The organism is Paenibacillus sp. RC334 (genome assembly GCF_030034735.1).
Classification (GTDB): Bacteria; Bacillota; Bacilli; order Paenibacillales; family Paenibacillaceae; genus Paenibacillus; species Paenibacillus terrae_A.
On the sequence record NZ_CP125370.1, the window covers coordinates 346,027 to 403,697 of the forward strand.

The 57,671-nt window shown below is 46.8% G+C and carries 50 protein-coding genes, 1 pseudogene and 3 riboswitches (2 of these 54 only partly in view); of the genes and pseudogenes, 26 read left to right on the plus strand and 25 right to left on the minus strand.

Features of this window, described 5'->3' with window-relative positions; all coding sequences use genetic code 11:
• The 5 genes from QMK20_RS01645 to QMK20_RS01665 all read right to left on the minus strand — a co-directional run.
• Nucleotides 1-2,992, minus strand: partial view of a collagen binding domain-containing protein gene (locus tag QMK20_RS01645; RefSeq protein WP_283654296.1) — the 5' portion only. Its footprint begins 599 nt before the window's first position; only the first 2,992 of its 3,591 coding nucleotides appear in the window; its start codon is at nt 2,990-2,992; its stop codon lies off the left edge, out of view.
• 214 nt (nt 2,993-3,206) lie between these two features.
• Nucleotides 3,207-3,833: a class D sortase gene (locus QMK20_RS01650; RefSeq protein WP_283654297.1), complete on the minus strand. Its 627-nt coding sequence runs from the start codon at nt 3,831-3,833 to the stop codon at nt 3,207-3,209.
• Between the two features lie 104 nt (nt 3,834-3,937).
• Nucleotides 3,938-7,624, minus strand: coding sequence for a collagen binding domain-containing protein (locus tag QMK20_RS01655; protein WP_283654298.1), 3,687 nt, complete (start codon nt 7,622-7,624; stop codon nt 3,938-3,940).
• A 213-nt stretch (nt 7,625-7,837) separates the two neighbouring features.
• Complete coding sequence (locus tag QMK20_RS01660; protein ID WP_283654299.1) at nt 7,838-8,644, minus strand: transglutaminase family protein; 807 nt, start codon at nt 8,642-8,644, stop codon at nt 7,838-7,840.
• Between the two features lie 13 nt (nt 8,645-8,657).
• A riboswitch (cyclic di-GMP riboswitch) is annotated at nt 8,658-8,739 on the minus strand.
• Between the two features lie 42 nt (nt 8,740-8,781).
• Nucleotides 8,782-8,862: riboswitch (cyclic di-GMP riboswitch) on the minus strand.
• A 99-nt stretch (nt 8,863-8,961) separates the two neighbouring features.
• The gene (locus QMK20_RS01665; RefSeq protein ID WP_283654300.1) at nt 8,962-9,849 is read right to left on the minus strand and encodes an AraC family transcriptional regulator; all 888 of its coding nucleotides are present in this window, start codon (nt 9,847-9,849) and stop codon (nt 8,962-8,964) included.
• A gap of 722 nt (nt 9,850-10,571) precedes the next feature.
• Here QMK20_RS01665 and QMK20_RS01670 point away from each other — a divergent pair.
• From QMK20_RS01670 to QMK20_RS01700, 7 genes are all read left to right on the plus strand, one after another.
• Complete coding sequence (locus QMK20_RS01670; protein WP_283654301.1) at nt 10,572-11,828, plus strand: DUF445 domain-containing protein; 1,257 nt, start codon at nt 10,572-10,574, stop codon at nt 11,826-11,828.
• 41 nt (nt 11,829-11,869) lie between these two features.
• Nucleotides 11,870-12,277, plus strand: a complete 408-nt coding sequence (locus tag QMK20_RS01675; protein ID WP_283654302.1) for a TIGR02328 family protein — start codon at nt 11,870-11,872, stop codon at nt 12,275-12,277.
• Complete coding sequence (locus QMK20_RS01680; RefSeq protein WP_283654303.1) at nt 12,261-12,440, plus strand: hypothetical protein; 180 nt, start codon at nt 12,261-12,263, stop codon at nt 12,438-12,440. Before QMK20_RS01675 ends, QMK20_RS01680 begins: the two co-directional genes overlap by 17 nt.
• Nucleotides 12,412-12,822 carry a hypothetical protein gene (locus QMK20_RS01685; protein ID WP_283654304.1) on the plus strand — a complete coding sequence of 137 codons (411 nt, stop codon included), beginning with the start codon at nt 12,412-12,414 and terminating at the stop codon, nt 12,820-12,822. The genes QMK20_RS01680 and QMK20_RS01685 overlap by 29 nt, the downstream gene beginning before the upstream one ends.
• Before the next feature lie 418 nt (nt 12,823-13,240).
• Nucleotides 13,241-14,044 carry a sensor histidine kinase gene (locus tag QMK20_RS01690; RefSeq protein ID WP_283654305.1) on the plus strand — a complete coding sequence of 268 codons (804 nt, stop codon included), beginning with the start codon at nt 13,241-13,243 and terminating at the stop codon, nt 14,042-14,044.
• A gap of 32 nt (nt 14,045-14,076) precedes the next feature.
• Nucleotides 14,077-14,577 carry a sensor histidine kinase gene (locus tag QMK20_RS01695; RefSeq protein WP_283654306.1) on the plus strand — a complete coding sequence of 167 codons (501 nt, stop codon included), beginning with the start codon at nt 14,077-14,079 and terminating at the stop codon, nt 14,575-14,577.
• On the plus strand, nt 14,547-14,732 hold the full coding sequence (locus QMK20_RS01700; RefSeq protein WP_283654307.1) for a sensor histidine kinase: 186 nt from the start codon (nt 14,547-14,549) through the stop codon (nt 14,730-14,732). The genes QMK20_RS01695 and QMK20_RS01700 overlap by 31 nt, the downstream gene beginning before the upstream one ends.
• A gap of 107 nt (nt 14,733-14,839) precedes the next feature.
• Here the strand turns inward: QMK20_RS01700 and QMK20_RS01705 are convergent, their stop codons facing one another.
• Together QMK20_RS01705 and QMK20_RS01710 are read right to left on the minus strand one after the other, a co-directional pair.
• Complete coding sequence (locus QMK20_RS01705) at nt 14,840-15,988, minus strand: response regulator (protein WP_283654308.1); 1,149 nt, start codon at nt 15,986-15,988, stop codon at nt 14,840-14,842.
• A 221-nt stretch (nt 15,989-16,209) separates the two neighbouring features.
• Nucleotides 16,210-16,884 carry an NAD(P)H-dependent oxidoreductase gene (locus tag QMK20_RS01710; RefSeq protein ID WP_283654309.1) on the minus strand — a complete coding sequence of 225 codons (675 nt, stop codon included), beginning with the start codon at nt 16,882-16,884 and terminating at the stop codon, nt 16,210-16,212.
• 187 nt (nt 16,885-17,071) lie between these two features.
• Here QMK20_RS01710 and QMK20_RS01715 point away from each other — a divergent pair, with 187 nt between their 5' ends.
• Complete coding sequence (locus QMK20_RS01715) at nt 17,072-17,455, plus strand: winged helix-turn-helix transcriptional regulator (protein WP_283654310.1); 384 nt, start codon at nt 17,072-17,074, stop codon at nt 17,453-17,455.
• Between the two features lie 107 nt (nt 17,456-17,562).
• On the opposite strand, the gene QMK20_RS01720 is transcribed toward QMK20_RS01715, so the two are convergent.
• The 5 genes from QMK20_RS01720 to QMK20_RS01740 form a co-directional block, all read right to left on the minus strand.
• Nucleotides 17,563-18,810: a stalk domain-containing protein gene (locus QMK20_RS01720; protein WP_283654311.1), complete on the minus strand. Its 1,248-nt coding sequence runs from the start codon at nt 18,808-18,810 to the stop codon at nt 17,563-17,565.
• Between the two features lie 371 nt (nt 18,811-19,181).
• Entirely contained in the window at nt 19,182-19,931 is a 750-nt protein-coding gene (locus tag QMK20_RS01725; RefSeq protein WP_283654312.1) for a YcnI family copper-binding membrane protein, read from the minus strand.
• A 47-nt stretch (nt 19,932-19,978) separates the two neighbouring features.
• Nucleotides 19,979-21,700 carry a copper resistance CopC/CopD family protein gene (locus tag QMK20_RS01730; protein ID WP_283654313.1) on the minus strand — a complete coding sequence of 574 codons (1,722 nt, stop codon included), beginning with the start codon at nt 21,698-21,700 and terminating at the stop codon, nt 19,979-19,981.
• Between the two features lie 229 nt (nt 21,701-21,929).
• Nucleotides 21,930-23,780, minus strand: a complete 1,851-nt coding sequence (locus QMK20_RS01735; protein ID WP_283654314.1) for a bifunctional diguanylate cyclase/phosphohydrolase — start codon at nt 23,778-23,780, stop codon at nt 21,930-21,932.
• A 283-nt stretch (nt 23,781-24,063) separates the two neighbouring features.
• On the minus strand, nt 24,064-24,657 hold the full coding sequence (locus QMK20_RS01740) for a DUF5317 domain-containing protein (RefSeq protein WP_283654315.1): 594 nt from the start codon (nt 24,655-24,657) through the stop codon (nt 24,064-24,066).
• A gap of 202 nt (nt 24,658-24,859) precedes the next feature.
• Between QMK20_RS01740 and QMK20_RS01745 the strand changes: the two genes are divergently transcribed.
• The 7 genes from QMK20_RS01745 (at nt 24,860) to nfsA (ending at nt 32,501) form a co-directional block, all read left to right on the plus strand.
• The gene (locus QMK20_RS01745; protein ID WP_283654316.1) at nt 24,860-26,095 is read left to right on the plus strand and encodes a multidrug effflux MFS transporter; all 1,236 of its coding nucleotides are present in this window, start codon (nt 24,860-24,862) and stop codon (nt 26,093-26,095) included.
• A 112-nt stretch (nt 26,096-26,207) separates the two neighbouring features.
• A complete protein-coding gene (locus QMK20_RS01750) occupies nt 26,208-26,558 on the plus strand; it encodes a metal-sensitive transcriptional regulator (RefSeq protein ID WP_283654317.1) in 351 nt (116 codons plus the stop codon).
• Nucleotides 26,559-26,616: 58 nt separating this feature from the next.
• Entirely contained in the window at nt 26,617-26,817 is a 201-nt protein-coding gene (locus QMK20_RS01755) for a copper ion binding protein (RefSeq protein WP_283654318.1), read from the plus strand.
• A gap of 112 nt (nt 26,818-26,929) precedes the next feature.
• On the plus strand, nt 26,930-29,395 hold the full coding sequence (locus QMK20_RS01760; protein WP_283654319.1) for a heavy metal translocating P-type ATPase: 2,466 nt from the start codon (nt 26,930-26,932) through the stop codon (nt 29,393-29,395).
• Between the two features lie 193 nt (nt 29,396-29,588).
• Nucleotides 29,589-30,689 (plus strand): AAA family ATPase, encoded by a 1,101-nt coding sequence (locus QMK20_RS01765; RefSeq protein ID WP_283654320.1) that lies wholly within the window; start codon nt 29,589-29,591, stop codon nt 30,687-30,689.
• A gap of 5 nt (nt 30,690-30,694) precedes the next feature.
• On the plus strand, nt 30,695-31,453 hold the full coding sequence (locus QMK20_RS01770; RefSeq protein ID WP_283654321.1) for a DUF3226 domain-containing protein: 759 nt from the start codon (nt 30,695-30,697) through the stop codon (nt 31,451-31,453).
• A gap of 304 nt (nt 31,454-31,757) precedes the next feature.
• Nucleotides 31,758-32,501, plus strand: coding sequence for an oxygen-insensitive NADPH nitroreductase (nfsA, locus tag QMK20_RS01775; protein ID WP_283654322.1), 744 nt, complete (start codon nt 31,758-31,760; stop codon nt 32,499-32,501).
• 142 nt (nt 32,502-32,643) lie between these two features.
• On the opposite strand, the gene QMK20_RS01780 is transcribed toward nfsA, so the two are convergent.
• The 5 genes from QMK20_RS01780 to QMK20_RS01800 all read right to left on the minus strand — a co-directional run bounded on the left by QMK20_RS01780 (nt 32,644) and on the right by QMK20_RS01800 (nt 37,000).
• Complete coding sequence (locus tag QMK20_RS01780; protein ID WP_283654323.1) at nt 32,644-33,498, minus strand: TatD family hydrolase; 855 nt, start codon at nt 33,496-33,498, stop codon at nt 32,644-32,646.
• Nucleotides 33,495-34,442: an ABC transporter ATP-binding protein gene (locus QMK20_RS01785; RefSeq protein ID WP_283654324.1), complete on the minus strand. Its 948-nt coding sequence runs from the start codon at nt 34,440-34,442 to the stop codon at nt 33,495-33,497. The genes QMK20_RS01780 and QMK20_RS01785 overlap by 4 nt, the downstream gene beginning before the upstream one ends.
• A 45-nt stretch (nt 34,443-34,487) precedes the next feature.
• Nucleotides 34,488-35,264 carry an ABC transporter permease gene (locus tag QMK20_RS01790; protein ID WP_283654325.1) on the minus strand — a complete coding sequence of 259 codons (777 nt, stop codon included), beginning with the start codon at nt 35,262-35,264 and terminating at the stop codon, nt 34,488-34,490.
• Entirely contained in the window at nt 35,261-35,554 is a 294-nt protein-coding gene (locus QMK20_RS01795; protein ID WP_283654326.1) for an MTH1187 family thiamine-binding protein, read from the minus strand. The genes QMK20_RS01790 and QMK20_RS01795 overlap by 4 nt, the downstream gene beginning before the upstream one ends.
• Before the next feature lie 399 nt (nt 35,555-35,953).
• Nucleotides 35,954-37,000: an ABC transporter substrate-binding protein gene (locus tag QMK20_RS01800; RefSeq protein ID WP_283654327.1), complete on the minus strand. Its 1,047-nt coding sequence runs from the start codon at nt 36,998-37,000 to the stop codon at nt 35,954-35,956.
• 200 nt (nt 37,001-37,200) lie between these two features.
• Nucleotides 37,201-37,310: riboswitch (TPP riboswitch) on the minus strand.
• Between the two features lie 265 nt (nt 37,311-37,575).
• Here QMK20_RS01800 and QMK20_RS01805 point away from each other — a divergent pair.
• The 6 genes from QMK20_RS01805 to QMK20_RS01830 all read left to right on the plus strand — a co-directional run bounded on the left by QMK20_RS01805 (nt 37,576) and on the right by QMK20_RS01830 (nt 45,080).
• Nucleotides 37,576-38,010 carry a pyridoxamine 5'-phosphate oxidase family protein gene (locus QMK20_RS01805; protein ID WP_134911456.1) on the plus strand — a complete coding sequence of 145 codons (435 nt, stop codon included), beginning with the start codon at nt 37,576-37,578 and terminating at the stop codon, nt 38,008-38,010.
• A gap of 222 nt (nt 38,011-38,232) precedes the next feature.
• Nucleotides 38,233-40,335 carry a bifunctional 2',3'-cyclic-nucleotide 2'-phosphodiesterase/3'-nucleotidase gene (locus QMK20_RS01810; protein WP_283654328.1) on the plus strand — a complete coding sequence of 701 codons (2,103 nt, stop codon included), beginning with the start codon at nt 38,233-38,235 and terminating at the stop codon, nt 40,333-40,335.
• Nucleotides 40,336-40,608: 273 nt separating this feature from the next.
• Nucleotides 40,609-41,670 (plus strand): EAL domain-containing protein, encoded by a 1,062-nt coding sequence (locus QMK20_RS01815; protein ID WP_283654329.1) that lies wholly within the window; start codon nt 40,609-40,611, stop codon nt 41,668-41,670.
• Between the two features lie 401 nt (nt 41,671-42,071).
• Nucleotides 42,072-43,085, plus strand: a complete 1,014-nt coding sequence (locus QMK20_RS01820) for a zinc-dependent alcohol dehydrogenase family protein (protein ID WP_283654330.1) — start codon at nt 42,072-42,074, stop codon at nt 43,083-43,085.
• A gap of 31 nt (nt 43,086-43,116) precedes the next feature.
• Complete coding sequence (locus QMK20_RS01825; RefSeq protein ID WP_283654331.1) at nt 43,117-44,274, plus strand: SMP-30/gluconolactonase/LRE family protein; 1,158 nt, start codon at nt 43,117-43,119, stop codon at nt 44,272-44,274.
• Between the two features lie 17 nt (nt 44,275-44,291).
• A complete protein-coding gene (locus QMK20_RS01830; protein WP_283654332.1) occupies nt 44,292-45,080 on the plus strand; it encodes an SDR family oxidoreductase in 789 nt (262 codons plus the stop codon).
• Between the two features lie 208 nt (nt 45,081-45,288).
• Here the strand turns inward: QMK20_RS01830 and QMK20_RS01835 are convergent, their stop codons facing one another.
• Nucleotides 45,289-46,380, minus strand: coding sequence for a hypothetical protein (locus QMK20_RS01835; protein ID WP_283654333.1), 1,092 nt, complete (start codon nt 46,378-46,380; stop codon nt 45,289-45,291).
• Nucleotides 46,381-46,653: 273 nt separating this feature from the next.
• Here QMK20_RS01835 and QMK20_RS01840 point away from each other — a divergent pair, with 273 nt between their 5' ends.
• Nucleotides 46,654-48,354 (plus strand): glycoside hydrolase family 13 protein, encoded by a 1,701-nt coding sequence (locus QMK20_RS01840; RefSeq protein WP_283654334.1) that lies wholly within the window; start codon nt 46,654-46,656, stop codon nt 48,352-48,354.
• Nucleotides 48,355-48,470: 116 nt separating this feature from the next.
• On the opposite strand, the gene pdaA is transcribed toward QMK20_RS01840, so the two are convergent.
• Nucleotides 48,471-49,268: a delta-lactam-biosynthetic de-N-acetylase gene (gene pdaA, locus QMK20_RS01845; protein ID WP_283654335.1), complete on the minus strand. Its 798-nt coding sequence runs from the start codon at nt 49,266-49,268 to the stop codon at nt 48,471-48,473.
• A 335-nt stretch (nt 49,269-49,603) separates the two neighbouring features.
• Here pdaA and QMK20_RS01850 point away from each other — a divergent pair, with 335 nt between their 5' ends.
• The gene (locus QMK20_RS01850) at nt 49,604-50,626 is read left to right on the plus strand and encodes a methionine ABC transporter ATP-binding protein (RefSeq protein ID WP_283654336.1); all 1,023 of its coding nucleotides are present in this window, start codon (nt 49,604-49,606) and stop codon (nt 50,624-50,626) included.
• A complete protein-coding gene (locus tag QMK20_RS01855; protein WP_283654337.1) occupies nt 50,623-51,288 on the plus strand; it encodes a methionine ABC transporter permease in 666 nt (221 codons plus the stop codon). Before QMK20_RS01850 ends, QMK20_RS01855 begins: the two co-directional genes overlap by 4 nt.
• 24 nt (nt 51,289-51,312) lie before the next feature.
• Here the strand turns inward: QMK20_RS01855 and QMK20_RS27500 are convergent.
• Nucleotides 51,313-51,390 (minus strand): annotated as a pseudogene (locus QMK20_RS27500) (CysS/YqeB C-terminal domain-containing protein); the annotation flags it as partial.
• Between the two features lie 237 nt (nt 51,391-51,627).
• On the opposite strand from QMK20_RS27500, the gene QMK20_RS01860 reads away from it, so the two are divergent.
• A complete protein-coding gene (locus QMK20_RS01860; RefSeq protein ID WP_283654338.1) occupies nt 51,628-52,062 on the plus strand; it encodes a hypothetical protein in 435 nt (144 codons plus the stop codon).
• Nucleotides 52,063-52,133: 71 nt separating this feature from the next.
• On the opposite strand, the gene QMK20_RS01865 is transcribed toward QMK20_RS01860, so the two are convergent.
• The 3 genes from QMK20_RS01865 to QMK20_RS01875 all read right to left on the minus strand — a co-directional run bounded on the left by QMK20_RS01865 (nt 52,134) and on the right by QMK20_RS01875 (nt 55,231).
• On the minus strand, nt 52,134-53,237 hold the full coding sequence (locus QMK20_RS01865) for a WG repeat-containing protein (RefSeq protein ID WP_283654339.1): 1,104 nt from the start codon (nt 53,235-53,237) through the stop codon (nt 52,134-52,136).
• 92 nt (nt 53,238-53,329) lie between these two features.
• The gene (locus QMK20_RS01870) at nt 53,330-53,719 is read right to left on the minus strand and encodes a MerR family transcriptional regulator (protein WP_283654340.1); all 390 of its coding nucleotides are present in this window, start codon (nt 53,717-53,719) and stop codon (nt 53,330-53,332) included.
• Nucleotides 53,720-53,770: 51 nt separating this feature from the next.
• Nucleotides 53,771-55,231 carry an alpha/beta hydrolase family protein gene (locus QMK20_RS01875; protein ID WP_283654341.1) on the minus strand — a complete coding sequence of 487 codons (1,461 nt, stop codon included), beginning with the start codon at nt 55,229-55,231 and terminating at the stop codon, nt 53,771-53,773.
• A 261-nt stretch (nt 55,232-55,492) separates the two neighbouring features.
• Here QMK20_RS01875 and QMK20_RS01880 point away from each other — a divergent pair, with 261 nt between their 5' ends.
• Nucleotides 55,493-55,645: a hypothetical protein gene (locus QMK20_RS01880; RefSeq protein WP_014279467.1), complete on the plus strand. Its 153-nt coding sequence runs from the start codon at nt 55,493-55,495 to the stop codon at nt 55,643-55,645.
• Between the two features lie 72 nt (nt 55,646-55,717).
• Here QMK20_RS01880 and QMK20_RS01885 read toward each other — a convergent pair whose 3' ends face one another.
• Both QMK20_RS01885 and QMK20_RS01890 read right to left on the minus strand, forming a co-directional pair.
• Entirely contained in the window at nt 55,718-57,094 is a 1,377-nt protein-coding gene (locus QMK20_RS01885; protein ID WP_283654342.1) for a transcriptional regulator, read from the minus strand.
• Between the two features lie 138 nt (nt 57,095-57,232).
• Nucleotides 57,233-57,671, minus strand: the 3' end of a protein-coding gene (locus tag QMK20_RS01890) for an alpha-glycosidase (RefSeq protein ID WP_283654343.1). Its footprint extends 1,325 nt past the window's final position; 439 of the gene's 1,764 nt are visible here — the last part of the coding sequence; its start codon lies off the right edge, out of view; it ends in the stop codon at nt 57,233-57,235.

A 57,671-nucleotide genomic window follows, 5' to 3' on the forward strand; every position in this document is an offset into this window, starting at 1 on the left:
CAAGTTCCTCCAGAATATATTCATCATACAGCAATGAATTGAACAAAATTTTCCCGTCTGCATTGGTAGTTTGAATGAGCGGGGCTCTTTTTTGGTTCTTATCATAGAGTGCAAAGCGTGCTCCAGGCAACACCTTGTCAGGATGATCCTGGTCAACCTTGGTCACTTCCAGGCTTCCTGTTATGCCTCCCCCTGAACCTGAACCGGAGGATGTCCGCACGATGATTTCTTTACTGGTTTCTCTCAGCTCCGTAGTTAAGCGGTCGCCTTCAAAATAGACGTTGTTACTCACTTTCGCTTTATCATCCGCTTGAATAAAAGATTGATATTCCAAAATATAGCCGGATGAAATGGCCTGTGTGAAGCCAAGCTCAAAGGATTGCTGACCTTGATCGTTTGTCGTAATTTTCAGCTTATAATCCTGATCTTTGACTAATTCAGTGTCTTTGGCAGCTTCTCCGTTGGCTGATACTTTGGTGGAATACAAATGAAAGGAATCTTCAATCAGGATTTGATTGCTGCTGGGTGTATCCACGATTTTGGCGTTGGAGACATAAGATTGCCCTTCATTGATCCGGATCTGCCAGTCAATCTTATTACCATTCTGGCTACCGGCTTTTGTAACGTATTCTCCCCCATGAGGCACAGTTACTTTGGCTGCCCACTCAGAGATCATGTTTTTTCCATCCATCAGCAGAGCCTTATTGTTGATTTCTTTATCAATAAGCTCTCCCTCTAATGTGGTCTGGAAAGTGATCCAGTAGGGAGTGTTGATCTGTTCATTAAAACGGATACGCAGCTCATTGCCGTTATCAGCGGTGGGAAGAACAAGGGTGTATTGGTCTGCCGACAGTTCAGCTCCCTTTTCCACACCATTCCACCATCCAAGCAGTGTCATGTCATACACTTTGGCAGAGCCGGGAACCAGCTTCTGACCTTGCTGTAGCGTATCCTTTATTTCAGCCTGATTCAGGGTTTTACGGTTATAGTTCGTCAAGATGTCCCATGTGATGTGCTTGGAGGTAGCGTTATAGCTTCCTTGCTTGGCACCGTTCTGCTGTGTCAGATTGTCAGGCCATAGCCGGGCTTCGGCTTCAGCAGAGTAGGGCGTTCCATTTTGCACCCATGAGATGGAAGCTTTATTCCAGAACTCCGGCTTGCTCGTATCCTTTTTCCATTCATTGTTAAATGTTGTTGAATAGCTGATGGTATACGCGTCCTGGATCGTTTTATGGAAACGTATCGTGAATCCTTGCTTATAGTCTTGCGATAAAGGAATCAGTTCATAATCTGCTGGTGATGTTAGCGTTGATTTTCCGTCCGCGCTTTGGATCTTTAATGTATCTGGTAAGAGAGCCAGACCGCCATTCGGAAACGTATCGTTGATCACAACCTGATTCATCGTGTATTTATCCGTATTGATGGCAATAACCCAGGGAATCGTTTTTGTGTTGTAGTTCGGTTCCTTGAAGCCTTTGACAATGACCCCGCTTTTTAGCTCAGTGGTGGTATCTTTGGTTACTCCATCAGACGTTACGGTATTCGTTATCCGTTCATTTTTAAGTACACGATCTACCGCCTTGGTTTGATAACGGATCGTGTATGCTTCCTCCACATCGGAGTTGAAGCGTAAATCGAAGCCGTTGGCCGTTTCATTGCTAACCAGTGAGACGGTATATTCGGAGGAAGAAAGTTCCTCAGAAGTAGCTCCTTTGTACACTTTAAGTGAACCGGCCACGAGCTGCTGGCTTTTGTTGAAACGGTCAGCTAACACAGCTTTCCCGGCGGGAATTTTCTTTTCGCCAAAATTATACTTGATCGCCCAGGATACCGTTTGAGTAACCGGGTCGTATTGCTCCATTTTTTTGGACAAAAATTCGCCGCGTTGAACGGTTACTGTAGCTGTTGCAGAAGCGTCTTTCGTATTGCTGCCTGAAAAAGTGGCTGTGTTGGAAAAACGGGATTCTTCGCTGGTGATGTTAGTGGAGTATTGGATTCGGTATGCGCTGCGGATGTTTTCATCTTTAAAACGGATGATGAAGCCGGTACCAGCCGAATCGGCTTCCAGCGTATACTTATCCTTATCCACCGGATCACGCAGCAAGGTTGAACCATCCACGTTGATTTGTAAATGGTATAACCGGATAGAATCCCTCACCAGCTCCAATCCTTGGGGAGTCGGGTCGGTGACTACAGCATGTTGAACCGTATCCAATTGTTTATTTACGTCAATCGTCCAATCAATCTGATGGGTTCCATTGGCTTTCCCTTGCTTATCCAGGGAAGAGCCTGCCGCAGGCTTGATATTTACGACTGCTGTTTGTACGCCACCCTTGATCGGGATGGCGATAATGACCTCTGTACTGCCTTTTTCTATTTGCTTGCTGAACTCGGTCTTAACCTCCAGTTTTCCGCTGACATTGGAATGGCTCTCCACGTAATCGTTAAAAGTCATGACCACTTTGCCTTGGCGGTCTACCGTGAAATGGCCAACATTTCCATCTGTCGTAACCAAAGGAGAGGAGATATCTGTGTAGATTTCAAATTGCTCGGGCAATTGAAAAGTAAAAGTGTCTCCGGCTTTGTACGTATTGTTGGGAAGCTCCCAGTCATAAATGAGATGGACTGCATCGTCAATGTCCAAGCGGCTATCGGGATTGTATACCGCATCAATCACTTGACCAGTCGCATCGGTCAGGGTAAGTTTCGTTAAAATACTTGCTTGAGCAGCTTCTTCAGAATTCGTGGTGGCCGCTGCCTGAACAACAGGAGCTGGTAGGGAAGGAGGCTTCTGCTGTTCTGGTTCTATGACTGGTTCTGTTTCGGGTACTACGATATCATATACATCATTTGTAACGGTTTGCCCTGCCTCGGTTCCGGCAATCTCCGGCTGATCCGGGGCAGGGATTTGAGCATAAGCTTGGGTGATACCAAAAAAGCTTTGTAAAATGAGTAATAATGCAATAATCATTACATTCCATTTTTTTCTCATACTCTATTTAAGTCTCCTTTCTAAAGATTACTGTATAAAGATTACTGTATATTGTATTCATGTCCGGGCGTTTATAGCATCCCTCCTTCTTTCCCGGAAGTAATATATTCAACGGACTAAGAGTCTGTCCAATGAAATAGAGATACCCCCTACGCTGCAAATTAAGTAAATCTGAGTAGCAAAGGGTGTTCGGATATGGCGAACAGATCCAGCTTTAGGTGCTTTGTCGGGCCTGAACAATGAGGCGATGTGTCGGATTTACAAGAGGGTCACATGTAATTAATGTGAGCAGCTTTTGATTTTCAAAGCTTTTCAGAACGGAGACGTCTGTAGGAGCGACAATCGAAATTTTATAGACTGTATAACTATATTGTTCACCCTTGGTATTAATCATGATTTTATCTCCAATCTTTACCTCGTTCAGCCGATTAAATAAACGTCCTGCTGTACGCGCACGGTGGGCTGCTATGGCGGCGTTTCCTGTCTGACCCAGAGCTGCCGTTTCCGACATATGTACAGATGCGTGCTTCATATTATCCCGAGTTGCACCCTCCAGCACAGGAAGCTTCAAATCAATGCGATTAATGCTAATGGTGGCAATGGGGAGTTGCTTAGGACCTGTTTCATTTGCGGGTACCGAAGGACCTCGTGTGGTTTCGATGCTCGTGTTTTCTGCAAGCTTGCTGGACAAGCGCTTATAGCCGTCGATAATGCTAGGGTTCAGTACTTCTGCCTCTTTCAAAAGCTCGCTCTGCTTCCGATCTTCGTTCCATTCATTGGCTTTAGGAAACAAAATAATGAGTATTCCCAAGGCGATGAACAAGTATGATAGCTTACGCAATCTAAAAAACCTCCCTAACTTATGTAAGGTGTATCACATACTGATTTTAAAAATCCTCCCTTTCCCATATAGTGTAGTCTGAGAAAGGGAGGGTATGATTATTTTTATTTTTTGCCCATCCGTCTATATTTCAGATACGCGCCACAAATGATCATAGCTAGACCTGTTAAATAGAAGGGAGCAGGGCTGTTTTCTCCTGTTTGTGGCAATTTATTTGCCAATGGTGAAACATTCGGATCTTTCGGTACATCAGCAGGAACTTTGATTCCACCACGAGGCAGAGAGTCGTCATCACTTTCCACGGGAGGATTAGGTTCCTTATTAGGTTTAATGATTGGTAATTTCGGTTTTGCTTTCGGTGCAGGTGTAGATTCAGGCACAATGCCACCCGTTGGCAGGCCCCCATCATCATCCGTCTGTTTTTTGTCAGGTGTAGATTCAGGCACGATGCTATCTAATACCGGGTTCACATCATCCACAGTTACTGGGCTCTCACCATCCACAGTCTGTTCTTTATTGTCCACTAAAGGAACGGATATAGACGGCGTAGTTGTTGTTTCAGGCTCCTTGTCGCGTTTTTTGCCTGATCCTGAGCCGGTAGACGTACCTGGATTAGTAGGCGTACCAGGCGTACCTGGATTGGTAGGTGTACCAGGCGTGCCCGGATTAGTAGGTGTACCAGGTGTACCCGGATTGGTAGGTGTACCTGGATCTGTGTTGTTTTCTTTTTGGTTGGTTACCACAACCTTCTTTATGCCCGCGCTTTGTTTGATCGTATCGTCTATTTTGATTTCAAGCTTACTATCCATTATTTTATAGCCTTGGGGAGCTACAAGCTCTTCCAAGATGTAATCATCATGGAGCAATGCAGAAAACACAATTTTCCCTTCCGCATTGGTAGTTTGAATGATTGGGGCTCTTTTCTCCGCTTTATCATAGAGCGCGAATTTTGCTCCGGGCAGTACCTTATCAGGCTCATCTTGATCAACCTTTGTAATTTCGAGGCTTTCTTTAATACCGCTGCCTGAACTGGAGCCGGAAGAAGTCCGCACAATAATTTCTTGATTCGTCTCCTTCTGTTCTGTCGTTAAGCGATCCCCTTCAAAGGTTACTTTGTTGCTCACCTTTTCTTTGTCAGCTGCATCAATGAACGCTTGATATTCCAGGATAAAGGCGGAGGAGATCTCCTTCGTGAAAGCAAGCTCAAAAGTTTCCTGACCTTGAGCATCTGGCTTGAAAATGAGCTTGTAATCACGATCCCTGGTTAGTTCTGTACTCTTGGTAACCTTCCCGTTTTCAGACACCACAGTTGAATACAGATGAAAGGAATTCTCGATCAGAATCTGATTGCTGCTGGGATGATCCACAATTTTGGCATTTGTTACTTGAGACTGTCCTTCGTTTATACGGATTTGCCAGTTAATTTTATTCCCGTTCTGGCTGCCGCTTTTAGAAACATATTCTCCACCGTGAGGTAAGGTTACTTGGGCTGACCATTCTGAGATTATATTTTCTCCATCCAGAAAAAGGGCCTTATTGCGGATTTCTTTTTCAATAAGTTCTCCTTCCAGCGTGGTTTGGAACGTAATCCAATATGGGGTTTGAATCTGATTTTTAAATTGGATACGCAACGTGTTGCCATTTTGTTCGGATGGAAGAATAAGTGTGTACTGGTCTGCTGGTAATTCGGAGCCCTTTTCCACGCCGTTCCTCGATCCATTCAGTGTCATGTCGTACACTTTAACGGAGTTTGGCAGTAGCTTCTGACCTTGCAGCAATGGATCTTTTATTTCCGGTTGTTTCAGGGTCTTACGGTTATAGTTGGCCTTAATGTCCCATGTGATGTGCTTGGAGCTGGCATTGTAGCTTCCTTGCTTGGCTCCATTTTGTTGTGTCATGATATCCGGAAAGAGCCGCGCATCTGCTTCTGCAGATTTTGAATCTCCGTCCTGCTGCCATTCAATGACGGATTTATTCCAGAACTCTGGCTTCGTCGTATCTTTCTTCCAGTCATTATTGAATGTGGTTGAATATTTGATCGTATAAGTATCTTGAATTGGTGCATGGAAAATGATATTAAACCCTTGTTTATAATCCTGTGATAACGGAATAAGCTCATAATCTGCAGGGGCTTGAAGTTCCGTTTTTCCGTCAGCGGATTGGATTTTCAAAGTGTTCGGCAACAAGGCCAGGCCATCGTTGGGAAATACATCCTTGATGACGATATCGTTCATAGTATATTGATCTTCATTGATGGTAATAACCCAAGGTATGAATTTTGCGTTGTAGTTTGGCTCCTTGGATTCTTTAATAATAATTCCACTTTTAAGTTGTGCGGTGGCATCCTTAGAGACTCCACCTGAAGTCACACGGTTCGTTACCTTATCATCTTGATATACACGTTCTTTGGCTTTCGTTTGATAACGAATGGTATAGGCAGTATCCACATCGGAGTTGAATTGGAGATCAAAGCCGTTGCTGTCCAAATCATTCGTAACCGGGGAGACGGTATATTCTGAGGATGGAAGCACCTCTTGAGTATCGTCTTTGTATATTTCAAGTGAATCGGGAAGCCATACCTGACTGTTGTTGAACCGATCACTTAACAAGGCTTTGTCGGCAGGTATTTTCTTTTCGCTGAAGTTGTACTTGATCACCCAAGATACCGTTTGTGTAACAGGGTCGTAACTTTCCACCTTCTTGGACAAAAATTCTCCGCGATCAACCTGCACGGTAGCGTTAGCAGAGACACCATTCATAGAGTCTCCCGAAAAAGTAGCTGTGTTGGAGAAACGGGTTTCGTCACTTGTAATATCTGTGGAATACTGAATCTGATAGGCTTGGCTAATGCTCTCGTCTTTAAAACGAATAACAAAGCCCGTACCGGCTTGATCTGGTTCGAGCGTATACTTGTCCCCACTGATTGGGTCCTTAACTACCGTCGAGCCGTCAATATTGACTTGCAGATTATACAGTTGGAAGGAGTCTCGCAACAGCTCCAGCCCTTGAGGAGTCGGGTCTGTTACGATCGCATTCTTTACGGTGTCCAATTGTGTATTCACATTAATGGTCCAGTCAATCTTGTTTTTGCCGTTAGCTTTTCCTTGTTTACTTATTGGGGGACCGGACACGGGTTTGATGTTGACGATGGATGTTTGAACCCCGATCTTAATTGGAGTCGCAATAATGACTTCTGTGCTGCCTTTTGCAACTTCCTTACTGAACTCGGTTTTTACTTGCAGTTTTCCGCTTACGTTGGAATGATTCTCTACGTAATCGTTAAAGGTCATAATGACTTTCCCTTGGCGATCTACCGTAAAAGTACCAACCTCTCCATCTGTTGAAATCAACGGAGACGAGATATCTGTGTAAATTTCAAATTGTTCCGGTAAGTTAAAGGTGAAGGTATCGCCTTCTTTATACTGATTGTCCGGAATCTCCCATTCATAGCTCAGCTGGACTGCTGCGCCAATGTCCACACGTACGCCAGGATTATCCACAGCATCAATGATACGGCCGGTTTCATCCGTCAAGATCAGCTTGGTTAAAATATTGTCTGCTTGAACTGAGCTGGCTGCTGCCTGAATCATGGGAGCTATGCTGGGAGGTGCCTCTAATGGTTCAGGGTTCGGAATACCGTATACATCTTCCATAACTGTATTCGCAGGATCGCTTACAGCGCTTTCTGGTACAGCCGCGGTCGAAGTGTCTGCGTAAGCCAGCGCTGCACTAAAAAAGCTTTGGAAAATAAGCAATAGCACAATGATCGTTACATTTATTTTTGTTCTCATACTCTTAAGTAAGTCTCCTATTCATCATAATATTATGGAAAGTACCCGGGCGGATTTGGTTCCCCCCTCTTTCTTGTCCCGGAAATAGTATATTCAACATCTTAGTTTTTAAATGACTGACTAGATATACAATACCTTCCTTATCTCAACAATTTCTCAACAAGAATAGAAAAAAGCCCTGATCGCAGTGATCAGGGCTTTCTACAAAAAAAATTAATATTGTTTTGTTTTTGTATATTTGGAGGGTTCTTTGGCCATTGCAAACTTCTGTTTTCCGCTTTTTAGAGCGGCATCTACTGTAGTGTCAATGATAACCCATTGATTGTTGATATTGACTTCATTCCAGGCGTGGTAAGTTTTCACATAGGAGGATTCACCCATAACCAGCTTCGTTGGAACATCCACACTTCGAAGCATGGCGGCGAACAGTGAAGCGTATCCATAGCAAATGTCTTTTTGCGAAACTATTGTACGATCAATTTGTGGAAGGTAGTCTGTTGATAGGTTGAAAGGCTGGTTGGAATCGTATTTAATATGACTAATGACATACTCGTAAATACGTTTCACCTTTTCATCATCTGTCGTTGCACCCTTGGTTAATTCCTTGGCTTTCCGAATCGCCTGATTCGTATCGCTCCAGTCAATATTTTGAATAGAATTGAGGTATATGGTTTTACTGTCATTCAAATTTAACTGGACCGTTTCTTCACCTATCACTTTATACTGATTGCCAGTTAGCTGTTCCAATAAACGAATGTTATAATTGCCATTGCCCATTTGAAGAGCGAATGCTTCCTCAGATTTGCTCGAATTCAGATAATAAGAGTATTTCTCCGCATCCTTGGTAATTACGATCTTGGTTTTGACATTGGACTTGACAGGATAACGTATACTAACAATACCGTGGTTTACGTTGTTTTGATTCAGCCATGCCTGACTTTCGGCAGCAAACGCTGTCGTATGTAGGGGGATGGATAACAAAAAAACTAAAATTATTAAAAAAAATGACATTTTCCTCATAGAAAAACTTCCTTTCGGCGGCCAGGCTACCATCTTAAAAAGAAGGCCCTATAGCTTTGCGTCCCTGCCTTTCGACAGGTTTGCTATTATCGTATAAAGTTTTTCAGGAAAAAAAGACACGACAAAAAGCCTCTCCAACCGGTAGCTGGCTGCCATCTTAAAAAGAAGGCCCTGTAGCTTTGCGTCCCTGCCTTTCGACAGGTTTGCCATTTATCCTGAACAGTCTATATCTATCATTCTATCAGTTGGGCTTCTGATTAGGCAAGCACAATCTTAGATTTTCTCTGTTTTTCGACAAAGTCATCTGATAGATGAGTTTATAGTTTGGTTCGATTCCCCCATTTTTTGCGGAAGGAATGTGGGGTTTCTCCGACATGTTCCTTGAACAGGTTGATAAAATGGCTGGTGTTGGGAATACCTACAAACCGTGCGATATCCACAATGGATTCGTCACTGGTTTTAAGCCAGCCTTGAGCCGCTGTGATGCGGACATTAATGAGATAATCGATAGGAGAAAATCCGATCTGTTTCTTGAAGTTTTTAGCGAGATTGAATTTGTTTAACTCAAACATGTCTGCCAGCGAATCCAGCGTAATTCGTTCACTGTAGGATCGATCCAAATATTGCTGAACCTTGCGTATCTCGGTGATCGTATCCTGGTTTACATACGGATGATCATAGGGGTGCTGCAAAATATACGTCAGCAACTCACCAATGAGTCTGGATGTAAGCAGCTCAGCAGAAAGAGTTCTGTCAGATTGTACGCATAACAGGGAATGCAGCTTGTCCAATATGGTGCATGGATCGTTGAGTGATATTACAGGCTTGTTGTGCTTGGCAAATTGTTCGTAGAAATTGTCGATCAGATTGCCGTACACATTTACACTGATAAACTCCCATGCTTCATGACCAGCGGTGCTGTACTGTACGAATTCCTCACAATTAACGAAAAACATATCATGAGGCTTCAATATGTATTTTTTCTCCCGGTACAGTAATTCCCCTTGTCCTGATAACGTAAAAACGAGCAGAAACGAGGTGAGTTCCTTCCGTTCCATGGCATAAACAGATGTTTTTTTGAAATAGCCTATTTCCTGTATATAAAAAAGGGATCGCTTGGCAAAAGCGGAGGGAGTACATGCAATGACGACTGGATCGCTGCTCCAAGGGGTCCCGTTTCCGTTGTTTTTTTGGTCTGTTGTCATGTCCAATTCCTTTACAAAAGAGCAAATTTATCAAGCTAATCACTGTTTGTTTAACAAATAAAATGGTGGTTTACACATGATTTCCTATTAATACGATTTATTTTATCACATCACATAAATGCATGTAGCGAATAATATTTTGAATTATTTTCCATTCGAATTCAGGTGTACTAATATGGTGAAAACAGCCTCGTTTCCTCCATATTTTTAACTCATTCATCCATATGAAAAAGTTAAATCATGTTGAAAAAATTCGGAGATGCCATGGGTTCAATTCAATTCTGGAATAAAATCCAGGACAGGATGCTAAAGGTATTCTATGCCCATTCCACCTTCCAACGCACATATCCTTTCGTTTTGAAAAAAATGGGTCTTTGTTCTATCGAAATAGTTCATTAGGCTTATCGTGAAGAAAATTAGATTGGGTCCAATGTTGTGATTTTGTTCACAAATATGTAGGTGCACGAGGGAGATATATGAACTCTTTTTATGCTGATTAGTGTACTGTAAATATATGCAAATCATATGATAAATAACAGCATAAAAGTACAAAATTACACAAAGAGTGTATTCACTTATTTGCGTGATTTTCTGCTCCGGTGTGTTCTAATATAATAGGAAATAGAGTGCCGTTAGCTTTGGAATTCATACAGGCAATGATATGATGGGTAATACAGATATAGGGCTTCACTTACTCGACAGTCAGTTTGGAGGATTATAGGATGGGAAAACCAAAAAATACGAAAACAGCAGCGGCTTGGTCGCTCGTTATTCTGGGAGCGGGCTTTGCAGCTATGTTGCCTTTTCAGCAATATGGCTGGGCTCGGTTGTTAGCAGGTGCTTTCGAGGCAGGACTTGTCGGAGGACTGGCAGACTGGTTCGCCGTCACCGCATTGTTCCGTCACCCGCTGGGCATTCCGATTCCACACACGGCGCTTCTTCCCAAGAACAGGGACAAGCTAACGAGTACCTTGGTGAGTACGGTGGAAAATAACTTGCTTAACAAAGACAGTATCGCATCTAAAATTGCCGATATCCGGCTGGCCGATTTGATGCTGGATGGTGTGGAAAAGGGCTTGCGCACGCCGGAAGCGGCCGCATCCATAGATGTTCTCGCCAAACGACTGGTCCGGTCGCTTCCGCTTGCGGAGCTGGCCCCGGTAATTGCGGCCGAGATCAAGCGGCAGGTGACAGACTTCGACGCTGGACCGCTGCTGGAGGCGTTTGCCCGTCAAACCAGTGAGAAGGGCTATGACCGCCGCGCGCTGGATTACTCGCTGGAGCAGGCTGAATCCTGGCTTTTGAAGCCGGAAACGGGCTACACGCTGGGTACCTTGGGAATGCAGGCTATTAGCGGTTTGCAAGTGAGCGGGCTGATGCAATTCGCCCTGAATGCGTTCCTTGGCTATCTGAACGAAGAGCGCATGGGTGAAATGATTCGCCATTTCCTGCTGGATCAGGTTGCGGAGCTGCAAAGGGAAGAACATCCACGCCGTCAGGCCGTGCTGGATGGTCTGAAAACACAGCTGACCCGTCTGGCGACGAAAGATACGGTTCAGGAAGGATTGAACAGCTGGAAAAACAACCTCGTGGGTACCTGGGAAGGCGATGCGTCGGTGCTTCATAAGATGGAAGAGCTACGCGTACGTTTATTGGGCTATATGGAAGATAGCAGCTATGTGCCGACCTATATTTTGCCGCTACTGGATCGGATGCTGGCTGATTTGAGAGGGAATACCGAGCTGCTGGACAAGATCAATTCTAGAATTGTGGCAGGCATTACCGGGCTGGTGGAAGCCAACCACAGTCGGATTGGTAATCTGGTACGCGAAAATGTAGATAAAATGGATAACGATTCCCTGATTGCTCTGATGGAGGACAAGCTGGGGCAGGACTTGCAGTGGATACGTATTAACGGCGCGGTTACGGGCTTCCTGATCGGTATTGTCCTGACAGGTGCCCGTATGCTGATCGGTTGATTCATTAGAGAAGAAAATGCTACAGATAAGGTTGTGGAAGCATGAGACTTTGGCACGAAGAGTTGATCGACAAGCTGCCGCGGCCGCAACTGCTGGGGCAACACCGCGAGTGCTGTGCACTGCGTGGGAACGGGTGGGAAAAGCGACATGCTACGGTTAATTATGTGTTCGACTATCACCCGATGCTGCTCGTCCGCTACCATAAGCTCATCATGGACGAAATGAAAAGTCGCGGTTACAACGTTGATCCGCTATGGGAGCAGCCGTTGTATCGCGGCAAGCAGTGCGAACCGTGGGCGACAGGGCTTGGCGAGGAACTGGAAGCTGTCGGCGCGTATGCGGAGCATGACGATGCTTATATGCAGGAATGCCTGGATAATCTGGCCTCCAAGGGTATTCTGATCGTGGAGCACGGTACAGGAAATTTAAGAAATGGATCGAATGTATAAAAACATGATGACTAAACGAAAAATATTCCTGATTACGTTGTTATTTGTGCTTGTGATCACTGGTTTCCGTATGCTGTGGTTTCATTATTATCAAGGACAGGAGTATCCTGAGGCCAAAAAAAGGAGTATTGGACTTGCGGGGCTGGGATTTGCAGGGCCGTGAGACTATTCCGTTAAAGGGAGAATGGGGATTTTATGCAGGAAATCTATCAAAACCGGATCTTTTAAAATCCTTACCAGCGAAGGAGCAGCAGTGGATTCGTGTTCCAGGAAAATGGAATGCTGCTTTGCATTCACCTGATTCTACTGCATATGGCTTCGGGAGCTATCGTCTGTTAATCCTGGTTGATCCCCAAAAAGCACCACTGTACGGGCTTCGAATTCCGTCGATTTACACCGCATCCAACCTGTTTGTAAACGGGCGGTTAATAAATAGCGAGGGCCAGGTGGCTGATCATCCTGAACAGCATACAGGAAGTTTTTCTCCGTATTCTGCTGCTCCATGGAATGTATGCGGGTGCCATCTTTTTTATGGCGTCTCGTAAAAAGCTGCTATTCTATTTTTTATTTTTCAGGTATCGTGGTGTGTACCGTTTTAACCATCATGATGAACGATGACAAGCTGTTACTGAGCGTGTTTCGCTTTCACTTAAAATACATTTGCTTTCCTATATGGGCAGCCATATATGCATACTCAGGGTTGTGCAGTTACTATTGGGCAGGTCCAGAATTGTTCAGACTGTTTTCGTGGGACAGTGTCTTTTTGCCATCCTGATTTTATTTATACCTTCACAGGAAATCCGTTCTTATCTAATGTTGATAATGGTGTTTCAGGGAAGTACGTTTGGTGTCATCATTCCCTTGTTTGCCTTTCTTAAGATATTCAGAGGTCAAAAAGACGCCATATTTCTATTGCTAGCTACCATAAGCGCCGGGTCCAGCATATTGTGGGGCGTTTTCAAAATGATATGGTGGAATTATCTTCCATACTACCCTTGGGATGTCGTGCTGTCCTTCCTGGGCTTCGCCTCATACTGGTTCAAGCACTTCTTCCAAACGAACACCGAACTGAGAAGTTTGTCGGACAGATTGCAGCGAGCTGATCAGGTTAAGAATGATTTTCTGGCGAATACCTCACATGAATTGCGAAATCCTCTGCACGGAATGATCAATATAGTGCAGTCTGTGCTGGATAATCAGACCCATACCCTGGATGAACGGAACAGGAGCAACATGCAGCTGCTCATCACCGTGGGTCGGCGGATGTCTCTGCTGCTTAATGATTTGCTTGACGTAACGCGCCTGCGAGAACGGGATATTCGCCTGGAAAAACGAAGTTTGAAGCCCCAAGGGGTAGCTTCCGGTGTACTGGACATGCTCCGGTTCATGACAGATGGTAAATCGTTGGAAATGGTTATCTCGATTCCAGATCATTTCCCCAATGTGCTGGCGGATGAGAATCGGCTGGTGCAAATCTTCTTCAACCTTCTCCATAATGCGGTCAAGTATACGAATGCAGGAACGATCTCGATTCAAGCAGATATTCGGGACGGGATGGCCCATATCCACGTTCGGGACACGGGAGTTGGCATGGATGAGGAGACGCAGCAGAGAATATTCCAGCCCTATGAACAGGGAACAGCACACTTGACGGTGATTGGAGACGGGCTGGGACTGGGGCTAAGCATCAGCAAGCAGCTCATTGAGCTGCACGGGGGAACCTTGAGGGTTCACTCTTCCTCTGGATCATTCCCCTGTATTCGGTGAGATACCGGGGGATGAGGGGGCTTATATGGAGTATGCAGCGAGCGCAAGTGAAGAGATCCGCAAGTGAACGACTTCGTATGGAGGCCGCATGGCTACAGGCACAAATCAGGCCGCACTTTTTGTTTAATACCTTGAATACGATCGTTTCGTTGAGTGAGACGGATGGAGCAAGAATGATCGTTCTGATCGAGGAATTTGGAAAATACCTAAGAGGAAGCTTCAATTCCCGAAACCTGGATCGTGTCGTTTCACTGGAATATGAGCTGGCACTCCTTCGATCCTATCTGTATATCGAGAAGGAGCGCTTTGGAAACCGATTGAATATCGTCTGGGAAGTGGATGAAGAGTTGAGCCTGCATCTCCCGCCCCTTTCGATCCAGCCACTTGCGGAAAATGCCGTTAGACACGGCATTCTGAAGCGTATCCGTGGAGGGACATTGCGTATTCGTATCACGGATCATGCGAAGGGTACAGAAATAGCAATCTCAGATGATGGAGTGGCATGGATCAGGAGAAGCTGGACAATATACTGACCTATCAGAATAAAGAAGAAGGAGGAGTCGGTTTGCTAAATACAGATCGGCGCCTAAAGCAAATGTACGGTGACGGACTGCATATCAGCAGCCATCCCGATCAAGGAACAACCGTCAGCTTTCATATTCCCCGCGAGAAGAAAAAAGAAGACTGACGGCTTTTGTCAAGTACGGATATCATGCAGGATCGGCTGGAAAAAGCACGCTTCTGCATGATATCCGTATCATATATAGGTTGCAGCTTGTTAGTTGACGCACGCAACTAGACATGCGCCATTTTCCATCGATTATACCAATCGGTGATCTGTTCATTTGGCTTCACATGTAGTTCTTCCCATAGAACGGATAATAATAAATCATACCACTGGCTAACCAAGGTATCCTTTTTCATATCCGCATATATTTTCATCAAACCCCAATACGCATCCTCTGCTTGAGGGTGTCGGTTACAGATATCCTCATAAAGAGAGATAGCCTTGTCAGGCTGAGCGTTTTTGTTATACCATTCTCCCATTTTTAATGAGGTGGCTATCCACATTTTTTGAAGTCTTTGACGTTCGCTTTCAGCCCACCAATAATCGTATTCTTGTAAATAATCGCCTCTGTATAGCTTCATTATTTTGGTATAGTCATCAATCGTTTCCTGGCTAATCGGCGGAGCAGACGTCAGGCTGTCCTCCCATTCCTCTTTATCCAGTAGTATGTTTGTCGTATTCAGAATATATCCGCCGCTGGTATTATCAATTTTTAAATAGTCCTTATATGGGCCCATAGCTTTTCTGAGGTAATAAGCAGCAGTATATAAAAGAGAGTAAGCCTTCTCCTCATCATGCTCCGACCAGAGCAATTCAATCAGTGCTGATTTTCGAACCAACTGGTCATGGTGCAGAAGCAGGTATAGAAACAACTCCTGTGATTTTTTTGTTCGCCACTGTATAGCCGTTAACTGCTGATCTGTTAATTCAACCGCGACTTCCCTGAAGACTTGTAACCGGAGAGGAGGACCAATGGAAGGCTGGAACGCAGGGTGACCATCACGTTCCAGAATACGGTTTAGGGTCTTAATGAGGCGATCTGTGGTGACTGGTTTGATCAAATAATCCAGTGCATTAATTTCGAAGGCCTGAATGGCATATTCATTGTAGGCCGTTACGAATACAATATGGAGACGAGGTTTTTCAACCTGAATTTGCTTTGCTAGCTCAATGCCGTTCATTTCAGGCAGGCTTACATCGAGAAAAGCTACATCTATATTTTCGAGAAGAATTTGCTCTTTTGCTGCCAGTGGATTCATAAATGAACCTACTATATGTATGTTTTCAATTTTACTAAATAGACGCTTCATATAATCTAAAGCCAGCTCTTCATCATCTAGAAGAATAATTCTTGTGAATTTATCTGATCTTCCCACAAATAGTCTACTCCTTTTTAATCGGATACATACCATTATATATGATAACTTAGCTCCAGATATAAACAAAAGTATCGAAATAGAAAAAATTTTAACGAATCATTATGATCACATGAAACAGGCGGGCTGTGGCATATTCATGATTAAGATGAAATGCCGCAAGCCCGCCTGTTTGTTATTTTGTTATGTTCCAGTGTCATTGTCTAAAGGGGGATAATTAGTTACAGAATCCAGCGTGTGATCTGTTCCAGCGGCAGTCTGGATTTTTCCCGCTTGGGTTCAAGGGCCCGATAACCAAAGGCAGCGATGACCGAAATATCCAGCAGTCCGTTCTCCAACAGTCCTTCTTCCTCCAAAATGGCATGCACCTGATCGTAGTTAAATCCCTCAATCGGGCAGGAATCAATGCCGATCTGAGCCGCCGCCGTCATCATATTGCCCAAGGCGATATAGGTTTGCTTGGAAGCCCAGTCGAATAACGTACGTTCGTTTTCCAGCAGGCGTTGATTTTCACCCTGAAAGATTTTATATCGGCCCGGCAGTGAGGCAAAGTCTTCCTCGGACATCCCTTTAATCTCTTTATACATGTACTCCACATACGGGGAATCATAACGAACATCCTTGCGTGCCAAAATCAGGACAACATGGCTGGCAGCAGGGATCTGTTTTTGGCCCCCGCTTGAAACCGCAGCCAGCTTTTCTCTCAATGCCTGATTTTGTACGACCACAAATCGCCACGGCTCAAAACCGACAGAGCTTGGGGAAAGTCGTCCGGTTTCGAGAATAAATTGAAAATCTTCCTCCGGTATGATGCGATCAGGATCGAATTCCTTGGTGGCATGTCTGAACAGAAAGGCATCCAGAATCTCCTGTTTTTTAGCTGATGTATTGGACATGAAGTGTACTCCTTCCGTTTTGGGTTAAGTTGGTGCTCCATTTATTTTCTGCTACTATAATGAGAGCTGATATCGAATGTATAGTCATCATATAAAAAGTTTTTCGCAGGAACAAGTACGCACATATTTGTTCCTTGTCATAAGTCTGAGATTTCGGGTCTACAATCGGTAGAAAGAAGGGGAAACCATGACGCAAGAGATGGAAAATACAGTCAGCGTGAACTTTGGATGTCCGGTAGCGAAAACGGTAGGGGTTATAGGCGGAAAATGGAAGGGAGTCATTTTATATCATTTGACCACGGGACCGCGCCGGTATAACGAAATTCGACGGACCTTGCCCAATATTACGCAGCGTATGCTGACCTTGCAACTGCGTGAGCTGGAACGTGACGGTATCGTACACCGTGAAATCTATAACGAGAATCCGCCGCGTGTGGAATACTCGCTTACTCCGTTGGGGGATACGTTGAGGCCGTTGCTGGATTTTATGAGAGAATGGGGTATCTTCTATGGGCAACAGACCTGCGAGCCTGTGGCGGCAAATTCCAAGTGTGGGGAGCCTTCTTGTTGAAGTGAAAAATGAGGAAAGCCCGTTGATGATCTCATGAGCTTCGCATGGAAGATGCATGAAATTCATTAGCGGGCGGAATAAGAGCGAGACGTTATTGTGAGGTTTACTTATTTGAACTCGATAGATTCGTTCATCTTCGTCCAGGCGGTTTCTCCGATGATGCCCAGCCGCCAGATGGCGATGCCTTTCAGGTCATAGCGTTTGGCCAAACCGATCTTGGCGTTGATGGTGCTGTCTTTTTCGCTACCCATAGAGATCCCCAAAATCAGCTTGTCCCGCAAAGTTTCCTTCAAAGCCAGTCGAATGGCTTCGTCCACTTTATCGAGTGGCTCAGGCGTTGCCTTTTGTCCGTAATCATAGGCCATAATGATCAAATCGTCCGCCAGATTGCCCAGTGTCTTGTAGTCGTAACCTGAGTAAGAGCTGTTCAGCGGGTGCAGGACGACAGTGAGCTTGAGTCCGGCCTGATGCGCTTTGGCGGACAGCTTTTGGATGAAGGCGTTGTAGTCTGAACGCGCCTTGGCTTTATCTCCGCTCCAGCCCAGCCCCTCGAGATCCAGCGTGATGCCCTTGAATTGCTTGTCAGTGGCGGTGCTAACGATTTGGGAAATAGTTTGCTCCTGAAGCTGTGCATTTTCCAAAACTTTGGTCAGCTCGTGATTGCCGTCTCCAGAATAGACCATCAGGTAAGGGGAAGTCCCCTGACTGTCTGCCTCCTGTACAATGGACTCTGGTGTCACGGTGTCGGCTGCTTGAGGCCATTTGTATTCCTTGCCGCTGGTCGTAAATTGTCCGTTCGCATCAATTCGGCTCCAGCCGAAGGCTACCGCGTTAAAATCCGGTATTTTGGATTTTTGGTCGAAGGAAGATAGCGCATAAAATCCCACTGTATACATAGGCTCACGCGGCGATGTAATGGATACAGTCCGCGTTCCCTGATTCCAGTTGACTGTGGCTCCAAACTGCTGCCCGAAGAAGCCTAACGGAATCATTGTGCTGCCACGCACGGTTTGGGGTGCGGCTGTTAGTAGCACCGTTTGCCCGTCGACTGTCGCATTGCGGCTGCTCATTTTCAGCACCACCTGCTTGGTTGCAGAGCCCTGTGATTTTGTAGCGGTAATGCTTTGGCTGGCTTGATCCCATTTCACCGTAATGCCAAGAGCCTCAGAAATAGCACGAAAAGGGACCATGGTCGTGCCGTTCATCATTGCGGGCTGTACGGGGAACGGTAACGGATATCCGTCCAGCACAATGCTGACCTGCCCCGCTTCTGCCTGTGCAGACGGGCTATAGATGCCTGCGGCGGCACTCAGAAAGATGGCGCTGGATAACAGAGCCTTATTTACGATTTTCATCTTATACTCTCCTATGCATCATAGATTACAAAGCTATCATGTTAGAATCGTGAGGTTTCTACCATTTTACCAAAAAAAATGATAGATAGGTGAATGTTAAGTTCGTACATACAGTTTCGAATTCTATGCAAAATACAAAAAAGTCGATTACTCAGGAGTAATCGACTTTGAATTAAAAATCTTTGATGAGGAAGATGAAAAATAAAAAAAATCTAGGGACGATGCTTAATTGCTGCATAAATATTGCAAGCTTAATAAGGAATAGAACAAAAGCAGGTACCCTTAATACAGGTGCCTGCTTTTTATTTTTTACCACTCATATAATTCATACATTCATATAACTAACTTCTATATATATTCGTAATTAAAAATTACCTGCGGCGCTTGAGCGCAATACCGACGGCTGCTGCACCAAGTACGACTGCAATGATCGACAGAACGAGTGCTGTCGTTTGTACTGCAGAGCTGGCAGGGGCAGCAGCAGCAGGTGCGGCTTCGGTAGCATTGTTCGAAGCGGGTGCCGGGCTGCTACTATCCTTAGCCGTGTCTGTGCTTGCATGGCCTGCGGCTGCACCAGCCGAATCATGCCCATGATCTGCGGAAGGTGCCGAAGCTTCGGAGGTGGCATCTGCCGTGATTTTTGTAATGGAATGCGGATTGTTGCTTCCTTCATCGCCTGTCCATTCCACGATACTTCCGTCACTGTAATATTGGAAAGCGTTCCATGCGGCTTCAGTATTCCGGTCTGCATTTTGTGCTACGAAGCTGAAACGCATGTATTGACCCGCTTGAATGCCATCTTCGTCGGTCGTCCAGGTAACGGTGGTTACTTTGCCGGAGCTGTCTTTCTCGGTTGCTACCTTCCAGTCTGGTACAGGCTCGTACTGTTTAAAAACGACCTCTTTCGGGATTTTTAAAGCCACTTTGGTTGTTGGAATGTTTTTCTCTACAGGTACTTTCAACGTGTACGTCTCCCAAGCGTTAGGCTGTGAAACGGAAGGCTTGACCGTCACGTGGGCACTGGCCATACCCGCAAAAAGTAAAGCACCTGCTGCAATCAGACCCATGGAGGTCGCAAGCCTGGAAAATCTCGATTTTACCATTTGAATCCTTGTATTCATATAAAAAGCTCCTTTAGTTTGAAAGATTTGTAATTACGTGTCCTAGGTTATTTTACTGGGCTGACATGCAGAGTAAATTCGGCGTCAACTGCATCCAATGATGCGGTCAGAGCATGTACCTGTACAGCCCATGTTCCTTCAGCGGTCAGCAGCTCTTGAGTAAGGAATGGCTGCTGCTGCCGCGCAGGGAGAACAAATTCCTGTCGGGATTTGTCAGGGGCGTCCGGAACGAGTGTCAGTGTGACCTGCTGGATTCCCTGTACGGTGGCTCCTTTGGCATCCCGCACGGTTACCTTAAATTCATTGCTGCCCACGATATTCGGGCTAACCGCCAGCGTGACGTTATATTTGCCAGCGGTGCGAGTTTCCTCAAACGGTACCGCAGGTGCCTGACCAGGCGAAAGGTGGGTGAGCACCGCCGCCAACAGTAGCACGAGCAGGCCGATGGACAGCTCGATGCGCAAGCCCCCGGCGGCACGCTTGGCTGCCGCCGCTTGCCGTGCGCTGCGAAATTGGCTGGCCGCGAAGGCCAGCATGACCAGCAGCAGCGCTGTTTTTCCAAGCAGAACGAGTCCGTAGGACGTGTTCAGCAGCAGGGATGGAGCCGGGACGTACAGCACGGCTCCATAAATGCCGGTGGCGAGCAGCGCCGCCACCGTGGCAATGCCCCAGCCGGCAAAGCGGCGCAAGGCCGCTTGCCGCAAAGCTGTCCGCTCGGACACGGGCAGTTCTGGAACGGCAGCAGGCAGGCACAACGCCATGACGGCAAGTGAGCCGATCCAGAAGGCTGCCGCGGCCAGATGGACGAAGTCCGCTGCGATGGCTGGAGCCGGATGGGTAGCCGCCGCCGGATGGCCTATAAAGGCCTTGGACAGCATGAGGCTTAGCGTCAGGACGACGGAGCCGTAGCCCCAGAGACGGCGCTGGCGGTTAGAAATGCTGTGATCCAGCGCGTAAATCAGCGCTACGCTCAGTACCAGTACGAGAATCATCTGGATAAACCAGATTTGTCCCGCCCCCGTGAACTGGAGGGCTTCTCCAAGAATCGGGAACGAAAAGCCCTGCCCGATAGAAACCCCGGCATCCCAGGATGCCTGAAGCGGCAGACTGATCAGGATGGCGACAGACGTGATGCCGTAGCCGCTCCATAGCAGTGCGGACCAGTGTGGTAACGTGATGCCTGTCTGTTGATCATGTTTCTGCCGCTCACTTGTGTCCTTGCTTTGATCCGTTTCTGGCAGGATGAGCAGCCGAAAACAGAGCGCTCCCAAAAGCAACGACAATCCTATATACAGCAACCAGCGGGTAGCAATTAGGTCAAGCCGCGATGCTCCCGAGCCTTCGGACGTGGCGGCAGCGGGGTCCGTATACGCATTGGAGCCGTTGCCGACCTGGAATGGAATCACTCCGTTGATCGGATGTCCGTCCGCCGATAAGGCTCTCCAATTGACGGTATAAATTCCATTTTTCATCCCCGGAGTCAGCTTGATTTCCATCGTGTTTTCATGTTCCGGATTGAGCTGCGCTTTTCCTGTATCGACCCGTTTTCCTGTTTCATCGGTCACTTTCATCGACATAAAAGCGGATTGCAAATTCTCATTGAAGGTGATTTTTACCTGTGAAGGCGGCTTGTCCAAAACCTGATTTTCGGTCGGACTGGATTCAACGATAAATGCATGGGCCCATGATAAGTGAGGAAACAGTAAAAGTAACGGTAGACACAGCAGCAGAAGACAAGCCGCGCGGGCTGGTCTGGACAGGTGCAACATGCCCGTGGATTCACCTTCTCTCGATTACTTGAAGCGAGGATGTCCTAAAGTACGACATCTCATACGGTCAAGCCTAAATTCATATCTCTAATCATAGTGCATGTGGCGGAAATAGATGGAGCGAATTATGACATTTATATGAAATTTGAAATAATATGAACACCCCTACCGTTGTTGAAATCTGGACGATTTTAACAACGGTAGAGGTGATGGGCAACCTTATGTGGAATTAGTGGTCTGCTTCTATAGAATCCATGAAAGCAGGCTGCTTATGCCGGACATGGTGGATAAAAATAGCCGTTAGCTCCGGATCGAATTGGCTGCCAGAGCAGGCACGCAGTTCCTCAATCGCTTCCTCAAACGTTTTGGTGGGTTGGTAGGGACGCTCAGTGGTCATGGCATCGAAGGAGTCAATAATCGTCAGCATCCGGCACAGCCGTGGAATTTGCTCGCCCTTGAAGCCGAATGGATAGCCTCCCCCGTCATAGCGTTCATGATGTAGCTCCACAAAAGGAACCAGATCTGCGAATCGTTCGTTGGCCTCGATAATTCGTTTGCCCCACATGACATGTGCTTGCACCATCGTCCATTCCTCACAGGACAGCTTTTCTTTTTTATTGAGAATATTCCACGGAATTTCCAGCTTGCCAATGTCATGAATGAGAGCACCCAATATAAACCGCCGTTTATCCTCCGGGCCGAGCTGAAGCACCTCGCTCATATCTGCTGCATATCTGAATACCCGTTTGGAATGCTTGAAGGTATTAATATCCTTGTACAAAAACAGATTAAGCTGCTGTTCAATATCACGAATATCCTGTCCCAGATCGACTTCACGTTCCAATTCATTTAAACTGCCATGTGTGTGAACGATATTTTTTCCCTGCTTCTTGGCGTAGTACAGTGCTTTATCTGCCAGATCGACCAGCTGTGATTTGTCGTAGATGTCGATGCGGCTTTGTGCAATGCCTGCGGAGAAGGACAAGCAGCCGTGTGGGAAAATTTCCACGCCCTCGTAGCGGGAATCATTCAGCCTTTTTCGGATGGCATTGACCGTTTCGTAGGCTTGCTCCGCGGTATGGTCAGGCATAAGCAGCGTGAATTCTTCTCCGCCATAGCGGGAGACGATAATATTGGAGCCGGAAGTTTCCTTTTTGAGAATCTCTCCGAGGAATCCTAACAGCTGATCGCCTTTCAGGTGACCGAAGTGATCGTTGTACTTTTTGAAATCATCAATATCAATCAGGGCAAGGCTGAGGGGAGTATTCTGGGATCTGGATATATTCAGCTCGGTTTCGAGTACATTTTCAAAATAACTGTGATTGTACAGCCCTGTTCTGCGGTCCATGTTGGCTTTTTCTTCAATTTCCCGATACATCGTAAACAACTGCTTGAACGCGTGGGATAGAAGCATACTTAGTGCAAGGAACAGCAGAAGCCCCAAAATACCGTTGTGGTAAATCAGTGTGGTCAGTACGAGAGACAGGATGAGTGTGCATAAGTAAACAAGCAGGGATTCAGCGAGAAAAGCCTTTTTTAGCTCATTGAGAGAGCCTTTGTAAGCAATATAAAAGTAGAGACCCAGTGTAACGGTATTCACCGCAAAGTAGCAGAACAGTGCCAGCAGGTAGGCAGTAAAATGCTCATCGTTCAAGCCTCCCTGCGTTCCGCCGCTAAGCTCAAAGACGGCAGAAGACAGGAAAATAGAAAGCGCATAGATGGAAAAATTGGCGGCATGCTTCCACCAGGACAGTTCTCTATACCGTATTGCGGCAATGAGTACATTGAACAATAAAATGAGAATAGCGATTTCAGTGCCATGTACAAAAATACAAGCGAGATACACAGAGGAATCCATCGACTGCTTGTTACTGGCTGGCGGCAGCTGGAAGGTAAAATGCTCCAAAATCAGAACTGCTCCCAGCAGGGAGTAGATCGTGACCCACTCTGTAGGCGAATAGTGCATAAAGGACCAATGATTCGTATACAAGAGGATGCCTAAGCCTGCCATACATATGAGAAAAACGTATAATCCCGTCGCGCTAACCCGTTCTTGCAGCTTTTTTATTATACTCATCATTTCATTCTCCTGCCTTGTCGTATCTTGATGTCAAAGCTACCAGGGGGTAAATGGGATAATTTACAATTTTGTAATCGAAAATTTCACATGAAAAAACAGGCCGGAATCCAGCCTGTTTTGTTGAGCCTGTGCTTCCCTTTTCCTTATCGGTAATTAGCCTCCGATTTTGTAACCGGAAGTCAAAGCGATTACGACAGAAGCGACGATAATAGCGTTGATAATCACACGGGAATATTTCAAATTTTTCATAGGGTTCACTCCCTTCCTTGGAATAAGGCGCACACTAGGCGTGGCGGGGATGGGTTTCTTGCTGAGTGGTCTTCTTTTTGTTCACGACCATGACGCTTTGAATAAACAGGAACATCCCAAAGTTCATGACGACATCTCCAATACTGATCACCTGCGTACGGGGATAGGGCTTGGAGAGTGGAATAATATCACCCAAAAATGATAAACGCGTACCCACATCCATCATGTAATGCTTCGAGATAACGTTTCCAGATTTAAGCATTTCCGTATAATAAGGGCCTAGCACCTCAGAAGCGCTCAACGAGACTGGCATCCTGCCGCCATTTACCGCCATGACGACAAAATTCAACAGGACTCCGATTAAAATAAGCTTGAATCCCTTGTGGTGCCTGTTCAGCCAGAGAAAAATCAATCCAACCCCATAGATGCCCATAAACAGATACCCGTTGATGGACGCAAGCCAGGCCCATTTTTCCTGAGCATAAAAAATAATGAACTGCACCAGCAGTAGCACAGGGAACATCCAGCCAGCTATGAGGCGAATTTGGCTAAAGCGGATTAACCCCTGCTGCCAGCCTCCTCTGAACAGACCTACAATGAGACCAAGCAGCACTCCATCATAGACCATAGTTATTCTCCAGCTTTCGCAAATTTTTTTGTTTTGGTTAAGGTATAATTCGACCTTAAATTGGTAAATTCCTGCCTGATATGTAGCAGTTTCGAAAAAAAATTGCGGATTAGCGTGTAAATGATCGAAGCAGCGTAAAATGAATGTTATCATAATATATTGAAGTGATATTTCTTATTTTCAGAAAAGGATGATTGTTATTATGAATCGGTTTTCCAATACGGTAATGGTTGCCGCAGATATGACCAAATCCCGGATTTTATGGATTGCCTTTGTTCTGGGAGCTTTGAGCGCTTTCGGACCCTTGTCCATAGATATGTATTTGCCGTCATTGCCTACATTAGCCAACAATTTGCATACAACGACTTCGCTGGCCCAGCTCAGCCTGACCGCCTGTCTGTTGGGGCTGGCAGTCGGGCAGATCGTTGCGGGGCCGCTGAGTGATGTAAGAGGACGTAGAGGTCCGCTGGTCGTATCGCTTGTCCTGTACGCTGCCGCTTCGCTGTTATGCGTGTTTGCGCCGAATATCGGCGTGCTTATCGGGCTCCGCTTTATTCAGGGTCTTACCGGGTCTGCGGGGATCGTCATCTCCAGAGCCGTTGCGCGTGATCTATATTCGGGCAAAGAGCTGACGCGCTTCTTTTCACTGCTCATGCTGGTGAACGGTGTGGCTCCGATTGCTGCTCCTGTGCTGGGCGGTGTTCTGTTGAATTTTGTATCCTGGCGTGGTGTGTTCATGGTGCTTTGCGTAGTCGGGGTGGCTATGTTAATTGCCGTCGTGTTGGGGCTACCGGAAACACTGCCTGTCAGCCGCCGTTCGTCGGGTGGTTTGAAGCAGACGCTTCGTACACTCGGTCATCTTTTTACGGATCGGCGCTTTATGGGATACGCCTTCTCGCAGGCGCTCATTACAGGAGCCATGTTTGCGTACATCGCTGGCTCGCCGTTCGTGCTTCAGGATATTTTCGGGGTTTCACCTCAGACATACAGTATTATTTTCGCAGTGAATGGTTTGGGGATTGTACTGTTTTCTCAATTGACCGGGAGGCTTGTCGGCCGTTTCAGCGAACGGCAGTTGCTCTTATCGGGTTTGGTGATTGCGGCTGTAGCCGGAATTAGCTTGCTTACTGTGGCTTTTACCGGAGGTCAACTGTTTGCTGTTCTAGTTCCGCTATTCTTTGTTGTTTCCTGCGTCGGGATCGTGAGTACCACCACCACTTCATTGGCAATGCAAAGCCAGCAGCGCTCCGCAGGCAGTGCGTCCGCTATGCTCGGCTTGCTGCCTCTGTTGCTTGGCTCCATCGCTTCGCCGCTGGTGGGTCTGGGCAGTGGAACAACGCCTATACCAATGGCTATCGTCATCGCTATAGCGGAAGTCGGTGCGTTGTTAAGCTTTATGGTGCTTGCCCAAGGAAGTGCGCGCGAAGGCCTGAAATAAGGCAAACAGGTGACATCTTTCTAAAAGGTTGACATACCCCATAGGGGTATATTATGCTAGAAGCATATTAACAAATGCATGAATGCATATACACAACACAGGAGGCTGATGTATGGCTGAAGAGCAACCTGTTTCCAACGCTGAAGTCCATGAGGCTCATTGCGGAACAGAGGGGGAAAAGACCGTCAGAAAAAGTCATCACTCGGCAGAATTCAAGAACAGCCTTACATCCCGATTGAACCGTATTGAAGGTCAGGTTCGAGGAATCAAGGGCTTGATCGAGAAGGATACCTACTGTGACGATGTGCTGAACCAGATTGCGGCTGTCCAGTCCGCCCTGAATGGTGTCGGCAAGCTGCTGCTGGAAGGGCATATGAAAAGCTGTGTCATTGAGCGCATGCAGGCCGGAGAGCCGGAAGTGATCGACGAGCTGCTGGTTACGGTCAAGAAGCTAATCCGTTAAGAGCAATACCCATACACATGAATCGGGTACATGAAGTACCCCGGAGGAGGAAACAGAAATGGCACAAGTAACGTTGAACGTTGAGGGCATGAACTGCAATCATTGTGTGAAAGCAGTAGAAGGAGCCTTGGAGAAAGTCGGCGCTTCCGGCAAGGTCAGTCTTGAAGCGAAACAAGTGGCTGTAGAATACGATGAGTCCAAGCTGAACGTGGAAGCTCTGAAAACTGCAATCGAAGACCAAGGCTACGACGTCGTTTAAGTTGGATATTTAATGCGTAAAAAAATTGGTTTTAAAGGAGAAGCTTCCGTAAAGAGGCTTTTTCTTTTGAACATGAATATACCCCATAGGGGTATGTAGGAGGAGAGTAACTATGGAAAACCGTGTGACCGACGGTGACAAGCAGACAACGCTTCATATTACGGGGATGTCCTGTGCTGCCTGCGCCAGCCGTATTGAAAAAGGTTTGAATCGAATAGACGGCGTGGCGCAGGCTAATGTGAATCTGGCTCTGGAGCAGGCGTCGATATCGTATGATCCGAAGCAGGCCGACATTCCGGATTTTCGCGATAAAATTGCTTCGCTTGGCTTTGGAACCGTGAGTGAGGAAGCCAATCTGAATGTGACGGGCATGACATGCGCAGCCTGCGCGACCCGGATTGAAAAGGGTCTGAACCGGATGCCGGGTGTGACGGGCGCTACGGTGAATTTGGCGATGGAAACAGCGCATGTGGAATATGCGGCGGGAAGTATTGCGGTCGGTGATCTGGTGAGCAAGATTGAGCAGCTTGGCTATGGAGCCATCCCGCAGAGTGCCGAGGATAACATCGCAGACGTGCGCAGCAAAGATTTGAATCGTAAAAAATGGAAGTGGATCGTATCTGCGGTGCTGTCGCTTCCGCTGTTGTGGGCGATGGTGGCTCATTTCTCCTTTACCTCATGGATTTATGTGCCTGGCTTATTTCTGAACCCGTGGTTCCAGCTTGTGCTGGCTACACCGATCCAGTTTATCATTGGATGGCAGTTCTATGTAGGTGCGTACAAAGCACTGCGTAATGGCGGCTCGAATATGGATGTACTGGTTGCACTGGGCACGTCTGCGGCTTATTTCTACAGTTTGTACCTTACATTGCGACCGTCTACCGTGATGGACAGCATGGGAGGTATGGCAGGGATGCCTGTCATGAAAATGCCTGAACTGTACTATGAGACAAGCGCGGTGCTGATTACGCTCATTCTCGTCGGTAAATGGTTCGAGGCAGTAGCCAAGGGCCGTTCGTCCGAGGCGATCAAGAGCCTGATGAGTCTCCAGGCGACAACAGCGCGTGTGGTACGTGATGGGCAAGAGCTTGATATACCGATTGAGCAGGTTCGTGTGAAGGACATTTTTATTGTACGTCCCGGCGAGAAAATTCCTGTCGATGGTGTGGTCGTGGACGGACGCTCGGCGGTGGATGAATCCATGCTGAGTGGCGAAAGTCTCCCGGTGGAAAAAGAAGCGGGTTCTATGGTCACAGGAGCTACGCTCAATAAAAACGGTGTACTTCGTATCCAGGCCCAGCGTGTCGGTGGCGATACGGCATTGGCCCGTATTATTAAGGTCGTGGAGGATGCGCAAAACTCCAAGGCTCCTATTCAGCGGATCGCGGATCAAATCTCGGGTATTTTTGTACCCATTGTTGTTGCTGTTGCCGTGGTGACCTTTTTCGTCTGGTTTTTCCTTGTGACACCGGCTGATTTTGCAGGTTCACTGGAGAAGATGATTGCAGTTCTCGTCATTGCTTGTCCTTGTGCGCTCGGATTGGCTACGCCAACGTCTATTATGGCGGGTTCGGGACGTGCCGCAGAGTATGGCATTCTGTTCAAGGGCGGCGAGCATCTGGAAACGACCCGCTCCATCAACGCGGTGGTACTGGATAAGACGGGTACGGTTACGAACGGCAAGCCGGTGCTGACGGATGTTATGGTCGGAGAAGGAAGCTTGAGTGAAACGGATTTGCTGCGGTTGTTGGCTGCGACGGAAAAAAGCTCGGAGCATCCACTGGCAGAAGCCATTGTAAGAGGGATTGCGGATCGCGGCATTGAGCTAGTAGAGCCAACGGATTTTGAAAATATTCCGGGCTATGGCGTGATGGCTCATGTGGAAGGCAAGCAGGTACTGGCAGGTACACGTCGATTGATGAGCAGGGAAGGCATCGCGATAGCTGACTCTGCCGAGCAGCATATGCATGAGTTGGAGAACGCGGGCAAAACAGCAATGGTGATTGCGGTGGACGGTTCCTATGCCGGACTGGTGGCCGTAGCGGATACGATCAAGGAAACGTCACGGGAGGCGGTTGCCCGTCTGCGTGCGATGAACATTGAGGTCATCATGATTACGGGTGACAATGAACGGACCGCGCGAGCTGTTGCTGCTGAGGCCGGAATTGCTCGGGTGCTGGCTGAGGTGCTGCCGGAGGGCAAGGCTGAAGAAGTGAAACGGCTTCAGGAGCAGGGCCTGATCGTAGCTATGGTCGGAGATGGCATTAATGACGCGCCCGCGCTGGCTACCGCTAATATCGGGATGGCCATGGGCACGGGTACGGATGTGGCGATGGAAGCTGCGGATATCACGCTTATGCGCGGCAACCTGAACAGCATTCCCGATGCGATCGAAATGAGCCGCCGTACGATGACGAATATACGGCAAAATCTGTTTTGGGCGTTAGGTTATAACGTGATTGGCATCCCGATTGCAGCTTTGGGTTTTCTGGCCCCGTGGCTGGCGGGAGCGGCCATGGCATTTAGCTCCGTCTCGGTGGTGCTGAATGCACTGCGTCTCCAGCGGGTGAAGCTGTAGATATCAAGGGTTGTCCTTAGGGCAACCCTTTTTAAAATTCAAACCCTAAGTAACGGTTCTTTGATAGAATGGAATTACACGATTCACAGAGGAGGATACATAATTCTTCTAAAGGTTTTTTATATTGTAAAAGTATTTAGTCAATAATGAGGAATATAATGAAGTATGAGCACGTTAGGGAGGGGCGATAATTTTGAATCATATAAATGATTTATATATTGAAAATTTTCGTGGAATTAAAGGCTTGGAGTTGAAAAATTTAAGTCAGTTCAATCTTTTAGTGGGGAAAAATAATGTAGGTAAGACTTCCATTTTAGAAAGTATTGAATTAATAACAAGTCCAGGGGATATATTTCAGCTTATTGCTACTTCTAAAGGGAGAGATAGAACATTTTCAATATTATCTCGGAAACTATCGACAGTAGACTCTGTTCTATGGACTTTTCCAGTTGCATTTTACGGGACTGTTAATGAGTTAGTCAGAGAACGTATTAATTTAGGAGCGAAATTAGAATCGGGATTTATAGAATGTAATATTGAATGTCATGAAACATCTGTTATGGATTTAACGAATAGTGTGAAACAACAGGAGAAAATTGGAGAAGTAGAAGAAGAACGAGCAGTTGAAATCATGTTTAGAACTAAAGTACTCAATGATGAAGTAGAGCAAAAGTATTTGATTACCGATTCACAAAGAGTTATGCGAAGAGATCGGAAAAATGTTATTTTCAAGACAAATCTGGTATCTCCTGTGGATCATCGTGTAATGCCTATCTCAGCAAAAGCGATTTCAGCAACTATTATGTCGGGGAATAAAAATAGTATCATCAACTTACTTCAAGATTTTGATGAGAATATTGAGGGAATAGAGATATTAGATCCTAATGGCAACAGATCTACTCCTTATTTTAAGCATAGGACGATGGGGTATGTTCCGATTACGGTCTATGGTGATGGTGTGCGGAGAATTTTAACTATTGCGACCGCTATATTACAGTCTAAAAACGGTGTGTTGCTAATAGATGAAGTTGAAACTGCTATACATTCTAAACTATTTAGAAAGTTCTTTGATTGGCTTGTCAGCAATTGTAAAGATTTTAATGTACAGCTGTTTGTAACAACTCATAGTTTAGAAGCCATTGATGCGATATTATCAGCAGATACAGAAAATTTAAACGAGCTTACTACCTATAGATTAGAGAAACCTTCGTCGGATAGTAGAACATATTCAAAAAGGTTTATAGGTGAGGATATGTACTCATTGAGATATGAGCTGGGTCAGGATGTGAGGTAAGCAAAATGGAATATGCATATTTGGTTGTCGAAGGTCCTCACGATGTTGAAGTAGTGGGGAAAGTTTTGAAATCGAATGGTTTTAAAAGAGTTCAACAACTTTCTAAATTAGACGAGTACTGGCTAGATATAATACCAAAGAACTTTCCTCCTGAAGGCGATTTACTAAAAAGAGTTTCTATTCCAGTTTTCTTTCAGAGCAACAACTTCTCAGTCGCTGTACACTCTGCCGGAGGAATAACCAAAATAGCAAAAGTGTTGAGGTTAACTTTGTTAAATATTTTGAAGAAGGAAAATGGTTTTTTAAGTGCAGTTGGCGTTCTGATTGACGCGGATGATGAAGAAGCCAAGATAAGTTGTCAAAATATAATTCAGACTTTAGGAGATGACGACTTAGCGTTTTCGAATATAGGATCTCCAGGTGAGATTATAGAAAATATCCCTCGTATAGGAATACATGTTTTCCCTAATAATAGAGATAAAGGCACATTGGAGGATGCATTAATTCAGTGTGCTGAAGTTGTGTATCCAGAGATTTTAAAAGGTGCCTTAAACTATGTGAATAATATCGATGATCAGTATAGACATAATTGGGGAGTAACAGACGAGGCAAAAGTTGTAGTTGGTTGCATAGCTAATATTTTAAAGCCAGGAAAAGCAAATCAAGTCTCTATACAAGACAATGATTGGATTTCCTCAAGCACATTGGGCCTGATACCAGTCAAAGAAATTACTGACTTTTTGAAAAACTTACTAAGGTACTGAGTGGATGTAGAAAGAACTTTGACTCATATAATATTTATAAGATTTGGGTAGCGACATTATTAGAATACAAACAGACTGTTTCTTAGCAAGTACGCAGGGATTTAACCTCCAGCGTGCTTGCCTTTTTGCTATGTTCAGCTTTTTTTATCAATGCTGTCACCCTTCATCCTGTCGGGTTGCTTATCCTACGCTAAAGTTTCATAATATTTGTAGGAGTGCCATGCAAGCATGCAAGAATTTCTTCGTATGCTCACAGCTTGACGCAGATAAAGAGCTTATATTATGGATTAGGGGTGAAGCAGTCATGAATGATACGATTTCCTTGTTGATGAATCATCGGTCTGTACGAAAATTCAAGTCAGATGCCGTTACTGACGAGCAGCTCGCAGCTATTGTGGGAGCAGGCCAGATGGCTTCCTCGTCCAGCAATGTACAGGCTTATACCGTCATTGCCGTTACAGAGCCTTCTTTGAAAACAAAGCTGGCTGAGTTGGCAGGTGGCCAGGCTTACGTTGAGCAATGCCCGGCGTTCCTCGTGTGGTGTGCAGATTTGTACCGCTTGAAGCAGGTCACAGTTCACCATCAACCGGGCAAGTCCTCCTATGAAGGTTCCGTCGAAAATTACACGGTTGCGACCATTGATGCCGCGTTAGCTGCACAGAATGCAGCGGTAGCCGCCGAATCACTCGGTTTGGGCATTGTCTACATCGGGGGCATCCGTACAAAAATAGCCGAGGTATCCGAGCTGTTGGGATTGCCTGAGCTGGTATATCCAGTGTTCGGTATGTGTATTGGTGTACCGGATCAGGAAGAGGGTTTACGTCCACGTCTTCCACTGTCCGGTGTTTTGCATATGAACGGCTACGACAAAAATCAGACGATGAAAGCTGTGGATCTGTATGATCACACATCGGCTGAATATTTGAAGGAACGCACAGGTGGCCAGCGGTCTACCCCATGGTCAGAGCAGATGGCAGCAAGACTGACCGAGCCTGCACGTTTGCAGATGAAGTCTTTTTTGGAGCAAAAGGGATTTTTGAAGCAATAAAAGTAGAGCAGACATAAAAATAAAGCAGGGACCTATTCACAACTTATAGATCCATGCACAGGCTTAAAAATACAAAGAACCTCCGGTTACGCTGGCAATAGGATGCGTACTCGGAGGTTCTTTGCTTATGCTGTAAACGACTTTATAAATTAGACAGTGCGTAAAAGCGTCTCGTATTGTCATAAAATAATTGCCGAACAACAGTTTCATTTTGACCTGTCAGCTTGCTATACGCCCGAATGACTTCGGCGGTCATGCATGGATGGGTCTGTTGTTCGGAAAAAGGCCCTTCAAAGGGCCAAGGGCCGTCCGTTTCCGCCATCACCTGACCGAGAGGATACTGTGTTGCCAAACTTCGGATTTCATCCTCATACAAGAGATCCGGTGTGAAGGAGACATAATAGCCGTTACGGGCCATGCGTTCGGTCGTGGCGGCAGAGCCTTTAAACCAATGGAAATGCGCCTGCGTGACGCCGTGGCGTTCCAGTAAATCGCAGGCAATGTCCGCGTCCTCATAGACGGCATGCAGCACAATCGGCTTGTTATGTTTTCCCGCAAATCGGACAAAACGTTCCAGCAGTTCTATGTAAGGAGCAAGGTCAAAGGAAACGCCTCTCTCCAAGGCTTCCAGCCGATTATAATAGGGCAAGCCGACTTCACCTACGGCGACCATATGCTCTGCATGCTTGTCCATCCAGTCGAACAACAGATTAAGCTCAGCTTGCGGTGGAAGAGGCTGTTCGGGATGAAAGCCAAAGGCGGGTCGTACCAGCCCGGGAAAACGCTCAGACAAGCACAAATTGGCCCGGCTGGAGGCGAGATGCATGGACACGGCTATGACGGCTTCGACACTGCTATCTGCAAGCGAAGCGAGCAATAGCTCTTGCTGCTCAGACGGATAGCTATCCACATGAATGTGCGCGTCGATTAGAGGCGCGGGTGCTGGCGTCGTCGTTGGTGCTGCCGTGTCCAGTTTTTTATCCTTCGAGTCATTCATAACGGCTTCGCCCCATTACCTGAAGTATCCTCACGGACGCCTCCAGTGTTGTCCGTGTCGCCTTCCAGTCTGTGCTTTTCCTCGCGCATCCAGCCTGTCATTTTCCGCTTCCATTCGATAAAGCGCGGGTCGAGGGTGATTTCTTCCCTGCGAGGGCGAGGGAAGGGAACGTCTACGACGTGTATCACCGAAGCAGGTCGTGCTGACAGTACATAGATACGGTCGGAGAGCAGCAACGCTTCCTCAATGCTGTGGGTAATAAACAGCACAGAGCGGCGGTTCTTCTCCCACATCCGCAGGAGCCATTGTTGCATGTCTCCGCGCGTCAGCGCGTCCAGTGCGCTGAACGGCTCATCCAGCAGCATCAGCTCTTGCGGACTGAGTAGCGCGCGCAGGAAAGCCGCCCGCTGCTGCATGCCGCCAGAGAGCGTATGCGGATACGCCTTAGCGAATGGGCCAAGCCCGACCTGCTCCAGCCATTGCAGGGCTTCCTTACGGCGTTCGCGTTCGCTGCTGTGCCGGAGCTGCGCTGTTGTATCTTTACGCCGCGCATTTTCCTGCCCGAGCAGCACGTTGTCCAGCGTGGTACGCCACGGGAAAAGCGCGGGCTGTTGAGGCATATAGCTGATATGCCCGCGTTCCCCAGTCACGTCCTGTCCGTTCATACGGATGTGCCCCAGCTGCGGCTTGAGCAGCCCACCGATGATGTGAAACAGCGTGCTTTTGCCGCTGCCGGACGGACCGATCAGGGAGACGAATTCCCCAGGTCGAACGCTCAAGGATACATCCTGCAATACAGGCAGCGAGCTTCGCTTTTCCCGGAAGGCCAGGCTAATACCGTCCAGTTCCAAGGCTGGAGAAGTGGAAGAATGCTCCTGCGGTTCCACGGCTCGTTGTCCACCAGCCATATTTTGCGGTGATAAGTCAGTAGGATGCAGACTCATACGCGCCACGTCCTTTCTTTGGTATCCTTTGGTTCCATTTGGAAGCTATTCCTGGTCGGGTTTCCAACGTACCAGCCATTTTTCCAGCAGTAGAATAGCTACGAACATTAGCAAGCTAAGTGTAACAATAATGCCAATGGCGGCAAAAATCAGATCCGTGCGGTAGGCTGATTTTTGCAAATTCATATAATATCCAATTCCTTCACTGGCTCCGATCCATTCCGCAATGATCGCGCCCATCACGCTGTAGGTGGCGGCAATCTTGATGCCCGAAAATACTTGTGGCAGGGAATGCGGCAGCTCCAGCTTCATGAAAATAGCCATACGGCCTGCGCCCGACATGCGCATATAGCTCATCATCGTGCGGTCCGTCCTCGTCAGCCCGTCCATGGCCGCTACAGCCACAGGAAAAAAGCAGACCAGTGTAATAACCATCAGCTTGGGCAACACGCCAAAACCAAACCACACCATCAGCAATGGGCCGAGAGCGATGGTCGGAATGTTTTGACTAAGAATGAGCAGCGGATACAGAGCCGATTTGAGAAAAGGGATGGTATGAAGAACAATGGCGATCAATAGTCCAGTTGCTGTGCCGATAGCAAATCCCGCCAGCGTTAAGCGAACGGTAGCCCAAGTATGGGCACCAAGCAGCGCCGACTGGGCCATTCCTTCCTGCACGATCAGGGACGGAGCTGGCAGTAACCAGGATTCAACATGTAAATAGGAAACCGCCCCCTGCCAGGCGGCTAAAAAGAAGAGGACCGCCACAAGGGGCGGCCATACGCTTTTCCACCAGGATGCGCTTTTGCCTTTCGGATTCATGGGCGATATTTCTCGGTCAGCTTATCCATGCTGATGCCCTGCGGGTTATGTGCGATTTTGATTTGTGAAATGATGCTTGGACTGCCTGCTTCCGTCAGTGCCTCGTGCATTTCTTTAACCACCTTCAGCAGCTCGTCCAGCTCGCCTTCCATGGTCGTATCCAATGGGTTCACCTGATGTTTGACACCGGAGCGCTGAATAACTTCAATTGCCGTATCTACATATACGTAAGAGTCCTCGTTATTGGGGGTTTTAGGAATTACTTGAATACTGAGCAGTGTGTTAGCCATGTGAATTCACCTGTCCTTCATTGGATTGTTTTTAGGGAAATATGGTGGTTTAAGGCGGGTGAGACCGCTCCGCGTTTCATTTGATCTTACGATCGCTGTTGCCGTGGGATTCATTGAATAAATTTAAAAGGTAAGAATCCCACGGCAAAGGCGAACGCTGCGCTTCTCCAGATTCAAATGAACCGCTGCGCTGCCAACCACCTTAAAACCATCATATTTTTGGGTTTTATTGGTGTGGCATTTTTACAAAAGCAAAATGAACATAAAAACGAAGTGGACGGAATGGTGCTGTACAAGCGTTAGCGGTCGCTTTAAAAGCCTTCCATAGGGAAGCTCGCTTCGGAAGCATCAACCGACTGCGTAGTGGCACAAAGGTACTTTCAAGTTCGATTTACAAGATTAACGCTTGGGCAGGAAGTCGTTTGTGAAGGCTTTATCGACTTCCAAAGGCTTGCTGAGCAGCTTGCGTTCGTACATCCAGTCGGAGTAGTTTTGCCATACTTCCGTTTTTTGTACGCCCCATTGGGCGGCATCGTCCTGATAACGCGGGCTTAGCCATTTTTGGCTGGCGAGTACCAGCTTTTTATCCAGTTCCGGAACCGCTTTGGTCAAGATGTCTGCGGCTTCTTCCGGGTGAGCGATGGTATATTCATAGCCTTGGGCGGTCGCGTCCATGAAGGCCTTGACCAGTTCGGGATCATTTTTAATGGTCTGTTCGTTGCTCACGATGACGGGTGTATAGTAATCCAGACTTTTGGAATAATCTTTTACATACAGCATATCCAGTGGTTCACCCCGTAGTTGGGCTTCAATCCCGGTCCATGCGTAGAAAATCCAGGCAAAGTCGATATCCCGCTTCACGGCTGTAAAATAATCGGCATTACCCATGTTGATGATCTTCACCTTGCTTACATCGCTCTTGTCTGCGTCCATGATGGATTTCATGACCGCTTCTTCTACGGGCGAACCCCAGCCGCCGTATTTTTTACCTTCAAAATCCTTCGGGCTCTTAATCCCGCGGTCAACCGGGGCTGCGAAGCCTGATGTATTATGCTGAATGACCGCAGCGATGGATACGAGCGGTACCCCTTGCGTACGAGCTTGTGTGACTCCCTCCTGATAACTGATACCAAAAGGTACAGCATTGGAAGCAACCATTTGATCGGCTCCGCCCGAACCGGGCTGAACGATCTGGACATTCAAGCCTGCTTTTTCGTAAAATCCTTTGTCCTTGGCGACATAGAGTCCCGTATGATTCGTATTTGGCGTCCAGTCGAGCACGACTTTAACATCCTTGAGTCCCTTGGTCGGGGAGGTCGCTTGGGTATTGGCGGCAGGAGCCGCGCCTTGTGGTGCAGAGGGGGAGCCTCCGCCGCAGGCGGTCAGAGTCAGGGTCATGAGCCACAGACTGATCAGCCCTAGGCTTAACATTTTCATGCGCTTCATCGTTGTGTTCTCTCCTTTTATTACCCGTAATCCGTCGGATCAGACAGCTTATGTTTCCCATTTTACAAAAATAACTTCTGCCGGACGCTATCTGTTCCAACAACATCATCTTCAACAAAAAAAGCGCCCCGATGTTCCGGGACGCTTGCGCTTGTATATACCAAAGTAAGGGATGGCCCGCCGTAATAAGAAAAAAGGGGCGCATCTTGCTTAAGCATTCCTACGCTGGCATTACCCAGATCAGGTTGTAAGGGTCAGTGTCTTGGGACACACTCTCAGCCGGCCGATTCCAGCACCCCTGGCATTGTATAGTCGAATGGGTTATTCAATTCGGGTTTACTACGACGATTATATGCCTAGAAGGCGGGTCTGTCCAGCATTGGGGAAGAAGTGACGGTTCATTTGCTGTACGCTAGGGTACACTTTTACTGTGAGCTTTGTTCTGAAAATGACCATGATCCCATCGGTTGATGTTGTTTTACAGAACTGCCGCAGGTATGGTTTGATGAGCTGGTGTCGGATCATGGCATGGGCATTCACAGGAATTCTAATTTGCGAAAAGGAGTTGTTGTACCGTGGGTAAAACGGAAACATTGGATCGCAGCCAACTGGAACAAGCCATTGTAAAGGCTTTGGATAACAACAAATTTTGCTCGTTGGGTACAGTAGAAGGCGGCAAGCCGAAGGTGCGCTATATGGCTCTTTTTAACGAAGGGCTGAACATTCATCTCGCGACAGATCGCAAAACACATAAGGTGGAAGAGCTGAAGGATAATCCAAACGCTTATCTGCTGCTGGGCTATGAGGTTGGCGGTACGAAGGAAGTCGTGGAGGTTGAGGCTACTGTCCGGGTAACGGCTGACGAGGGACTCCGCAAACAAGTGTGGAATGATTCGTTGAAGGAATGGTTTTCTGGCCCGGATGACCCCGATTATGTCATTCTGGATGTGAATCCGACTCGTATTGAGTATGTGGGTAAGCAAACCGGACGTCAGGTGTGGGAGAAATAGAATTGGATAGAATATGAGGAAACCAGCAATTCTCCGAGTTATTTGGGAGGTTTGCTGGTTTTTATGTTTGCGGAAAATTAATTATTTTTTCATAAATAAATGGAGTAAATGACTACTCTTTTGTCCGGCGTTGGATTAAAATAGGAATGGTGGGCTCAAAGCTTACATATATGTGCAAAAGTATGTGTATGAGGCCTACATCTTAATGAGGAGGGATATATTTTGATATTTCATAAAAAATGGTTTAGAGGGCTTACAGCAGCAGTCGTTGCCTGTAACATGCTGGTGTTTTCAGCCGCTCCGTCTTGGGCTGCCAGCGAATCCAAGGATAGCGGTACAGTGAATTTGCGGATCATGGAAACAACGGATATTCATGCGGCCTTGATGAATTACGATTACTATGCGGACAAGGAAACGAACGAATATGGCTTGATTAACACAGCTGGACTGATCCAGCAGGCGCGCAGTGAAACGAGAAACAGCCTGTTGTTCGATAACGGCGACTTGTTGCAGGGCAATCCACTGGGTGATTATATGGCCAGAAGCAAAACCTTCGAGAAAGAAGGCGGTGTCCATCCAGTCTACAAGATGATGAACTTTATGGGCTATGATGCGGCTACGGTGGGGAACCACGAATTTAACTATGGTCTCGACTTTTTGGAAAGATCACTCAAGGGAGCTGATTTTCCTTACGTAAATGCGAATGTGTATTACGATGATGGGGGCCAAGGGACTAAAAATTATTTTACCCCTTATCGGATTCTTGATAAAACGGTAACGGATGAGAAGGGGAAAGAGTATACGCTCAAAGTGGGCGTGATTGGCTTGGTAACGCCCCAAATTACACAATGGGATGAAGGCAATTTGAAGGGAAAGGTCGTTACCAAGGACATTGTGGAAACGGCAAAAAAGTTTATTCCTCAAATGAAAACCGAGGGTGCTGACATTATTATTGTGCTGGCACACACAGGTTATGAGGATGTACCGCAGACTCCGATGATGGAAAATGCCGTTAAATATTTGAGCAAGGTAGACGGAATTAACGCTATTTTATTTGGACACGCGCATAAATCCTTCCCCGGCCCTGATTTTAAAGAAATGAGCGGTGTAGACCTGGATAAAGGAACGATCAATGGTGTGCCGGCTGTAGAAGCTTCCTCATGGGGCAAGGAGCTAGGTATTATTGACCTGACCCTGGAAAAGAAAAAATACGAGTGGAACGTAACAAATTCACAGTCTGAAGTGCGTCCGGTTGTGAATCCCAAAACTCAGGCTGTGCAGATGAATCCTGAGTTTAAACTGGTAGATGCGATCAAGGAAGAGCATACAGGAACGCTGGATTATGTTCGTCAACCGGTAGGAACCACAACCGCACCGATTAACAGTTATTTTGCATTAGTGCAGGATGACCCATCCATTCAGATTGTGACGAATGCACAAAAATGGTACGTACAGAACCATCTTAAAGGGACCGAATACGAAAATCTTCCCGTATTGTCGGCTGGCGCCCCATTCAAGGCTGGTGGCCGAAACGGTGCCGAGTATTACACCAACATTCCTGAAGGCACGATAGCCATTAAAAACGTGTCCGATCTGTACGTGTACCCGAACACGGTTCAGGCCGTAGAAGTTACCGGTGCTGAAATTCAGGAATGGCTGGAGTGGTCTGCGGGCCAGTTCAACCATATCGATCCAAAGAAAACCGAGGAACAATCGCTGATTAACAAAGATTTCCCTACCTACAATTTTGATGTCATTGACGGTGTGAAGTACCAGATTGATGTGACTCAGCCTGCACGATATGATGCCAAGGGAACCGTTATTGATCCTTCTGCTCATCGTATCAAGGATTTACAATACAACGGGAAAGCAATTGATCCTGCACAGAAATTTATCGTAGCGACCAACAACTATCGTGCTTCCTCATCCAAACTGGCAAATCCGGATGGCAAACGCATTGTGATGGCAGCACCGGACGAAAGCCGCCAAGTCGTTATTGATTACATCCGTACGAACGGAACGATTAATCCGGCTGCGGATGGCAACTGGTCTATTGCTCCTTTCGGTGAGACTAAGGTTACCTTCGAATCCTCGCCTGATGCAAAAGACGTGCTTGCCGGAAACCAGCAAATTTCATTCCTCGGCAGCGCGGCTGACGGCTTTGCAAAATACAGCTTGAAAGCTGGCGCGAAGCCCAATGCAGCAACGACTCCTGTAAAGGAAACCGTGACTCCAGCGAAGGCAACAGCGAAGTCTGCCGTAAAAGCAACCAAACCTGCGGTAGCTCAACCAGCTAAAACAACCAAACCGAAGGCTTCCAAATAAGTCTGGGTTTCTGGGTCCATTTAAATTCAAAATGAAGCAGCAAGTCTCCGTAGCCGAGAGACTTGCTGCTTTTTAGTTTCCACGGACAACGGTACTTGAATTTATAAATGGTGCAAAAGGCTTTATTTTTTGTCGAATATACACTTAAGTCCTAGGTTGTAGCCGAAAATAACCTTATTTTTTGTAAAAACACGTAATTATATAGTTCTTTTGTTCTAGTTATTTGTGATATAATGGTGAAAAAACCGGAAAATTGTTCCGAGGAGGACCATTATGACTTGCAGCAATTGCAGCATCATATTACCTATTAAGGACCAGGGATTGCTGAAAATCAGGCATTCCAGGGTGTCGCTTACTCAAGTGCTGGGCAACTTGGGTATGCTGTCGGAACAAATGAAACAGGAACAAGGGCGCGAGGACGGCATTGCGTTTCGCTATGACAGTCCTGCGGAGCTGGAGCAATTGATGGACAGACTTGCTTGTCTGCCGAAGGAATGGTTGTTACATATAGAGGTTGTGGTGACCGGATCGTTTCATGTCGAAGGGTATGAGGATTGGCTTCCATTCAGCCAACTGCAAGCACGAATCAAGCATCCAGATGTCATGAATGTTATTGTGGATCAGAGCTTTTCCAGCCATATGCAGCCTATTATTGACCACAAGCTGGACATTATCGGGTTTGAATTTTTGTTGCGTCCGTCACATCCACAGAGACCCTTTCAGCCTTTTCGGCTGTTTGAAATCGCACGTGAAGCCGGATTACACGCTCATCTGGATCGGTCGGCCCGTATTTCTGCGATTGAAAAAAGTGCAACATGCCTTCCTGCGGGAATCAAACGTTTTATTAACTTTCTTCCTTCCACCATTTATAATCCGACCTACTGCTTGCATCATACCTTTGAGACGATTGACCGGTTGTGCATGAATGCGGAGGATTTTGTATTTGAAGTTGTAGAGACGGAAGAAATAAATGATCTGAATTTTTTGCATCGAATTTTTGAACAATATCGAAAAGGGGGAGTTTCCGTGGCATTGGATGACGTGGGAGCAGGGTATTCTACGACAGAGCTGATGAATCGGCTCCAGCCGGATTATGTGAAAATTGACCGGAGTTTAATTAATGGCTGCTACCGTAACAGTGACCAGCAACGACAAATTACGGGGATCGTGGAATCGGCCTTTCATTTTGGCGGTCAAGTGCTGGCTGAAGGAGTCGAGCAGATGGAAGATTTTGAGTTTTGTCGTGAATCAGGAGTATCGCTGGCTCAGGGTTATTTATTTGGTAAGCCGAATCCGAATCCGCCCTCCAATTTTATGCTTAGTAGCGTAATATAGTCAGAAACAAATTTAAGTAGACGTAGTCTATAAAAAGTGGAGCTTTAAATAGGGCTGTCCCATAAGCAAATTTCAACCGTATTGGACAGTGCTTATATCACCATTAATGTAAAAAAACGCGAGTTGCAGAGGTTTTTTCACCCCTGCAACTCGCGTTTTTTGGTCTATGCTTGCCCACCTGAGCAAGTTATGGGCAAGCGAAAGCCACCCTGCCTCCAATTTTACCTGGTAAGGAACGTTAAAAAACCGGAGGCAGTTACGACATGTTTTATTTTTAAAGTAAAGATTGACGTTTTGAAGACAAATGGATACAGTGTATTGTATAGGAAACAGTGTTTCTTTCGCAATACACTGTATCCATACTAGGTAAAAAGTTTAACATTACAGGGAGGACAACCAAAATGAAAGCAGTGCAACTGAAAAACGGTTTTGGCTTTGAAGAGTTAGCCTTGACGGAACTCGACATACCGGTGCCGGGACGGCTGGAAGTCCTGATCCGCATAAGGGCAGCGTCTCTTAATTATCGAGATTTGGTAATACTTAATGGAGTAATGCCGATCGGCATTCAATTTCCCTTCATTCCGTTATCCGATGGAGCGGGTGAAATTGTGGCTGTGGGGGAAGGGGTGACAAAATTTCAGGTTGGACAAAGGGTAGCGGGAAATTTCCAACAGAAATTCATTGGCGGGAGCACCAGAGCGGAGGTATTAAAGGACAGTCTGGGAGGCCCGCTCAGTGGAGTGGCGGCTGAATATATCGTTCTACATGAAGAAGGGGTCGTCGCCATTCCGGATCACCTTTCTTGGGAGGAGGCTTCCACCTTGCCGATTGCGGCATTAACCGCATGGAGCATGCTGATGGAATCCGGCGGGCTGCGAGCGGGGGATACGGTGCTCTTACAAGGAACAGGCGGTGTTTCCATCTTTGGGCTTCAATTCTCTCTGATGGCGGGAGCACGGGTAATTATCACATCGAGCAGCAATGACAAGCTGGAACGGGCAAAAGCTCTCGGCGCATGGCAGACAATCAACTATTCGGAAGTTCCCGAGTGGGATAAGGTGGCTCTGGAACTGACAGGCGGCGGAGTCGACCATGTCCTGGATGTAGGGGGAGCGGCAACAATGGCGCAATCCATCAATGCACTTCGTACCGGAGGGACTGTGAGCATGGTCGGATTCTTATCGGGCTTGACCATTCCTGAGTTCGATGTCACCAGCATTTTGCAGAAGGCTGCGACGATTCGCGGCAGCCAAGTCGGTAACCGGGAACATTTCGAAAACATGAATCGTGCCATTTCCCGCCATCGTTTACATCCTGTCATCGACCGGGTATTCCCGCTCAGCCGAATCGGCGAAGCCTTCGCACTTTTGGCTGAAGGAAAACAGTATTTCGGTAAAATCGTCGTTCAAATATAAATATTATTCACATCACATAGGAGGCACTCTAATGCCCAGTAAACCTGATTTGTCTGTCAAAGATTCTCAAGGAAGAAAGAATAAGAAACCGCGTAAATGGGTACGCAGAACCGGATTATCGCTGCTGGCGGTAATCCTTCTGGGAGTGGTTATTTTTATGCTCATCCCTTCCCCTGTCCAGCCTGCAAAATGGCTTGCACCTACGGCCCCCTCTTTTGAACAAGCGGGTCCATGGCAACAAAACAACAAACTCAGCTCCGCAGAGCTTGTTACAGATGCCCCTAAGTTTCCGGAATTTATCACCTTTGACAAGAAAGGAAATTTATATACGGGAGACTCCGACGGGAAAATTTATAAGGCTGCCATTGATACAAAGGGCAATCCGCAAAAGGCCCAGCTTTATGCAGATACCAAAGGAACGCCCAATGGACTTATGTTTGACGCAAGTGGAAATCTGATCGTTACGGATGTTAAGAAGGGGCTGCTATCGGTAGATCCTTCCGGAAACGTGACGGTGTTGGCCGATCAAGTCGACGGCACACCGATCTATTTGGCCAACGAGCTGGATATTGCCAAAGATGGTACCATTTATTTTTCTGACACCTCCAATTATGGCAGTGTAGTCTTCAAAGAAATCGCCGAGAACAAGCCACATGGACGTTTGCTGAAATATGATCCGGCGACCAAGCAGACGACAGTTCTGTTGGAAGGCCTTTATTTTGCGAACGGGGTTGCCTTGTCTGCGGACGAAGATTTTGTGCTTGTGGCAGAGTCGTATCACTACCAATTGACCAGATACTGGCTCAAAGGGCCAAAGAAGGGGACTTCGGATATTTTTGCGGATAATCTCGCCGGTTTTCCGGATAACATTACGCGTGATGATCAAGGCCACTTCTGGGTCGGTCTCTTCACGACACGTATTCCCTTTGTAGATCAGATGCATAAAAGCCCGTGGCTGGCTGGAATGATGGCCAAATTGCCTCAATCGCTGCTCAGCGGTGCAAGCGCACCTGTGAAGCATGGGCTTGCTGTGGAGCTTAATCCGCAGGGTAAACTCATCGGAAGCTGGCATGATCCTGAAGGCTCGGTTTATGGGGTAACCACGGTTGTAAGCCATGACGGATATTTATATATAGGCACAGCTCCTGGAGGCAGTCAGGGCGTTCATCGCGTGCTTTTAACCAAATAAGCTTGGGAGGGTTTAACATGATATTGGATGAGTTGAAATTATCCTGGAAAGCGAAGGAAAGCCTGGCCGGGAAAGTAGCTTTGGTAACAGGCGCAAGTAGCGGCATTGGGGCATCGATTGCAAAAAAACTGGCAGAGCGAGGCGCGTATGTAGCTGTATTGGCACGCCGTCAGGAGCGATTGGACGAATGGGTTCGCGACTTGCACCAAGAGGAATTGTACGAGGTCATGGCAATACCTGCCGATATCCAAAAAGCTGAAGACGTACAGCAGGCGGTCCACGCCATTCTTGAACGCTGGGGGCGGCTTGACATTATCGTTGCCAATGCCGGCTTCGGGTATCGAAGCCCATTGGCAGAAGTGGATCTGGAAAGATGGGAGGAGCTTTACAAGACGAATGTGCACGGTCTTGTCCTGACACTGAAGTACGGGCTTCAGCCAATGAGGGAACAGGCCAAGGGGGATGTTGTCATTGTCTCCTCTATTGCAGCGAAGGAAGTGGTTGCCGGAGGAGGACTATACAGCGCTACCAAGTACGGCGTTAGCGCCATAGCCTCCGCATTGCGTTTGGAGACCAGTACGCAAGGAATTCGTGTAACTGCGATCCACCCCGGGGCGGTGGCGACGGAATTTTCGCAGGTGGCCGGGTATCCCGAGCAGGAAATTCGGGCGTTTGCTTCGAGCGTTTTGCCGCTGCATCCTGATGATGTTGCAGAAGCTGCCCTTTATGCACTGGAGCAGCCGGAGCATGTCAACATTCCGGAGTTGACCATTATGCCTTCGAGGCAGGTCCAGCGGTTCAAATAGAGCGGTATTTATTCTGCTGATCCAAAAAGCGCGAGTTACAGGGGGAAAATAACCCTTGGACTCGCGCTTTTTTTACACTAATGACGAAGCGTAGACTGTCCAATTAAGTTTAAAACCAGCCTTTGGGACAACTCCATTTACTATAGCGCAGACCATATCCTGTGAAAATTTTTGCCCTATGTTCGCTATCCAGTCATCGTGAGTATAGCTATAGTGTGATGACGTACAGGCCCAACGGCGTGGTTGCGCTGCCTGCAATCATAAAACTTAGAGAATAGCTGGACTTGCCGGGGGGCACGCTGATATCAGCCAATCGGCATACCTTGGTATTATCTCGTAGCAGAGGGATACCATATACATGATTATCCACACGCACAGACCCGGCGAACGCTCCCCCACGCGGATTGGCGTAGATGCGGACCGTACGTTCCTCGTGACCGTCGTTAACGATGGGAATCGTAGCGTTATATATGACACCGAATTGTCCACGATTATCAAGCGCAGGGCATAGCTCGCTGCGAGCCCCGGTAAACAGTAGATCGGCGGGAGTCTCACCGTTCAATTTTTTGGTGGCACATGCTCGGTAGTTGGCGCATTGCCCAATCACGTACTCCGGCATTCGCGCGTTTGTTTCGGAAAAGGACCATGTACCGCGCGGATGCGCCTGCGGCGGCGGTACGGGTGGTAGCGGCTCCGCATGAATCCCGCGCAGGTCGGTCTGTATATCCTTGCTGACCACGGTGCGGATTACATAGTCCAACGTACCGTGGCCTTCGGCATATTCCACAGTGAGATCATAGGTGAATCCGGCCAGCGATCCTTCAGGCAGCTCGAATTCTTCCAGCAGCGCTGTACCTTTGCCGAATTTATGACGGTCTACCGGCTTCAAGCGCTTCATCGTACCCGCCAAACAGCTTTTGGCAATATTCTGCCCGACATCCATAATCCAGTTACCATCCTCAGGCGCAATCTCTAAAGCCCGCTCGATATGACGTACCTCCAGCGCAGCATCGCTTTTATTCTCTACAGTGATGCCCAGTTTGACGGGGGCGTCGATTTTGTTGTAATGCCAGCCGAAAATGCGATGCTTGACCGTCCGGGTTGTCGTGCGCACCACGTCATGCCACAGGGTAGCTTGCCGGGCAGGTACAGTCACGGGGGTGAGCGTCTCCGGGTTATCGCTAAGCATCAGGCGGCGCTTTCCCCCTTCGGTGGCTGATTCCACATCCACATTGATATTTGGCGGGATCACAGCCGACTCCACAATCAGATCCTTTGGCTCTTTGGGACGATGGTTCATGTGAGTTCCTCCTTTGATTTAGAGAATGGGACCTCTTCTGGCTTATGGATATGGGCGGTTCATATATATAGGTAACGCCAGAGTAACTTTTACAACCTGTTTTTTTAAAAAAAATTTCAAAAAAATTCGAATGCCTCATCATGGCTCTGCGATTGCGTCGAAGCAAGCTTCAAACTTCCTTTTCCGCGTCACACCAACGATTCGTCCGCAGGTATTGCGTGTATGTTAAGAGCATATGCTATTGGATGTACAGGGAAACCACAGGAGGAAATCATGCCTAAAAAGATATGGTGGAAGGAAGCCGTTGTGTATCAGATTTATCCGATTAGCTTTCAGGATTCGGATGGAGACGGAAAAGGAGATTTACAGGGGATTCTGTCCAGGCTGGACTATCTGAGTGAGCTGGGCATTGATGTCATCTGGATTTGTCCGGTGTACAAATCGCCCAATCATGATAACGGCTACGATATTAGCGATTATTATGCCATTATGGATGAATTCGGAACGATGGAGGATTTTGATAAACTCCTTTACAAGGCGCATGAACGAGGCATCAAGATTATGATGGATCTGGTATTAAACCATACTTCGGATGAGCATCCATGGTTTACAGAATCACGCTCGTCCAAGGATAATCCGAAACGAGACTACTACATATGGCGAACAGGCAAAAATGGCGGATATCCGAACAATTGGGAATCGTATTTTTCCGGTTCTGTGTGGAAATATGACAAGCTTACAGACGAATATTACATGCATCTGTATTCCGAGCATCAGCCGGACCTCAACTGGAACAATGAAGAAATGGTCGCTGAACTGTACCGCATGGTGGAATGGTGGCTGAAAAAGGGAGTCGATGGCTTCCGATTTGATGCCATTGCCCATATTGTCAAAACCGAAGGGCTGCCGGACGCCAATAATCCCGAGAAACGGACATTGGTACGGGCCTATCAGCTTTTTTCCAATTTGGAACAGGTGCATGTGCTTCTTCGCATGCTGAATGAAAGGGTGCTGGAGCGGTATCCCTTAATGACCGTCGGTGAGACATCAGGCTTAGGCCCTGAACAGGCGCTCGATTATGTGGGGGATCAGCGACATGAACTGAATATGGTTTTCCAGTTTGAACACATGTTTATAGATGCCGAGGGACAGGGAACAGAAAAATGGAAACCCAAACCGTGGACACTGGTAGAGCTTAAAAAAATGATGAGTAGCTGGCAGACGGTGCTTCATCAGGAAGGCTGGAATGCGAATTATCTGAACAACCATGATCAGCCGCGTGCCCTTTCGCGATTCGGAAATGATGGACAGTACCGTGTGGAGTCGGGCAAAATGCTGGCAACCTTCACGCATATGCTCGAAGGTACGCCGTACATTTATCAGGGCGAGGAAATCGGCATGACGAATATCGCTTACTCGTCGATTGATGATTACCGGGACGTGGAGACGTTGAATTATTATGAACAGCAACGGAAGCTTGGCCAACCGGAAGAGCAGATTATGGCGGCAATTTGGAGAAAAAGCCGGGATAATGCGCGGACGCCCATGCAGTGGAATGGAGGCCATGCGGCCGGGTTTACCGATGGAGAGCCGTGGATGAAAATCAATAATAACTACACGCACATCCACGCTGAGGCGGAAAGACATAACCCGGATTCGATTTTTCACTATTATCGTAAGCTGATTGCCCTACGTAAACAACATGAGGTGATCGTTTATGGTGAATATAAGCTGCTGCTGCCGCTGGATACCGAGTTGTATGTGTTTACCCGCACGTTGGGGAAGGAGCATCTGCTAGTCATTTTGAATTTCTTTGATCATGACCCGATGTTCCACTGGCCTGAGGAGGAGGGCTATCCTGCCGTCAAAGCGGAGCTGCTTCTGTCCAACTACGAACCATCGCAAGGGGAGAATCTGCATGCTTTGAAGCTGCGCCCTTATGAAGCAAGGGTGTATAAGCTAACCTTAAAATAAGTATATGGTCCCTTACCTTCCTTAATTGTAAAGCAAAAAGCCCGATTGACACTGTCTGCTGTACACAGTGTGGATCGGGCTGATTATATTTAGCCATTCATCCAATTCAGCTATTTTTATTGGTAATGCTTAACCTTAAGGTCGTCCAGGCTTTTAAACTCATATCCTTGCTTGCGGGCTTCGTCAATAATCGAAGCCAGCGCCTCGGTATTGTCCTTGGATACGGAATGGAGCAGAATGACTGCTCCAGGGTGGAGCTGACGTATAACTTGTTGGTAGGCATAGTCTGCTCCCTGCTGGATATTTGTGTCCCAGTCCTTGTAAGCCACAGACCAAAATACGCTCGTATATCCGGCTTCTCGGCAGGAGGCCAATGCCTTTTCGCTAAAAATGCCGCGAGGCGGGCGGACGTATTTCATTTCCTTTTGTCCGGTGAGCTCTGCCGATGCATTTCGTACCCGATCCAGCTCAGACCGGATCTCTGTCGAAGAAATGGTACTCATATCAGGATGACTCCATGAATGGTTGCCAATAATATGGCCCTCACTCGCCATGCGGCGCATCAAAGCTGGTTGATCCTTCACAAAATGTCCGGTTACAAAGAAGGCGGCCGGAACCTTTTTGGCCTTTAATACATCCAGCACCTTGGGCGTATATCCATTCTCATAGCCGTTGTCGAACGTGAGAAATATTTCTTTTTTGGTAGTATCTCCGAGAAAGATGCCCCCCTGTTTTTCAATCAGGTGCATAAAGCCCTCCTGTGCGATAGAAGGCAGCTCGCCCCCCTTGCTTTTTTTGAATCCAAAATGATAAGGCTGTTCGTCAACAGTTTGAGCAGCTAGCGCGGATTCACCCGAAACAGCTAACATCCCCATAACCGCAACGCATAGCCACAAGGCAAATATTCGTTTCATTTAACTTCCTCCGCTTCCGTCCCATTTGGGCAAGGTGTGTATGCTTCGGCATATTCCATAGCGTCTGCAATACCACGCCTGTTTATGCAAAAAATGCTCTCAACCTTAGGACGAATATGGGTTTTGACAATCCCTGTAGTTAGATGACGATGCCCTCAGGGCTAAAGTTTAATCGTTGGACCTCAAAAAACACATATTGACATGAATATTAAATCGAAGTAGTATACTTTATAAAACTTACTAGAATACTCGGATTTAGTGGATTAACGATAAAGGGATGCAAACAGCTCAATGACATCTTACATTCTTAGAGGGATCGGAAGGAGCTAGAAGTAATGATTGAACTAAAAAATGTATCCAAAACCTATGTGAGAAAAGGCTTAAGCATTGAAGCGCTAAAAAATATAAATATCAAAGTGGATAAAGGTGATATCTTCGGTTTTATCGGATTCAGCGGCGCAGGTAAAAGTACGCTGATCCGGTTGGTTAACCGTCTTGAGAAGGTCACCAGCGGGGAGGTTCTTGTCGAAGGAGAGCAGTTGAATACCTATTCGACATCAGGGCTTCGGAAGGTAAGAAAGAAGATCGGAATGATTTTTCAGCATTTCAATCTGCTGGAGTCGAAAACGGTGTTCGACAACATTGCGATTCCGTTGGTGCTGCTCAAGCGCAACAAACGGGAGATTGAGCAACGGGTAAAAGAGTTGCTGGAATTCACAGGCTTGTCTGACAAGGCGAACAGCTATCCGAGTGAGCTTTCTGGTGGTCAGAAGCAGCGTGTCGGTATTGCCCGGGCGCTGGCGAGCAACCCGTCTATCCTGCTCTGTGATGAGGCGACTTCGGCGCTTGATCCGCAGACCACGCAGTCGATTCTGGATTTGCTTCGCAAAATCAACAAGGAATACAAGATCACCATTCTGATCATTACGCATGAGATGTCAGTCATTCAGCGGATTTGCAACAAGGTAGCTGTGATGGAAAAAGGTGAAATCATCGAGCAGGGCAATGTGCTGGAGGTATTCGGACAGCCGCAGCACCAGACGACGCAAAGCTTTGTGCGCACGGTTATTCATGATAAGGTGCCGGATAGTGTGCTGCAAACGTTCGAGCAGCAAGAAGCACAGCGGATTTACAAGCTGGAATTTATCGGACAGTCTGCTTCCGAGCCAGTGGTTCATGAATTGATTCGGCAGCATGAGGTCTATGTGAACATTTTGTTTGCCAATATGACGGAAATACAAGAGACGACCATTGGCTATATGACAATCCAACTTCGCGGCGAGGAGCATGCCGTCCAGCAGGCTGTTGATTTTATCAAGAGCAAAGGGGTCAACATTCAGGAGGTGAAGGCCATATGATGATTACAGGAACCTCTATAACCTGGGATCAACTGTGGGAGGCTTTGTATCAATCCTTGCTCATGGTCAGCATCTCGTTATTCATTGGCGCATTGATCGGTATACCTATCGGTATTTTGCTGGTCATTACCCGTTCGGGCGGAATTTTGGAGAGCAAATGGTTTTACGGTATTTTTAATCCGATTATTAATATTGTTCGTTCCTTGCCGTTTATCATATTGCTGGTAGCGATCATTCCGTTGACGCGTCTGATTGTAAATACATCCATTGGGACGAGCGCGGCGATTGTTCCGTTGATTTTCTATATTGCGCCATATATCGGCAGACTGGTCGAAAATTCGCTGCTGGAGGTGAATCCGGGCATATTGGAGGCAGCCGATGCGATGGGAGCGACCCCTTTTCAGGTTATTCGTTACTTCTTGCTCCCCGAAGCGTTCAGTTCTCTCATTCTGTCGTTAACGACAGCCGCAATCGGCTTGATTGGAGCCACTGCCATGGCAGGCGCAGTCGGTGGCGGCGGGATTGGCGACCTGGCGATATCGTACGGCTATCAGCGATTCGATACGGTCGTTACGCTCATTACCGTCGTGATTCTTGTTGTATTTGTACAAGTTGTTCAGTCCTTGGGTAACCTACTGTCCCGTAAAGTACGCAGGGGTTGATTTTTATAAGGATTATATGAACTTTTAGTTCTGAGCCCGCCAATATTGGCGGGTTTTTTCGTCGCGGACGACAAAGCCCGGCTTGGCGATTTCATAGTGTAAATCATGAGCAACTTCGGCGGGAAGGTCAGCACTGCTCCGAAGCTTCGTCCTCTGGGGTTCGAAACGTGGATAGAAGCAAAGATCGTTCTTATATTTTGACTTGCGGTTGTTAGGGAAGGTCTGTAGTTACTTATATTAGTGGGGGGAAATGATGCTGACATCCAATGAATGTGGAGCCATTCCGATGTACAGCGACTCCATCGCATCTCTTCAATACCATTTTAGGGGGAAACAAATATGGAAAGAACCGCCAAAACCTATGCAGCAGCAATTGACTCTTTAAATGTTGAATCCAATTATTTACCTAAGGGGGGTGTTACTCATTGTAACGAATTTGCACAAGATGTAATGAAGAAGATGTCGGCCGCCCTGCCTGGTGGTATAGCTAATGAAATGGCAGATGCATTGAGTAATAAAAAAGCTCCCGGTTGGTACGCTGTCACATTCAGCGACGCTCAAAAAAGGGCCAACCTCGGTTATCCAACAATCGGTATCAAAAAAGAGACAGGTCATGGTCACGTGGTGGTGGTCAGACCTAAAGGCTCATCCATTACAGTATTGAAAGAAGTACAGGTTGCACAGGCAGGCACTTCTAATTTTAACAGTAAAACGATCAATTGGTCGTGGAAGGCGGCAGACCTGCCAGGAGTGAAATTTTATACGCACGATTAATTAGGCTGAAAGCGGCAGTAAACAACCCAAAGGCGCGGCTTTATGCTTTCCGCACCTTTGGGTTATAAGATTTACTTTGAAGGTAAGTGCTTGGTAAGGAGAAATGCAATACCCTGTTCTTTCGATGCCACGGCGTAGCCATCTGCAAAAGAGGAGGATATATTCAAATATTGAAGTTTGGTCAGCAGCTTGCCTTGGCGGTCAATGTAGCCGAACTTACCGTCAGAATTCGTTCCAACACCCACGAGGGCAATGCCTTCCTTGAAAGACTCGGCTCGGGTATATTTCTGATAACCAATGACCAATTTTCCTTTGGGATCAATGAAACCGACTTTGCCGTTTTGATTATAAACAGCGGCTAAACCTTCGCTAAAATAACTCGCATCCGTATACCGAAAAGGAATAACGTTCTTTCCCTGCTTATTGATAAAACCCCACTGACCTTTGGTGTTTTGCACGGCAGCCAGCCCTTCGGAGAAATCGCCCCCTGATTTATATTGCAGAGGAATAACAACTTTCCCTGTCGTATCAATGTACCCATACATTCCTTTACTGCTTTTAACCAGAGCCAGCCCTTCGTAAAATCCACGGGAAGTGGCATAGTGATAAGGAATAGCTAATTGTCCTTTTTTATTGATAAACCCGATTTTATCGCCTTTTGGATTGTATACCAGAGCCAAGCCATATGTGAAATGATAATCTGAGCTATATTTTTGCGTCAAACGGGTAACGTTCTTTCCTGTTCGGTCGATGAGGAAATCTCTTTTGGTATCTGCTGTTATTACGTGGGCCAAGCCTTCGGAGAAATTCCCTGCATCTGTATATTGGCAAGGAATAGCCAGTTGTCCTTTCGTGTTAATGAAGCCGTACAGATTCGTTTTATTGTTTTTAACCAGCGCACGTTGCTCGTTAAAATCGCTGACAGGTGAAATATAGTCGGGAAGGGTAAAGGCCTCTTTCCCTTTCGCGTTATAGTACACAAGCGAGCCGTTGGATTGTTCCGCAAATAGCAAGCCATCATGAAAGTTCCCGTCACTTTCAGGTATAACCATATTATAATCGAGAGGTGTTTGAGAAACTTCAAGAGTTGGCGTGTTGCTAGATGCGAAGCCTGTGCTCGTCATTGTGAATGCAGTACATAACAGTAGTAAAGCTAATGCTAACTTTTTTTTCATTTCAATGCTCCTTTATGGGTTTCATTTTATAGAAAATAATTCCATGGATATAGACGAACAATTTGTAAATAAGTTTCTTTATACTGTGTTTTTTATTCAGGGATATGAAATGATTTCAAATAGTTTTGGATATCGGTCTGAGGGGCTTTAAGCAAGCCCAGCAGTAACGATTGCAGGGTGTGCAGCGTGTCTATGTGGGCTTCAATCTCAACAATCTTTTTTTGAACAATTTCCCTCAATGTGTCTTCGTCCATCTCCTGACTGAGCAGTTGGAGCGTTTCTTGTATTTCCCTAAGTGAATACCCTAATGATTTGGCATCTTTAATAAACTTGATCTTTACCAGATAGTCATCCGTATATATGCGGTATCCATTCGCAGCCCGCTTGGGAGCAGGCAAAACACCACTATTCTCGTAATAACGAATGGTTGCCATGCTCAATCCGGTACGCTGTGACAGCTCGCCCCGTGTCATTCCCTCCATGCCTGAACCTCCGATTTTCTAGTAAAATCGCTACTTTTATATCAGAAACAGCTATGATCTCTTTTTCGTATACGTTGGATCGAACGACACCTCGGGATATTCAGGCGAAGCGCCTTTTAATAGCGGCTGCTGTTCACCTTTAAGATATTGGTCGAAAAAGGCTCGTACATACGATCTCGTAATATCAATATTATGCACAGGGTCTATATTTTTAGCAAAAAGAGAGGGTGAAATCAGGGCCAGATCCGTAAAGCTCTGATGGAAGAGCTTATCAACCGTCAAATAATAGGTATCATTTTGACTTTTGGTCATGACAGACTTTAGATCGGGGGCAAATTCCGTATAAAAGACTTTATCTTTTTTCGTAACCGACGGTTTTAAGCTCTCGGCCGTGGTTCCTGTCATCATATACATGAAGGGCTGCTGCAATCCGGTATGGGCGACGGTTCCCCAGAATCCACCCTCCAGGCTGACACCCGCTTTAAAACGCTGGTCCTGCGCCAAGGTTTCAGCTGTTGTCGCCCCGCCGTAGGAGTGTCCGAATATGCCCACATGCTCCAGATCCAGCTTGCCTTCGAGCAATCCGTTAGGATCTTGTGTATTCCATGTCGTAAGCGTGTCCAGCACGAATCGGGAATCGGCTGCGCGAATGCTGACACCCTTTACGTTATTTTCATATAGCTCAGCCGATGTCGGGAATTCGGGCTCCGGCGTGTAGGGAATGACCCGACCATCAGGGAAGGAAACTTTAGCTGAAGAGTAGGGATGATCCATGCCCACTACAATATAGCCATGACTCACGAGTTCCTCCACAGCCGTCATGCTCTGGAAACGGGTAGAACGGACGCCGGGTGAGAACAGCAGCACCGGATATTTTGCCTCAGCGTTTGATATCTCCGCACCTTGGACGACATGCGTAGGAATCGTTGTGAGGTAACTGAATAGCTGCTTCGGTATTCCGAATACAAGGCTGATGGCTTCTCCCAGCTCAGCAGGGTAGGGCTCTTTGGGTTTTTGTTTTGCAACATCGGGGTCGACAGGGTACCAGACATTGACCATCAATTCCCGCTTGTCGCCAGGTACTGCACTGAGGGTTTCGTCACGGCTTTGATCGGTCAAATGCTGCGAAATGGTGCCAATAGCATATTTCCCCGTCGGTTCAGGGAGCGAGAAGGCAGGCAATACATGCGTCAAGTACATAGATCCGGCTGTTAAAGCCATAACGACCATAGTTAGCAGCCCCTTTTTCATATATATATTTTTTCGAGTTTGGAGACGTTCTTTAGCTTGGGGCTTGATGATTCTAAGGATAAATCCGAGGATCAGTATCCATGCAACAAGATAGGTCGGAAGCATTTGCAAGCGAAAATGATCCATATTTCCATGCAGCAGTACGACCAATACGAGGGAAGATAATACGGCTGTATCCAGCCGCCTTTCTCTTTTTCTAAACACAATAACGCCTGCGGCGGCCAAGCTGACCAGCAGCACAGCGATCTCAAGTGTCCTCATGATGTAATACCTCCATCCTTTAGATCAAGCATAAACGTTGAAGTATACTACAAGGTCAAGCACCAGGTATTTTCCAACCCTCAGCCTCTTTTCTACTATGATCTACTATTCGCCGATACAACTTCTCCTACTCTAGCATATTCATATAACATATCTCTTCGCAGTTGAGATCGACTCAAGGATGGTTTATATCCGTCTGAACAGGGGACTCGCAAATGAGAGATTTAAAGGAAAATCACGTATTTTAAGGAGGTAATTGCTTTGGGAAGAAAGAGACGAAGCGGCTTTAAAAATAAGAAAATTTCGGTAGACGTCAGACAATCTTCTTCAGCTCAGTCTGGACAAGGTGGCAACCCCATTTCTATCAATGCTTCTGATGTCGGGGTAGTAAGAACAGATATTCAAAATAAATAATCTGTTAAAAAAGTTATGTAGCCAACGCGTGCCGATACTCAATCGACGCGCGTTGTTTGAGTTTAGCCTGAGTTAGTCATCATCGTTCAAATACATTCCGTCCATTAATCTCTTATATTCTGCATCAGTTTCACGGGACGCAAATAATCGGGAATGCTCATAAAGCCCAATATATTTAATGATACAGGATTTATTATTGACCTCAAAGGCTTTTTCCATACCGTCGATTAGATACCGAAAACCAACGTCAAATGCCCCTCTGCTTAAATAATAGTGTGACAACTCATACAGAAAAAGAATATATAAATCTGGCGTGATCTTGTGCGTATACGTAACAATAGCTTTTTCCCGCGCAATAAAGGCTGCAATGTCTGTGTCGAACTTTTTAAGAAAATAGTCTACCTTGATATTCTGTTGATTGGCGGCTCTGACGATTTTAAACAATCCCGGCATCAGCTCCGTTTGTGAAGCTTCAATGCATTTAACATAATCCAAAATAGCGCTTACATCTCCGGTTAGCATTTTATATAAAAATAGACTGGACCGTGCCCATCCTTTACATTTGTTCAGCCAGTATTGAGTTTCCTCATCCGTCTCCTTCACCCAGCTTAGATCAGCATACGCATACGTATATTGTAGTGCTTGCTTGTAGTTTCCCTGGGCCTCACAAATGTTCGCACGAAGATAGTTAGAATAGGCCATATAAAAGAACATTGGTCTTTGTGGCTTTTTGAGTGGTTCCTGATTAACTTTATTGGGCTGGTGCATAAGAAGGTATTGAATATTAGCCTCATCGTCCATATCCTGAGCCAGGTCCTTGGATAAATCCCAAAATTTTCCTTGTATATATGCATTCGCCAGTTCTCTTAATGCGTCGAGTCGGTCGATGTCGTCAAGCTGATCCAAAAGGGTAAAAACCCGGTTAGCAGCCTCCACGTTTTGTTCTTTATCAGGCCCCAGGCCAAGAATAAACAAGCGATACTGGCACAAAGCCAGTCTTTCTGAACGTCGGCCCCCCTCCCTTTTGACGATATTTTTATAAAGAAGGGCTGCGGCGGCATGTTTGTCATGTTTGAAAAAATCCTCAGCTACTTCGAACAACAGAGGAGCGTAAGTCGCATTATTCAACCCTAAATAGCTGATTTGCTGAATGCAATCCAGCTTGTTCAGTTCTTCACATCGGTATAAAAAAGGTTTAATATTGCGCCAATCATGGGCAGCTTGGACCAAATATTCCTCGATGTAATGCCCATAAAAGTGGCCTGGATTCAGTCGCATACCATATGTAACCCGATCCAGTTGCTCTACCGAGAATAGCATTTTTTTGCCCAGAATAGCATGGACTGTTTCCGTTTCTACATCCGCCATTTCACAAAATTGCGTAATGCTTAGGTCTTCTCGTGCCATGAATTGCTCCAGCTCTGTGCGTATCGTGGTTGTATGTTCCAAATAAACCACCCCTTTCACAATCCGGATGCTAAATCAGCGATTATCTGAATATATTATATCACCGTTTTGGGAATGTTTGTATGTAGATAGGAGTAGCCTCAAGGGATGAGACTACTCCGTTTATTAAAAGGAGAGCGTCTATTCCATCCGCGTCGCAGGCATTGTCTTCAGCACGGCGTAGCCATAGGCTGGAAGCTCAGCGCGTAAGCCCTTCGCTCCTGCGGACCACTGGCTTTCGCCAAAAGCCAATTCCCATTCCTGCTCGGGAATGTCCAGCTCAAACACATGGCTCTTACCGGAACGGTTAAACAGCACGAGCAGCATCTCTTCCTCGCTGCGGCGCTCATAGGCGAGGGATGCGCCTTCCGGCTCTGCCTCCAGGAAAGTGAGGCTTCCCACAGCACGCAGTGCCGGGTGCTCCTTACGCAGCGCAATCAGCTCGCGGTAAAAGTCGAACAGCTCGCGGTCCTGCTTGTCAGGGTCCCACTCCATGCACTTGCGGCAGCCTGGATCGGCATCTCCATCCAGACCGATTTCATCACCGTAATAGATGCAGGGCGCGCCCATGTACGTGAAT

Excerpts from the sequence above, each read along its gene's own strand:
- QMK20_RS01780 (WP_283654323.1), bottom strand. The coding sequence starts at position 33,498 with ATGAATGACTCGAAGGATAAAAAACTGGACACGGCAGCACCAACGACG.
- QMK20_RS01675 (WP_283654302.1), top strand. The coding sequence starts at position 11,870 with ATGAGACTTTGGCACGAAGAGTTGATCGACAAGCTGCCGCGGCCGCAA.
- QMK20_RS01790 (WP_283654325.1), bottom strand. The coding sequence starts at position 35,264 with ATGAATCCGAAAGGCAAAAGCGCATCCTGGTGGAAAAGCGTATGGCCG.
- QMK20_RS01860 (WP_283654338.1), top strand. The coding sequence starts at position 51,628 with ATGGAAAGAACCGCCAAAACCTATGCAGCAGCAATTGACTCTTTAAAT.
- QMK20_RS01680 (WP_283654303.1), top strand. The coding sequence starts at position 12,261 with ATGGATCGAATGTATAAAAACATGATGACTAAACGAAAAATATTCCTG.
- QMK20_RS01700 (WP_283654307.1), top strand. The coding sequence starts at position 14,547 with ATGGATCAGGAGAAGCTGGACAATATACTGACCTATCAGAATAAAGAA.
- QMK20_RS01760 (WP_283654319.1), top strand. The coding sequence starts at position 26,930 with ATGGAAAACCGTGTGACCGACGGTGACAAGCAGACAACGCTTCATATT.
- QMK20_RS01820 (WP_283654330.1), top strand. The coding sequence starts at position 42,072 with ATGAAAGCAGTGCAACTGAAAAACGGTTTTGGCTTTGAAGAGTTAGCC.
- QMK20_RS01715 (WP_283654310.1), top strand. The coding sequence starts at position 17,072 with ATGACGCAAGAGATGGAAAATACAGTCAGCGTGAACTTTGGATGTCCG.
- QMK20_RS01655 (WP_283654298.1), bottom strand. The coding sequence starts at position 7,624 with ATGAGAACAAAAATAAATGTAACGATCATTGTGCTATTGCTTATTTTC.
- QMK20_RS01660 (WP_283654299.1), bottom strand. The coding sequence starts at position 8,644 with ATGAGGAAAATGTCATTTTTTTTAATAATTTTAGTTTTTTTGTTATCC.
- QMK20_RS01850 (WP_283654336.1), top strand. The coding sequence starts at position 49,604 with ATGATTGAACTAAAAAATGTATCCAAAACCTATGTGAGAAAAGGCTTA.
- QMK20_RS01830 (WP_283654332.1), top strand. The coding sequence starts at position 44,292 with ATGATATTGGATGAGTTGAAATTATCCTGGAAAGCGAAGGAAAGCCTG.
- QMK20_RS01730 (WP_283654313.1), bottom strand. The coding sequence starts at position 21,700 with ATGTTGCACCTGTCCAGACCAGCCCGCGCGGCTTGTCTTCTGCTGCTG.
- QMK20_RS01750 (WP_283654317.1), top strand. The coding sequence starts at position 26,208 with ATGGCTGAAGAGCAACCTGTTTCCAACGCTGAAGTCCATGAGGCTCAT.
- QMK20_RS01710 (WP_283654309.1), bottom strand. The coding sequence starts at position 16,884 with ATGTCCAATACATCAGCTAAAAAACAGGAGATTCTGGATGCCTTTCTG.
- QMK20_RS01745 (WP_283654316.1), top strand. The coding sequence starts at position 24,860 with ATGAATCGGTTTTCCAATACGGTAATGGTTGCCGCAGATATGACCAAA.
- QMK20_RS01825 (WP_283654331.1), top strand. The coding sequence starts at position 43,117 with ATGCCCAGTAAACCTGATTTGTCTGTCAAAGATTCTCAAGGAAGAAAG.
- QMK20_RS01670 (WP_283654301.1), top strand. The coding sequence starts at position 10,572 with ATGGGAAAACCAAAAAATACGAAAACAGCAGCGGCTTGGTCGCTCGTT.
- QMK20_RS01800 (WP_283654327.1), bottom strand. The coding sequence starts at position 37,000 with ATGAAGCGCATGAAAATGTTAAGCCTAGGGCTGATCAGTCTGTGGCTC.
- QMK20_RS01795 (WP_283654326.1), bottom strand. The coding sequence starts at position 35,554 with ATGGCTAACACACTGCTCAGTATTCAAGTAATTCCTAAAACCCCCAAT.
- QMK20_RS01855 (WP_283654337.1), top strand. The coding sequence starts at position 50,623 with ATGATGATTACAGGAACCTCTATAACCTGGGATCAACTGTGGGAGGCT.
- QMK20_RS01835 (WP_283654333.1), bottom strand. The coding sequence starts at position 46,380 with ATGAACCATCGTCCCAAAGAGCCAAAGGATCTGATTGTGGAGTCGGCT.
- QMK20_RS01870 (WP_283654340.1), bottom strand. The coding sequence starts at position 53,719 with ATGGAGGGAATGACACGGGGCGAGCTGTCACAGCGTACCGGATTGAGC.
- pdaA (WP_283654335.1), bottom strand. The coding sequence starts at position 49,268 with ATGAAACGAATATTTGCCTTGTGGCTATGCGTTGCGGTTATGGGGATG.
- QMK20_RS01785 (WP_283654324.1), bottom strand. The coding sequence starts at position 34,442 with ATGAGTCTGCATCCTACTGACTTATCACCGCAAAATATGGCTGGTGGA.
- QMK20_RS01720 (WP_283654311.1), bottom strand. The coding sequence starts at position 18,810 with ATGAAAATCGTAAATAAGGCTCTGTTATCCAGCGCCATCTTTCTGAGT.
- QMK20_RS01735 (WP_283654314.1), bottom strand. The coding sequence starts at position 23,780 with ATGATGAGTATAATAAAAAAGCTGCAAGAACGGGTTAGCGCGACGGGA.
- QMK20_RS01770 (WP_283654321.1), top strand. The coding sequence starts at position 30,695 with ATGGAATATGCATATTTGGTTGTCGAAGGTCCTCACGATGTTGAAGTA.
- QMK20_RS01690 (WP_283654305.1), top strand. The coding sequence starts at position 13,241 with ATGATATGGTGGAATTATCTTCCATACTACCCTTGGGATGTCGTGCTG.
- QMK20_RS01840 (WP_283654334.1), top strand. The coding sequence starts at position 46,654 with ATGCCTAAAAAGATATGGTGGAAGGAAGCCGTTGTGTATCAGATTTAT.
- QMK20_RS01815 (WP_283654329.1), top strand. The coding sequence starts at position 40,609 with ATGACTTGCAGCAATTGCAGCATCATATTACCTATTAAGGACCAGGGA.
- QMK20_RS01875 (WP_283654341.1), bottom strand. The coding sequence starts at position 55,231 with ATGAGGACACTTGAGATCGCTGTGCTGCTGGTCAGCTTGGCCGCCGCA.
- QMK20_RS01740 (WP_283654315.1), bottom strand. The coding sequence starts at position 24,657 with ATGGTCTATGATGGAGTGCTGCTTGGTCTCATTGTAGGTCTGTTCAGA.
- nfsA (WP_283654322.1), top strand. The coding sequence starts at position 31,758 with ATGAATGATACGATTTCCTTGTTGATGAATCATCGGTCTGTACGAAAA.
- QMK20_RS01695 (WP_283654306.1), top strand. The coding sequence starts at position 14,077 with ATGCAGCGAGCGCAAGTGAAGAGATCCGCAAGTGAACGACTTCGTATG.
- QMK20_RS01865 (WP_283654339.1), bottom strand. The coding sequence starts at position 53,237 with ATGAAAAAAAAGTTAGCATTAGCTTTACTACTGTTATGTACTGCATTC.
- QMK20_RS01755 (WP_283654318.1), top strand. The coding sequence starts at position 26,617 with ATGGCACAAGTAACGTTGAACGTTGAGGGCATGAACTGCAATCATTGT.
- QMK20_RS01725 (WP_283654312.1), bottom strand. The coding sequence starts at position 19,931 with ATGAATACAAGGATTCAAATGGTAAAATCGAGATTTTCCAGGCTTGCG.
- QMK20_RS01665 (WP_283654300.1), bottom strand. The coding sequence starts at position 9,849 with ATGACAACAGACCAAAAAAACAACGGAAACGGGACCCCTTGGAGCAGC.